We start from the raw sequence: 55,485 nt of genomic DNA, 5'->3' as shown, positions 1-55,485 counted from the left end.
TCCCCAACAGCCCGCCGTCCCCCGGTTCCAGGCGCCTCCATCCCCTCCGGGCCCCCGCCTTCCGCGTTCCCGGGGCCGCCCTGGAGGACGGGGCCCGGTGGGGTGGCCGCGCGTCCCGGGCGTGCGCACGCTGCTGCCCAGGAGGGCCTTGCGCATTGGCGCCGGACAGGGGCTGTGTTACGCCGCCGCACCCTGCCTTCCATCTTTGGGACCCCAATCGAGGAGAAGTGAATGACCCGTCGTCACGTGCGCGTCGTCGGCGCGATGCTCCAGAACGAGATGGGTCGCTACCTCATCACCCAGCGTCCTCCCACCGCGTCGCTGCCCCTCTTGTGGGAGTTCCCGGGCGGCCGGGTGGAGGAGGGCGAGCAGGACACGGTGGCGCTCGCCCGCGAGCTGCTGGAGGAGATGGGGGTCCGCATCGAGGTGCTCGAGCAGGTCATGCACACCCGCCACGAGTACCCGACCTACGACATCGACTTCCGCGTGTTCCGCTGCCGCCTGAGCGACCCGGACGCGCAGATCCACCACCTGCGCGTGCACGACCACCGCTGGGTGGCGCTGGAGGAGATGGGCCAGTACCGCTTCCCGGACGCGGACGCGAAGACCCTGGCCCGGCTGCTGGACCTGGACCACTGACCGTGCGCCCCACCACCCGCCTCGCCGCCGCCGCGGGCCTCCTGCTGTCCGCCGCCTGCTCCAGCTCCCGTCCGGCGCCCACGGCCTCCCAGGCCCCGGACGCCGGCCTGCGGCAGGTGCCCGCCACGGGGATGGAGGGCTGCCTGCTCTACACGGAAGGCCACCCGACGGGCGCCGTGCCCCGCCAGGTCCCGGAGCTGTCCGGCCTGGCCGCCAGCCAGCGCCACCCGGGCATCTTCTGGGGGCACAACGACTCCAACAACGCCTTCGAGCTGTTCGCCCTGGACGAGACGGGCGCGGTGAAGGCCACGCTGACGCTCACCGGCGCGGCCCCCCGCGACATCGAGGACGTCGCCGTGGGCCCGTGCGCGCCCGGGGACAAGGACTCCTGCATCTTCCTGGCGGACACCGGCGACAACTTCGAGCGGCGCAAGGAGCCTCGCCTGTTCCGACTGCCGGAGCCCACGTCCGTCACCAACGCCACGCTCCCGGTGGACGCGCTGCCCTTCGTCTACGAGGACGGCGCCCATGACGCCGAGTCGCTGATCGTCGACAGCCGCTCCGGGCAGGTGGGCATCCTCACCAAGACGCGCGCGTCCCTGGGCGACCTGTACGCGGTGGAGGGCCTGAAGCCCGGCGCCACCGGCAGGGCGCGGAAGCTGGGCACCCTGCGCGTGCCGGATGACGTGGACCGCCTGGCCACCGCCGCCGCCCTGCACCCCTCCGGCGAGCGCCTGCTGGTGCGCACGTACACCCGCGTGTGGGAGCTGCGCCGCCCGGACGCGAAGCGGCTGGAGGACTTCGTCCAGGCGCAGGTGGTGGAGGTGCCCGGCGCCAGCCAGGCCCAGTCGGAGGCCGTGACGTTCCTCCAGGACGGCCGCGGCTACCTGTTGGGCAGTGAGTTCGCGGGCGAGCCCCTGGTCCGCTTCGACTGCCGCTGATCGGACAGTCCCGACCCCGTTCGTCGTCATCCGATCACGCCCTGCGGTTGACGGCTTGGCGGTGGTGACCATCTTTGGCCGGCTGAGGGAACCGTCATACGACATGGTGTCGTGTGCACGGGGGAGGGGGAGGGCGAGCGTGCCGACGATGAAGCCACAGGACCTGCCGCCGGGGATGGGCCCGCGCGGAAAGAAGAGCGACAAGCCAACACCCACGAAAGGTGGGTTCAAGTTCGGCTCACCACTGGGCTACATCCTCCTGCTCGTCCTGGGGTTCCTGCTGTTCCGGAACGTGTTTCAGGACGCGGGCGTGCGCCGGGTGTCGTACAGCCAACTGCGCGACGCGGTGGAGAACAACCAGTTCAGCCGCGTGCAGATTTCAAACGAGTGGGTGAAGGGCTTCCTCAAGGAGAACGCCCAGCCGCCTCCGGGCGAGCGCGGCACGCTGCGCAGCGAGCCCAGCGCCCTGCCGTGGATGGCCTACCGCGTCCCCGGTGACGAGGGCCTGGTGCCCCTCCTGGAGCAGAAGGGCATCCAGTTCGAGGCCGTGCCGCAGTCCAGCTTCAGCGAGGTGCTGTGGATCTGGCTCATCCCGATGGGCCTGCTCATCCTCTTCTGGAGCTTCATGATGCGCCGGATGTCCGGCGGCATGGGGCAGGGCCCGCAGAGCGTCATGTCCTTTGGCAAGACGCGCGCGAAGGTGCAGGCGGAGGCCGACACCGGCGTGGGCTTCAAGGACGTGGCCGGCGTGGACGAGGCCGTGGACGAGCTCCGCGAAATCGTCGAGTTCCTCAAGACGCCGGAGAAGTTCCGCCGCCTGGGTGGCCGCATCCCCAAGGGCGTGCTGCTCGTGGGCCCTCCGGGCACGGGCAAGACGCTGCTGGCGCGCGCCGTGGCGGGTGAGGCGGGCGTGCCCTTCTTCAACCTCTCCGGTTCGGAGTTCGTGGAGATGTTCGTCGGCGTGGGCGCCGCCCGCGTCCGCGACCTCTTCGCCCAGGCCACGGCGAAGGCGCCGTGCATCATCTTCATCGACGAGCTGGACGCCATCGGCAAGAGCCGCAACTCGGGCGTGGCCGGCGGCCACGACGAGCGCGAGCAGACGCTCAACCAGTTGCTCGCGGAGATGGACGGCTTCGACAGCCGCGCGGGCCTCATCATCCTGGCGGCGACCAACCGCCCGGAGATCCTGGACAGCGCGCTGATGCGCCCGGGCCGCTTCGACCGGCAGGTGCTGGTGGACCGCCCGGACAAGCGCGGCCGCGAGCGGGTGCTGGAGATCCACGCCAAGGGCGTGAAGCTGGCCTCGGACGTGGACCTGAAGGTCATCGCCAGCCGCACCCCGGGCTTCGCCGGCGCGGACCTGGCCAACGTGGTCAACGAGGCGGCGCTGCTCGCCGCGCGCAAGAACCGCGACGCGGTGATGCGGGCGGACTTCGAGGAGGCCATCGAGCGCGTGGTGGCGGGCCTGGAGAAGAAGAACCGCCGCATGAACGAGCGCGAGAAGGAGATCGTCGCGCACCACGAGGCGGGCCACGCGGTGGTGGGCTGGATGCTGCCCTACGCGGAGCGGGTGACCAAGGTGTCCATCATCCCGCGCGGCCTGGCGGCGCTGGGCTACACCATGTCGCTGCCCCTGGAGGACCGCTACCTCATGTCCTTCGACGAGCTGCGCGACAAGATGGCCGGCATGATGGGCGGCCGCGCGGCGGAGGAGATCTTCATCGGCGAGGTGTCCACCGGCGCGTCCAACGACATCAAGCAGGCGACGGAGATCGCCAAGATGATGGTCCGCGACTACGGCATGAGCACGCTGGGTCCGGTGGCGCTGAGCGGTGAGCAGGGGCCGGGCTTCCTCAGGTCCGCGGGCATGCCGGAGTCGCGCAGCTACTCCGAGCAGACGGCGCGGATGATCGACGACGAGGTCCGCAAGATGGTCGCCGAGGCGCTGGACCGCGCCCGGGAGGTCCTCCACACCCACCGTGAAAAGGTGGAGGCCCTGGCGGCGCGGCTCCTGGCGACGGAGGTCATCGAGGAGGAGGCGATGATCACCATCCTGGGGCCCAAGGTGCAGGCGCAGCGCGGCCTGCTCCACCCGGAGGCCCGCACGGTCATCTCCGCGCACCCCGTTGGGGGCACGGAGTCCGAGCCGCCGGTGCCGCCCACGCAGCACGCCGAAGGCAAGCTCGACTCCTGAGCCCACGCCTGCCTGCCCTCCGGGCAGCCCTTCGCCCACCGGATCCACCGCCAGCCTGCGGTGGCCGGTGGGCGAAATTACTTTCCAACGACAAGGAGGCGTCGCCGTGGAGAACCGGATTGGAAAGAGCTACGTCGCGCGCAAAGCGTTGTTCGCCAAGGGCCTGAAGGACGGCCGGCTCACGGTGCAGGAGATCGAGGAGGCGCTGCCCGCGGGGACGCTGACGGCCGCCGAGCGGTGGCTCCTCTACTACTCGCTTCGGGCCGCGCAGGTGGAAATCATCGACGAGGTGACCGGGCAGGTGGATCACGGCTTCATGGCGGAAGCGCCGCCCCAGGCCCCGTCCAACCACTAGGCGCGTTGACAGGACCGTCCTCGCGGTTACGTTCGCGCCGCTCATCGAGGTTCGTTTCTCCCAACCCCTGGCGCAGGTTCGACAATGGACGGCAATCCCCGCAGCGACGAGACCCCGGAGACGCAGGCCCCCGCCGAGACGCAGGCGGAGGCCGCGGGCTCCGACACGCAGGCCGAGCCCGTGGAGGACGGCGAAGTCGCCCGGCTCCAGGCCGAGCTTGATGCGGCGCGCCGCCGGGTGAACGAGCTGGCCCGGGGGCTCCAGGACCTCACCAAGGACCGCGAGGAGTTCAAGCAGCGCATCACCCGCGAGCGCGAGCGCATGCTCGACGTGGAGCGCGGCAACGTGGCCCGCACGCTGCTGGAGGCCATCGACGAGCTGGACCTGGTGCTGAACGCCAGCCAGCAGGACACGTCCCCCGTGGTGCAGGGCGTGCGGATGATCCGCGACAGCCTGCTCTCCAAGGCCCAGGCCACCGGCATCGAGCGCATCCAGGTGGTGGGGCGCCCCTACGATCCGAACGTGGCCGAGGCGGCGGACATGGAGGTGACGCCCATCCCGGCGGACGACCAGAAGGTCGTCGCCGAGTTCCGCGCGGGCTACCGCCTGAAGGACCGCATCATCCGCCCCGCCCGGGTGAAGGTGGCCCGGTACGTGGCCCCGGCCCAGGCCTGAGGGCCCGCGGGGCCTTCGGGGTGCCCTCGGGACGGGAAGGGGAGCGGCCAGCGGTCTGTTGGGCTCTGACGCCATGGCCCGCCGTGTAAGCTGCCGCTCCGTGTCCGTCCGACTGTTCAGCGTCCTTCTCGTGGTGGCGCTCGCCCCGGTGGCGGGGGCCGCCGAGGATCCGCTCAAGCCCTGGCTCCAGGCCCGCGTGCGCGAGCACCTGGCCTGGTTCGCGTCCCCTCCGCCCGCGACGGTGGACGCCCCGGCCCCCGCGGGCGCGGCCTCGCTGTGGCGCGAGCGCCCCGCCGGCTACGCGGGCCTGCCCCGCTTCACGCCCCCCACGTCGCTGGCGCCGCTGATCCGCGCGGTGGAGGCGGGCGTGGTGAACATCACCACGGTGGGGCCCGGGGCGGTGGCGGGCGCGGTGAAGCGCTCCACCGGCTCCGGCTTCGTGCTGACGCCCGACGGGCTCGTCGTCACCAACAACCACGTGGTGGCCAACGCGCAGGGCCCGTCGGTATACCCCGCCGGCTCCGGCGTCACGCCGGGCAAGGACGGCCCCCGCGAGGTGCCGGTGCAGCAGGTGTCCGTGCGGCTGGCGGACGGCCGCGAGTTCCCCGCGGAGGTGGTGGGCCGCGACGCGTCCACGGACGTGGCGCTCCTGCGGCTGAACGGCGCGGGGCTGGGGACGCTGCCCGCGGTGTACCTGGGGGACTCGGACGCGCTGGAGGTGGGGGACTGGGTGGTGGCCATCGGCAACCCGTTCGGCCTGGACCACTCGGTGGCGCACGGGATGATCTCCGCGAAGGAGCGCGTGCTGGGCGTGGGCCAGTTCGACGACTTCATCCAGACGGACGCGCTCATCAACCCCGGCAACTCCGGCGGCCCGCTCTTCAACATGAAGGGCGAGGTGATTGGCGTGAACACCGCCATCATCAGCGAGGGGCAGGGCATTGGCTTCGCGGTGCCCATCAACCTGGTGAAGGACCTGCTGCCCAACCTGCGGGAGAACGGGAAGCTGGAGCGCGGCTGGCTGGGCGTCGTCATCAACGAGGACGGCGCGGACGCCACCGCCACGGCGCCGGTGGTGAAGGACGTCTACCGGGGCAGCCCCGCCGCCCAGGCCCACATCCGCCCCGGGGACCGGCTGGTGGCGGTGAACGGCCGGCCCATTGGCAGCTACCTCCAGCTCCTGCGCAAGGTGGCGCTGCTGGCCCCGGGCACGGAGGCGAAGCTGACGCTGCTGCGCGACGGCGGCACCCAGGAGGTGGCGGTGCGGCTCGTCGCCCGGCCCGCGCAGGAGGCCACGGAGGGGCTCTCCCACCGGGGCGGCAGCAGCGCGAACGACCTGGGGCTGGTGCTGCGCGACTTGACGCCGGAGGTGGCCGCGCCCCTGGGCTACGAGGCCTTCCTGGGCGCGCTCGTGTCCGGCGTGGTGCCGCGCAGCCCGGCGGAGCAGGCCGGACTGCGCGCGGGTGACGTCGTCATGGAGGTGAACCGCCGCCGCGTGAAGGACACCGCCGCGGTGAAGGCCGCCCTGGAGCGGGGCAGCGCCGGGGCCAGCATCCTGCTGCGCGTCCAGCGGGGCGACGCGCTCCAGTACATCGCCATCGCCCGCTGAGCGACGGCGGGGGGGCTACCTCCCGCCCGCGTCCTTGCCGTTGAGCCACAGCCCCAACTGGTTGCCGGTGCGGCCCTCGGTGACGAGGACGGCTTCGATGCGGGCGTTGACGCCGTAGGTCTTCCCGCCGCCCTTCTTGGGCAGCGTCCACACCGACTGCGGGGTGAAGACGACCTGCGCGCGCACGCCCCGCGCCATGAACATGCGGTTGAACGTGCCGCCGTTCCACATGTCCGGCGCCGTGCCGCTCACCGTGAGGTAGTTCATCACCGGGTTGCCCTGCGCGTCCGTCTTCTTCGGCGCGCCGTGGGACAGCCCGTACTTCCCGCCCGAGAAGAAGGGCGTGATGTTGATGGTGTACTCGTTGGTGCCGGGGTTGAAGTCGCCCGGGGACAGCATGCCCGCGTCGTCCTCGGTGATGATCATGTACAGGCGCTTGCCCGTGTACTTCTTGCGGAAGGCCTCCGCCTGCTGCTTGCACTGGGGATCCACGAGCGCCCCGTCACACTCGCCCACGTACTTCTCCAGGAAGGCGCCCAGTCCGCCCAGGGGCTCGGACTCGTCGCGCAGCTTCGCGAAGCGCGAGTCCACGTCGGCCAGGGCGAGCGTGGGCACAAGGAGGGCAAAGGCGGCGGCCAGGATGCGATTCACGGCGGGCAACTCCGGAAAAAGAGGGGGGACAGCCCGGCGATGCTGCCACCGATGGCCGCGCCGGGGGCAGCGCTTTCCCGTGAACCGGAACATGGTGCGTCACGGTGCGTCAGGGTGGATGTAGGTGATTATTTGCCTACATCTGGCTACCGTGTAGTTTGCCCCTGTCCCCACCTGTTTCGGAGCCCTCCCCGCATGAACACGCAGCCCCAGGAACGCCGCTCCCACCTGCGCTTCGACAAGATCTTCACCGTGTACCTGTCCACCCAGGACGGGATGATGCGGGGCATTGGCCGCAACATCAGCGCGCGGGGCATGTTCATCGAGGTGCGCGACTCGCTGGGGTTGGGCGAGAAGCTGAAGGTGACGTTCGCGGGCGAGGACGGCACGGAGATGACGTGCCTGTGCGAGGTCCGCTACCAGGTGGCGCTGGCCTTCGGGCGCAAGGACGGGCGTCCCGGCAACAGCCGCGGCGTGGGCCTGCGCATCGTGGCCTACGAGACCCTGGACGACGCGCCGCTGCTCCTGGTGGACCGCGAGCGGGTGATGCACTGAAACACCACGGGGCACGGCCCTTCCCGCGGTGAAGCGGGAAGACACCGTGCCCCGGTGGGGCGACGCGCGGAACCGGTGACGCCGGTTACTGCGAGAAGCCCTCGAGGAGGTAGTGGGCCTCGATGCGCTTGAGCGCGAGGATCATCGCGGCGCAGCGGCTGTCCACCGTCTTCCCGATGCAGTACGGGCGGCTGTCGTGCATCTCCGTCTTGCGCGGCTGGTTGCGCGAGATGTCCCGGATGATGCGGTAGTTGCGCTTCATGGCGCGCTCGAGGCGCTGATCGACCTCGGCCTCGCTCCAGCGCTCCATGCGCTTGTTCTGGATCCACTCGTAGTAGGACACCGTCACGCCGCCGGCGTTGGCGATGATGTCCGGGATGAGCTCGATGCCGCGCTTCTGCAGGACGCGGTCGGCCTCCGGGGTGGTGGGGCCGTTGGCGCCCTCCGCGATGAGCTTGACCTTGAGGCGCTCCGCGACGTCCGCGGTGATCTCACCGCCCAGGGCGGCGGGGACGAGGATGTCCGCCTGCACGTCCCAGAGGTCCTTCTTCTCGATGCGCTGGGCGCCGGGGAAGCCCACGACAGAGCGCTTGAGGTTCTTGGGGTCCGCCACGTAGGCGGCCAGCGCGTTCACGTCGATGCCGTCGCCGTTGAAGATGGAGCCGTCGGCGTCGTTCACCGCGAGCAGGCGCGCGCCCATGTTCCCCAGGATGATGGCGGCGTGGCTGCCCACGTTGCCGAAGCCCTGGATGACGAAGGTCTTGCCCTTCACGCTCTCGCCGCGGTCGGCGTAGTAGTCCTCGATGCAGAACGCGACGCCCTGGCCGGTGGCCTTGCCGCGGCCTTCCGACCCGCCGATGCGCACGTCCTTGCCGGTGACGATGCCGCGCAGGTTGTGGCGCTCGCGCTCACCGTCGGAGAACTGGCGGTACAGGAGCGCCATGATCTCCGGGTTGGTGCCCACGTCCGGCGCCGGGATGTCGATGTTCGGCCCGATGAGGCTCTTGAGCCGGTACATGAAGCGCAGGGTGATGGCCTCGATCTCCTCGCGGCCGTACTCGCGGGGATCCAACTGGATGCCGCCCTTGCCGCCGCCGAAGGGGACCTCCGCGATGGCGGTCTTCCAGGTCATCTCCGCGGCGAGCGCCTTGAAGAGGTCCAGGGACACCTCGCGGTGGTAGCGCAGGCCGCCCTTGTAGGGGCCACGGGCCTGGTTGTGCTGGACGCGGTAGGCCTTGAAGCGCTGCGACTCACCGGGGACCAACTGGTACACCAGCCCGTCCGGCAGGCGCAGGTGGCCGTGGCGGATGGCGACGTCGGAGCCCAGCAGGGCGCGGCCGTTCAGGATGATGTTGCCGTTGGCCAGGCGCTCCAGGCCTTCGGGGTTGCGCACCTGCGTGACGGACAGGTCGGCGAAGGACTTCGCCGCGTCCTGGGACAGCGGCACGAGCCGGTCCTTGAGCTTCGCGGTGACGTAGAAGATGTGCTCGTAGTCGGGCTCTTCGAGCTCCAGACGCACCCGCTTGTCCAGGCCGATGAGATCCGCCGCGAAGTGGAAGATCTCCATCGCCTCCGTGTAGATGGTGCGCTTGGGCGTAGGGGCCGGGGCGCGCATGAAAGTCTCTTCGCTGGCCATGATGGAACGTGCTCCTTGAGGGCCCACCCGGATGGGGGCCACTGGGGAAAGCGGCGCCCTTATGAGCACAGGCGCCACGGGGATTCAACCAGTCTGGCGCCAGGCCATTTCTCCAAATTAGGGAGAAAAGTCGCGGGCTTAGCCGACGCGGTGTGTCACCCCAACAGATGCGCTGTGTCATGAATGTCAGGGCTTCTGGGGGATAGAAGCGGGCGTGGAGGAGGGCGCTTGAAAGGGCGCGGAAAAACTCCTTGCCGGGTCTGGATGCGGATGGTACTTACGCGCCGCCTTCGGTGCGCCGACATAGCTCAGTTGGTAGAGCAACTGATTCGTAATCAGTAGGTCTCCGGTTCAAATCCGGATGTCGGCTCCAAGAAGAAAAAGGCCGGTTGCCCTCGTGGCAGCCGGCCTTTTTCGTTTTCCGCGCTCCGGAGTTCCGCATGCGGCTGCCATGGCTGGTGCTGGTGCTGGTGCTGGTGCTGGTGCTGTTCTGGTTCTGGGCAGCGACGTCCACGCTGGGTTTCTCCTCCGAGGAGGCGGAGCGGGTCCTTGCGAGACTCGCGACGCCACCCCTGAGCCAGGTGGGGCTCAGCGCGGCAATGCTGCTGGCCTACCTCGGAGTGGTGCCGGTCTGGGAGATGGGCCGGGGCTTCGTGCGGCTGTGGGACGACGCTGAGAGGGCAACGAGCGTCATCGAGCTGCGGGACATCGGTCACCGTTTCGGAAAGGTGTTGGGTACAAACGGCACGCGTGTCCTGGTGCTGCTCGTCACGGCGGCCCTGGGCGGGAAGAACGCGATGGCGGCCCAGGGGCCCCGGCTCCCGGGCTTCCCCCAGGCTGTGTTCAGAGGACAAGCCGAGGCGGGATTCCAGCTCGGGACGGCGCTGAATGGTGGGGTGTCGTCCATCTCGATGCCCGCGGCTGGAGTGCTGAACGTGACGCTGGCTCCGGGAGCAACCGCTGCCGTCGCGATGTACTCGAGCGGTATTCAGGGCGACTCGGAGGGCCCGGTTCATCACATCTGTACGAACAAGAACCTGGTTTCGGCTTCCACAGGCGGCCCTTGGACGCCGCTGTGTGAGCGCATCTTCAAGAAGGCGGGGATGAGCCTTGATGATGCCGCGAACAAGGTGCGGCTCAACGGGCACGAGGGGCCTCATCCCGAGTTGTATCACAAGAAGGTCTTGAGTCGGCTACAGGATGCCGTCGGCCGCTGCCGGACAATTGAGGCTTGTCAGGCCAATCTGAAGGAAGAGCTAGCAAGAATTTCCGCCGAGCTGACGACGCACGGTTCTCCGCTACGACGTCTTGTTGTGAAGGGGGGAGATTGAGGTGGAGCGTCAATTTTATTGGGTTGAGATGGGCGCTGTGCCCCAGTGGCTCATTGATACGCCGACACGAGGCTCTGGCGAGGCCTTTGATGAGCCGTGGATGTTTGCGGATGGTCGTGTCCTGACAGACCCCGGTCCTCTCAAGACCCAAATCTCACATCCAGGCGTCAAGCGGGTGTTTGTCTTCTCCGTGATCGAGAAAGCCCCCATCGTCAGCGAAGCCATTGCTAACGTCTTCAGGACACTGGCTCCAGATGACGTCCAGCTTTTCCCGGTGACGCTAGAGGGAGAGCCCGAACGATACTTCGTCGTCAACGCAACCAAGGTGGTTGATGCCATGGACGAAGCGCAGTGCGAGGAAGTGCAGCACTACCGCGAAGGCACCTTCCCTGAGTTCGCAGGTCAGTACCGTTGGATCTACGGGCTGCGAATCGACCCCGCGAAGACCGAAGGCGCCCATGTCTTCCGGTTGAAGAAGTTCAAGACGGCGTTCATTGTCTCGGAGAAGGTCAAGAACGCCCTCGAAGCAGTCGGGAACCTGGGTGTTTCGTTCGAGCGTGTGACCGGACCGCACGAGCCTCACTGACGGTTGAGGCTGAGTGCCGAGGTGGCGATTCGAGCGATGATGTCGTGTCGCCCCTCGGCCTCCAGCAGCACGTCGGTCAGGGCTTCACGGAGCCGGGCCACCTCTTCTCGAGCGCGGTCGCCCTCCAAGCGTTCAAGGAGCTTCGTGCCCAGGGTGATGCAGGGCGTGAGGCGCTGGTGAGCCTGTTCACGTATCAGCGGGCCGATGTCAGGGTCGCGGCTGCTTCATTCTTGCTTCGCTATCGGACCGCTGAAGCCAAGGCTGTTCTGGCGGAGGTGGCGCAGCGGAAGGGATTCTTCACCTTCGAGGCAGGGCAGGCGCTGAAAACACTGGGAAGTGGGCGCCTGGAGCCGCTCAGCGTGCTTGCGGTGCGACCTGGGCCGCGTGCGCGTTCCCCGGGCTCGTCAGCGCTTCCCGGTTCTTGAAGAAGATGAAGACGCCCATCACGACGAGGAAGACGGAGAAGGCCCGCTTGAGCGCCGCTTGCGAGACGTAGTGCGACGCCCAGGTGCCCAGGAGGATCCCGGCCACGGCGATGGCCGTGAAGATTCCCAGGTAGAGCCAGGGCACCTCCACGTGGCCCAGGTAGCCGGCGAAACCCACGAAGGAGTTGAGGGCGATGACGAGCAGGCTCGTTCCCACCGCCTGCTTCATGGGCAGCCCCACCAGCAACACCAGCGCGGGGACGATGAGGAAGCCGCCGCCCACTCCCACCAGTCCCGTGAGCCCTCCCACTCCAAGGGCGGCCCCCGCCATCAGGGGGAAGGACGCCTTGCGGGGCTCCGGGATGGGCGCGGTCTGGTGGCGCGCCGCGAGGGCCGCCTCCTTGCGGCCGTTGCGGAACATGAAGAAGGCGGCCACCAGCATCACCGTGGCGAAGAGCAGCAACTGAAACGTCCCCGAGACGAAGGCGGACAGCCGCGCGCCCGCGTAGGTGCCCGCCATGGCCACCGCGCCGAAGACGAGCGCCGACCGGAGCTGGACGTTGCCCCGGCGCCAGTGGCTCGCCGCGCCGAAGAGGCTGGTGACGCCCACCACGGCCAGCCCCATGGCGATGGACTCCTTGGCCCCGAAGCCCAGGACGTACACCAGGATGGGGACGGTGATGATGGAGCCGCCGCCGCCGAGCAGGCCGAGCGACAGGCCGATGAGGGCCGCGAGAGAGAAGCCGAGGATGGGCATGGGATCCGTTTCCAGCGCGGTGCGCGCTTTCAGCCCTGGGGCGCGAGCGTCTCGCGCACTGCGAGCATTCCGCCCGCCAGGTTGTAGAGGTGTTGGAAGCCGCCGCGGGCCAGCGCCTGCGCCGCCTTCGCGGAGCGGTTGCCCGAACGGCAGATGAGCAGCAGCGGTTGTTCACGCGGCCACGACGCGGACGCCGCCTCCAGCGTGCCCAGCGGGACGAGCTCCGCTCCGGGCAGGTGGCCCAGCGGGCCGGTGTACTCATCCGGCTCGCGCACGTCGATGCGGCGCACCTCCGGGCCGAGCGTGTCCAACCGTGAAGGGGGGAGGTCCTGGTAGGGGAGGGCGGTCATGTCAGGCTCCCTGCGGTGCGGGCGCCGTGTGGCCACAGGCGCGGTTGGCGGGGACGGCGATGTCGATCTTCTTGGGCTTGGGCAGGTGGAGGTTCTCCATGATGTGGATGAACTCCTCCCGGCTCTTGCCGGCCACGCGCGGATTGTGCCGCTTCTCCTCCCCGATGCTCGTCGCCATGTGCCCGTGGTAGTCGTGCGCGGGATAGACGAGCGTGTCGTCCGGCAGGCTGAAGAGGACGCGCGTGAGGCTGTCGTAGAGCTGGCTCGCGTTTCCATTCTGGAAGTCGGTGCGGCCGTTGCCGCGGACGAGCAGCGCGTCCCCGGTGAAGACGCGGTCCCCCAGCAGATAGCTGAGGCTGTCGTCCGTGTGGCCCGGGGTGGCGAGCACCTTGAAGACGAGCTGCCCGACGCGCACCTCGTCCCCGTGCCGTGCCTGGACGTTGGCGCAGGCCGCGCCTCCCACACCCCCCACCACCGTGGCCTGCGTGCGCTCGCGCAGCACGCCGGACGCGGTGACGTGGTCCGCGTGCACGTGGGTGTCGAAGACGTGGGTGAGGGTAAGCCCCAGCTCGCCCACCAGCTTCAGGTCCCGGTCGACCTGCTCGAGCACCGGGTCGATGAGGACGGCCTGGCGGGTTGCTTCGTCGCCGAGGAGATAGGTGTACGTCGAGGACTCTGGGTCGAAAAGCTGGCGGAAAATCATGTCGTCGCCTCCTGTCCATGAGAGCCGGGGGACGGGAAAAAGGATTCAGGCCTTCCCCGTTCAGGATGCGGCGCGCGGAGGCCGGGCGGGGCGGCCGGGCGCGCGGGGGCGTGCCCCCTCGCTTTGAGCGGACCTCCCCCGGCAGGATCCCGGGCTGAATCCTCTTCACCGGCCCCTGGCTCTCACGGGACATGACTTCCTCCATCCCCCTTCCTCTCCTCGGCGGGGCGCTCATCGGGTTGAGCGCCTCCCTCCTCCTGCTGGCCAACGGCCGGGTGGCTGGCATCAGCGGCGTGGTGGGCTCGCTGCTGGCCCCCGTGCGCGGCGACATCGCCTGGCGCGTGCTCTTCCTCGCCGGCCTGCTCACCGGCGGCCTGCTGCTGGTGGTGGTGCGCCCCGGCTCGTTCCCGGCCCCCGCGTCCCTGGGCACGGGCGGTGCCCTGCTGCTGGGGGTGGCCGGACTGTTGGTCGGGTTCGGCTCGCGGCTGGGCAACGGCTGCACCAGCGGGCACGGCGTCTGCGGCGTCAGCCGCGGCTCGGCCCGCTCCATCGCGGCCACGCTCACCTTCATGGCCACCGGCATCCTCACCGTCTTCCTGGTCCGTCACGTCCTCTAAAGAAAGCCCTCCCATGCGTCCCAACCTCAGTGCATTCCTCAGCGGCCTCCTCTTCGCCCTTGGCCTGGGCCTCGGCGGCATGACGGATCCGGCCAACGTCCTCGGCTTCCTCGACATCGCGGGCGCCTGGGACTTCCGGCTCGCGTTCGTGATGGGCGGCGCCGTCGCCGTGCACGCGGCGCTGCGGCCCCTCATCCACAAGCGCGAGCGGCCCCTGTTCGCCGCGAAGTTCCCCACCTTCTCCGTCAGCAAGCTGGACCGGAAGCTGCTCGTGGGTTCGGCCCTCTTCGGCGTGGGCTGGGGGCTGGGCGGCTACTGCCCCGGTCCGGCGCTCACCTCGCTGGCCAGCGGCGCCTCGGGGGTGCTCGTCTTCGTGCCCGCCATGTTCGCCGGCATGTACCTGGCCCAGGTGCTGCAAACGCGGCGCGGTGCGACCGCGGGGAGGAGTCCGGGCCTGGGCGCGACGCCCACTCCGTAGCGCCGGGGGTGAATCCTTTTCGTCCTGCCCTGGCTCATACCTTGCGGACCCCTTGCATGGAGAATGAACGTGTCCCATCCCCAGGAGCAGCTCCAGGGCCAGCCGCCCTCCGCCACGCCCGCTCGCGCGTCCGAGCGGCACCGGGTGCTCATCATCGGCGGAGGCACGGCGGGGCTCACCGTCGCCGCGCGGCTGAAGCGCAAGGGCGTGCAGGGCGTCGCGATCATCGAGCCCTCGGCCCACCACTACTACCAGCCGCTGTGGACGCTGGTGGGCGGCGGCGCCGCGGACATCGCGAGCACCGTGCGGCCGGAGGCCGACTACATCCCGAAGGGGACGCAGTGGATCCAGGACCGTGCGGAGGAGGTGGATCCGGTGCGGCAGGAGGTGCGCACGCGGGGCGGGCTGTGTCTGTCCTATGACTTCCTGGTGGTCGCCCCGGGCATCCAACTGGACTGGGACAAGGTGAAGGGCCTGCGCGAGGCGCTGGAGACGCCCTTCGTTTCCAGCAACTACGACTTCAAGCTCGCGCCGAAGACGTGGGAGATGGTGCGTGCGTTCCAGGGCGGGACGGCGCTGTTCACGCACCCGGCCACGCCGGTGAAGTGCGCGGGGGCGCCGCAGAAGATCATGTACCTGGTGGCGGACCACCTGCGCCGCAGCGGGCTCGCCGGGAAGTCGCGCGTCGTGTTCGGCTCGGGGGGCAAGGCCATCTTCGGGGTGAAGCCGTTCGCGGACGTGCTCGAGGGCGTGGTGAAGCGCTACGACATCGAGACGCACTTCTGCCACAACCTGGTCGAGGTGCGCCCCGACCAGCGGGAGGCGGTCTTCGCGGTGAAGCGGGAGGGCGGCGAGGAGCGGGTGACGCTGGGCTACGACATGCTGCACGTCACGCCGCCGCAGAGCGCGCCCGACTTCATCAAGGCGAGCCCGCTCGCCCACAAGGACGGCCCGAACGCGGGGTGGCTCAAGGCCGACAAGCACACGCTCCAGCACCCGGACCATCCGAACGTCTTCGCCATCGGTGACGCGAGCGACCTGCCCACGTCCCGCACGGGGGCGGCCATCCGGGCGGAGGCGCCGGTGCTGGTGGAGAACCTGCTCGCGGTGATGGCGGGGAAGCCCCTCACCGCCCGGTACGACGGCTACGCCTCCTGCCCCCTGGTGACCGGCTACGGGAAGATGCTGCTCGCCGAGTTCGACTACGACGGCAAGCCCGCGCCGAGCATCCCGTTCATCAACACCTTCGTGGAGCGCCGCGACATGTGGCTGCTCAAGAAGTACGGGTTGCCGCGCCTGTACTGGGATTTCATGCTCCGCGGGCGCGCGTAGCGGCCGGCACCGGACCGAGAAGCCCGTCTCTCCGGCGCTGGCCACGGGCCGCTGCTATGTCTTCCCAGGAAGACGTCTGGGAAGGCATCCTGGCGACCGGGCGCTCCTCCGGCATGGAGGCGGCGCTGAGCCAGCAGGAGGTGACGGGCGGATGTCGACGCGAACCGATGTGCAGTTGCTGGAGGCCGCGCGCGCTGGTGACGACAAGGCGCTGGACGAGCTCCTCGTCCGCCACGAGAAGCAGGTGTACCGCTTCGGCCTGCGCATGTGCGGCTCGGAGGAGGACGCGAAGGAGGTGCTCCAGGAGACGCTGTTCGCGGCCTTCCGGGGCATGCACGCGTTCCGGGGCGACGCGGAGCTCTCCACCTGGCTGTACCAGGTGGCCCGCACGCACTGCCTCCGCCTGCGCCGCCGGCGCGTCGGGGCGCCCGAGGACTTCCAGCCGCTCGACTCGCCCGCCGCGACCCACGTCGCCGCGGAGGAGGCGACGCCGGACATGGTCTCCCATGCGCGGCAGATGGGGGAGGTGCTCCAGGCGGCCATCGTCGCGCTGCCGGAGGCGTACCGGGAGGCCCTCATCCTCCGGGACGTGGAGGGGCTGTCGGCCGAGGAGGCCGCCCAGGTGGTGGGCATCGAGGTGCGGGCGCTCAAGAGCCGGCTGCACCGCGCGCGGGTCCAAATGCGCGAGCACCTCTCCACCCTCCTGGGGGAGGGCGCCCAGGGGCAGGCGCAGGGGTGTCCGGAGCTGGCGCAGGAGCTGACGGAGTTCGCCGCGCAGGAGGTGGACCAGGCCACGTGCGTGCGCCTGGAGGACCACCTGTCGCGCTGCCCGCGCTGCACCGGGGCGTGCGACTCGCTCAAGCGCACGGTGTCCCTGTGCCGCCGCATCCCCGGTGACGCGGTGCCCGCGCCCGTGCGCGCGGCGGTGCGCCAGGCGCTGTCACGGGCGGTGCCCGCCCAGGCCTGACCGCCCGGCGGCCTGGGGTGTCCTGGGGGCGGGGGAGGGCAGCTCCGGCCGGCGGAGCTGCTGGAGACCTGAACCCGCCGATAAGCGCAAGGCTGCCCGCCGGGCTTCTTCCTCTGGTAGGGAGGGGGGAATCTGTCGCACAACATGGCCCGTTAACTGGCGCGTTCGGCCGTTCCTGGACGCCGCCGGCCCTCTTCTGGAGCAACAACCGTGAGCAGTCTCATGAAGGAGTCCGTGCTGCGCGTGCACCACTGGACTGACACCCTCTTCAGCTTCGTCACCACGCGGGACCCGGGGTTCCGCTTCGCCAGCGGCCAGTTCACGATGATCGGCCTGGAGGTCGAGGCCCGCCCGCTGCTGCGCGCGTACAGCATGGTGAGCGCCCACTATGACGACCACCTCGAGTTCCTGAGCATCAAGGTGCCCGGCGGGCCGCTGACCTCGCGGCTGCAGCACCTGAAAGAGGGCGACAGCATCCTCGTCAGCAAGAAGGCGACCGGCACGCTCGTGCTCAAGCACCTGCTGCCCGGCAAGAACCTCTACATGCTGAGCACCGGCACGGGCCTGGCCCCCTTCCTCAGCCTGGTGAAGGACCCGGAGACGTACGAGCAGTTCGACCGCGTCATCCTCACGCACACCTGCCGCCGCGCCGAGGAGCTGGCCTACCACGACCTGTTCCTCCACGAGCTGCCCCACAACGAGTTCTTCGGGGAGCTGGTGAAGCAGAAGCTCACGTACTACCCGAGCGTCACGCGCGAGGACTTCCGCAACACGGGCCGCATCACCGACCTCATCCAGAGCGAGAAGCTGTTCAAGGACGTGGGTCTGCCGCCGCTGAACCCGGAGGTCGACCGCGTGATGCTCTGTGGCAGCCCCGGCATGCTCTCGGACCTCACGACCATGCTGGAGGAGCGCGGCTTCCGGGAGGGCACCCCCGGAGAGGCCGGGCACTACGTCACCGAGAAGGCCTTCGCGGAGCGCTGAGCCGCCGGGAGAGGGCTTCACGGCGACGTGAAGCTCTACACCCAGGCTTCAATCCCATTGCGACTTGATGTTTTGGTGAATTGCAATGGATTGCATGCCTTCGATATGCAGGCAGGCGCGGTACTCACCGAGAGGAGCTCCCGATGCCGATGCGTGTCGTGAAGAGTGCTTTCGTCGTGATGGGCCTGTCCCTGGCGTTGGCCTGTGGTGGAGCGGAGACGGAGGACGGCTCCGCCGATGTCCAGGCGCCCGCGGCGGAGGCGGTCTCGGATGACGTCTCCGTCCAGAACAAGCCGGGCTGCGGCGCCTGGAAGCAGCCGTGTTGCGAGTTGAAGTATTGCAACTCCGGCTACGAGTGCGATCCCTCGACCCTGAAGTGTCTGCTCTGAAGCCACTCCGGTGGATGGCCAGCGGAGGGAAGGGTCGCGAATGAGATACCTGCTGCTCCTGCTTCCTTTGCTTGCGAGCTGTGCCTCGGCCCCCAGGGGCGAGGCCCCGCGGGTCTCCGACGCCGACCGGATCGTCCGGGAGCTTTGCGACAAGCGGATGGCGCTGCTGGGGGAGGAGTCCCACCATGGCCACTCCCGGACCACGGCCTTCAAGGTGGCGCTGACGCGCCGGCTGGTGGAGGAGTGCCAGTACGACGCCTTCTTCATCGAGACCGGCACCTATGACTTCCTCCACCTCCAGGCGCTGCTGGAGGCGGGCCAGCCCGTCAGCGACGACATGCTCGCGACAGCCATTGGCGGGATGTGGGCCAGCGAGGAGATGGCGCCCCTGATTCCCTTCCTGGCCGGGCGGCTCCGCGCGGGGACCCTGATGGTGGGTGGGACCGACGATCAGCTCAACCGGGGCACCTGGGCGACGAAGGCGCTGGTGGGTGAGCTCATCCCGTTGTTCAACGACCCGAGGCAGGCGGAGTGCGGAGGGGAGCTCGAGCGGTACCTGGCCTGGCGGTATGACGAAGCCCACCCGTACACGGCGGAGACCGCGAAGGTCCTCCTGGGCTGCGCGCAGGGGGTGGAGTCTGCGCTCTCCAGGCCCGGAGCGCCCGCGACGCCGGTGCAGTTGCAGATGGCCCGCAACCTGGTGCGGAACTTCACCCGCGCGGCCGCCGCGCAGGTCCGGGCGCAGGCGCAGCCCAACGGGCTCCTCGACTGGAACGAGCACAACGCGCGTGAACGCTCCCTGTTCATGAACCTGGAGTGGCTGCTGTCCCAGTCGCCGCGGCCCCGGAAGGCCATCGTCTGGACCGCCACCCTTCACGCCGCGAAGGACATGAGGGGCCTGGACACGGACGACCGGCAGCGGATTCCGTTCGGGTCCTATGTGCGGGAGCGGTTCGGGGAGCAGGCCTTCGTGCTGGGGGTCTCCGCGAGCTCCGGCAGCTACTCCACCGGCGCCAGCCCCCTCACGCATGTCCTCGCGCCCGCGACGCCCGATTCGCTGGAGGGCCAGGCGTTCCTGGACCACGCTGGGGACACCCGGTACCTGGATGGGCGCCAGCTCCGTGAGCTCGGGCCCCGGGTGGCCCGTCCCCTGAACTACACCGTGTGGATGAAGGCCTCCTGGGAGACGGTCCTGGATGGGCTGCTGATCATCCGGGAGGAGGCCCCTCCGCGCCCGCTGCCCCGCTGACGGGGCGGCGTCAGTGCAGGCTCTTGCCCAGCTCCAGCAGCACCTCGAGGAAGCGCCGGTCGGCGACGAGCAGGGGCACCATGGGCGCCATGGCCGCGGCGACGACGGCCACCGCCGCCCGGAGGTCCACCGGGAACCAGCGCATGCGGCGCGCGGCGTTGAAGGACGTGCCCAGGTCCGTGAGCGAGGAGAAGTCCTCCGCGCTCAGCGGGTCCAGCCCCTCCGGCATCTTCTGGTGGAACCACCGCTGCTCGAAGCGCTGCGAGTGCCAGGCCGCCACGGCCGAGTAGTCATGGTCCCCCCTTCGCTTCGCCCTCAGCAGCACACGGAAGAAGGACAGCAGCGGGGCGAAGACCACGACCAGGCAGAGGAGCGCGAAGGCGAACAGGTGAAGGGCGTAGTCGGAGATGTCATTGGTGGGGGCGTGCGACAGGCGGTGCGTGGTGAGCGTGGCGGCCAACGCGAGGACGATGAGGGAGAAGCTGGCCTGGACCGTCCCGAGGAAGCCCAGGCCGCCCGCCGCATCCGGATGGGTGGGCACCAGGGCGAGCGGCAGCCGGGAGACCTTGAACAAGAACCTCGCCCACAGGACTCCCCGCCACAGCCAACGAAAGAGCAGGAACCGGAGGAGCGGCATGCTCACCGCGAGGTACCACCAGCCGGCCAGGGTGAGCGGGCCCTGGGGCTGGGCATGGAGCCAGGCGGGACGGCTCGTCAGGCGGGGCACGTCCAGGAAGGACACGGCGATGGAGACGGCCAGCAGCCCGGCCTCGATGACGACGCTCCGCCGCAGCCGCACCACGTTGTTGGCGATCCGCTCGAAGGTGGGCAGGTCCTTCGGCTCGACCAGCTCCGCGACGACGAACTGGCGCACGGCCGCCGAGAGGCGCTCGTCGATATAGGGCTCCGACGCGACGAGCAGCGGCAGGGACACCAGGAAGGCGACCTGCGTCGCCACGTCGCGCAGGAAGGCGCGTGTCTGCTCGGGCCCTCCATCCCAGAGAGACAAGGCGAGGAGCGGGAGCCAGCTCACCAGCGTCAGGACGAGGATGCGCACGGACCGCGATGCCCGGTGGGGACGGGCGCGGCGGCGGCTCCTCCGACCCGGCAGGGTGCCCTGGACCAGCGAGAAGTCGAGCAGTGAGGCGGGGACGTCCATGGCCGCATCAAAGCTGTGCCGTGGGAGTGGCTCCCGCCAGTCCGCGAAACAACCAGGCTGTGGTGCGAAGGCCTGTCACCCGCCGCGCTGCCACGGGCGTGCGACCGTTCATCCGTTGGCATCAGCGCAGGGGCTGAAGCCTGCCGTAGGTGAGTGAGCGCCACAGCCACTCCGCGGGGCCGAAGCGGAAGTGTTTCAACCATGCGTGGCTCAGCAGCACCTGCACGCCGAAGACGCCCAGCGCGATGGCGACACACTGTGACGGCGGCAGGCGGCCGATGAGCCCCAGGCCCCAGCCGTTGTAGAGGCACAGGCTCAGCACCGTCTGCATCAGGTAGTTCGTCAGCGCCATGCGGCCCACGGGAGCGAGCACCGTCAGCACCCGGCGCCAGCGCTCGCGCTGGAAGAGGAGCGTGAAGCCCGCGAGGTACGCGGCGCCCAGCAGCACATAGCCCAGCTCCTGGAGCGCCATCAGGAGGAACAGGCCGGCGTGGTTCGCGGGATCGAGCCCCTGGGCTCTCCACTGGAACGCCAGCAGGCCTCCGGCGTTGAGCAGGCCTCCCAGGCCCAGGCCCCACCACGCCATCCGGCGGAGCAGGGGACGGTGGCGCTCCACGTCCTGCAACAACCGGTGACGCCCTGCCAGAAGCCCCAGCAAGAAGCGCCCGAGGATGAGCGCGAGCCAGAGGGGCACCCGGGTGGTGCTGAACCACGTCTCCCAGACGTAGCGGGCGTTTCCCGCCTGCGCCGTCCAGAACGAGTCGCTGGAGAGCGCCGCGAGCAGCTCCGCCCGCAGCGCCGTCTCGTGGGCCTTCGCGACCTCCGCCCCGGCCCCCGGTCCCCAGAGCTGGAGCGCGAGCACGAGGAAGGGCATCACCCCCAGCGACAGCCCGGCCCAGCACCCCAGCGTCCGGTCCGACCTCCCGGCGAAGAACAGCAGCAGGACTCCCGCCAGCGCGTACAGGTGGAGGATGTCTCCCATCCAGAGCCCCAGCAGGTGCACCGCACCGAAGCACAGCAGCACCCCCATCCGCCGCAGGTGGACGGGGACGTGCGAGGCGCCTCGGGCCTCCGCTCGCGACAACTGGAGGGAAAAGCCCAGCCCGAAGAGGAAGCCGAAGAGGTTGAGGAACTTGTGCGCCACGAAGAAGAGGAAGAGGGCGCCTGTCACCAACTCCGGGAGCGGCGAACCCAGGGCCTGGAGTTGCTCGGGCGGGAGCAGGTTGCGGCCCCCGAACCAGAGAAAGGCGTTGGAGACGAAGACGCCACACAGCGCGAAGCCGCGCAGGGCATCCACCAGGGCGACGCGCTCCCGGGACGAGACGGGCTGGGATGAATGAGACATGGGGGACGCCCATCCTGCGGGGCGCCCCTGACATGCGCGCGATATCACGGTTGGTTTTCGTGACAGCCCTTTCGCAACCCGCCGGAGCCTTCCCGCGCCACGGGGCGCCAGGGCACTGTTCCGCCTCCAATGTCCGCGGAGGAATGACATGCGCGGTAGCAGTGCCGAGAGGCTTTCATCCGTGGAGCATGGCTCTGACGGTGTGACGGTCCGAGAGGCCGGTGAGTCGTTCTGGCAGGACGGCGGCGGGCGTGATTGGGATTGCTGGGTGCCGGACGGCCACTTCAATCTCAGCCAGCGCTTCCTGAAGTGCGCCCAGCACATCCAGATAGAAGGCTTCCATCAGGTGCCCATCCTCTTGCAGGACGGGCGCGGGCAGCCGGTGGGCGTCGCCGCCACCTATCGCAACACCATCGACGGGGCGGACCTGGGCAATCCACGGCTCCAGCAGGCCGTCCACCTGGTGCGAGGCGCCGCCCCCCGCTTCCTGAAGTACGGCGTCATCGAAGTGGGCAACCCCGCCGGGGTGGGGTTCCCGGTGCGCTCCTCCCTGACGAGCGCCGAGGCCATCACGACCGTGGCGCGCTGGGCGCAAGCGGAGGCGGAGCGTCAACGCGCGTCGCTGGTCGTCATCCGGGACATCGAGACGGCCGCCGCGCCCGGCGCCGTGGAGGTGCTCCGCCAGGGGGGCTTCGTGCCCTCGCCGCTCCCCGCTGCGTTCGTCGTGCCGGTGCCGTTCGCCTCGTTCAATGACTACAAGGCCCACATGCGCGCCCGCTACCGCGCGCGGCTGGCGGGGTGCATGAAGGAGACGGCTTCGCTTCGCGTGGAGGTCCTGGAGCAGTTCGCGTCACTGGCTCCGGAGCTGACGACGCTGTGGCGGACCCTCTACGACCGCGCCACCCAGTACCGGCGGCTGGTGCTCACCGAAGGCTTCTTCGCCTCCACCAGCGACCTGCCCGAGGCGAAGGTGATGTTGCTCCGCCGGCCCGATGACAGCATCGCCGGGTTCGGCCTGCTGTTCCTCGACGGTCCCATGCTCCGCTTCTCCTGCACCGGCTTCTCCCGCGAGGCTGCCCTGGAGGAGGGCGTGTACTTCCGTCTGCTGTACGAGGTCGTCCGCTACGCCATCGAGCACGGCTGCAAGGCGGTCAACATGGGGATGACCACGGCGGGCCCGAAGATGAGCGTTGGCGCGCAGCCCGTCCACGTGCAGGCGTGGATCTGGCACCGCTCCGCCCTCCAGCGTCAGGGATTGGGCTGGCTCACCCAGAACCTGATGAAGCCGCCGCCTCCCGTGGAGCGGAATGTCTTCCGCGAGGACGTCCCCCTGTTTCAGGACCCGGCGCTGGCGGAGCTGCCGGTGTCCAGGCGGATGGCCTCCTGCACGTGAGGCCATTCCCGCAGGTGCCGCGCGAGCGTCCGGAAGTGCTCGCGCCGCACGGCCACCCGCACCACCTGCTTCATCCGGCCGTCCTCCATCCGGGGCAGGACCGTGCTGTGGAAGGCCGGTAGCAGCAGCCACGTGTTGAGCTGGGAGCTTCGCAGCAGCGTGACGAAGGCCGCGCCGTCGAAGCTCACGCGCGCCAGCTCCTGGCTGGTCCAGTTGGAGGAATAGACGCGGTCCCGTCCGAGCAGCCAGTGGTGATACACGCTGCCCTGGCTCGTATGGCGCCGCCAGTAGTCCGCCCAGTGCAGGTCATCCCGCAACTGCGTCTGGCCATAGGCGGACACCACGGCGCGGTTGCGCATGGCCAGCTCGGTGACGCTCGAACTCCACAGGTCCGCGCGGCGCAGCACCGCGGAGGCGTTGCCCAGGCAGTTGGCCACGGACCCGGGCGGGGCGCCCAGCAGCTCGCGGACGTCGATGGGGAAGTACAGGCCCACGTCCGGGGGCGCTCGCGGGTCGCGGTTGCACTCGCCGAAGAACTTCAGCAGCGTCGCGTTGACCACGTCGTTGGTGGACACCTTCGTGCCGGCGGTCAGCGCCTGGGCCTTGATGGCGTCGACGCCGTCCTCGTCCAGGAAGAGGCAGACGGGCACGGCATCCGTCACGGCCTGCTTCAGGTAGCGCGCGATGCCCAGCGCGGCCTTCGCGCGTGAGATGTGGACGATGCCGTGCCGCCCCTCCCGCGAAGGCTGGCCACGGGCCGCTTCTCCCGGCGCTTCCAACTGTCGCCAGATGTCCCTCCGGTCGAACACGGGGGGCGCGCCGGGGTCGCGGCCCGGGTGGCTGTAGGCCTCCGAGATTGCCCGGAGGAAGTCGTAGATGCCGTGCAGGTCCGTCAGCGCGTGGTTCCAGCACAGGCCGACCACGGAGGCGTCGCGGTAGTGCGTGAGCTTCAGGTGCAGCAGGGGGCGGCGCCCGTCGTGGACCGGGGGCTTCCCGGGGACCAGCCTGGAGACGAAGTCCCCCGTGTAGAGCAGGCGCCGGTCCCGCGTGGGGAAGGGCGCGTCCACGTCGTCGAGGTCCAGGCCCACGGCGCTCATGCCCTCGCGGGTGCCGGGCCGGGGCGGGTGGTGGCAGAGGACGAGCACCGCGTCCTCCTGCTGCCTCAGCGTGCCGTGGAAGAACGGATAGCGGATGAGCGTCTGGCGCAGGGCCTGGGTGAAGCGCTCGGTGTCGATCCTCCCGCCGAAGACCGCCGCGAAGCTCACGAACATGTCCTTCAGCGCGACGTCCACGGCGCTCAGCGCCCACGTCCGCTTCAGCGGTTCGGAAGGGGTGAGGATGCGCTGCCTGGCCATGTGCGGGGCCTCCGGAGAGAGGGACTGCGTCAGGGTCTTCCGCGCGCGCGGGCGCGCTCGCGCATCAACTCGAGCAGGGCCAGCGCGTCGCCGCCCTGGCCCGCGAGGGCTTCCATCATCCCCGCCTGGTCCTCCGCGGAGCGGTTCTGGCCCAGCTTGAACTTGCCCTGGAGTTCTTCGATGGGCAGCTCGAAGCCGACGATCTGCTCCAGCATCCGCGCGCGGAGCTCGTCGGGCAGGTACGCCTCATGGCTGGGGGCTCCAATCGCGGGCTCGTACTCCGCGAGCGTCACGTCGATGAGCTTCGACAGCTCCGCCGGCGTGTCGATGAGCCGTGGCCGCCCGAGCGCGTGCACCACCGCGTAGTTCCAGGTCGGCACCGCGGGCCGGACCTTGTACCAGGTGGGTGAGATGTAGGCGTGCGGGCCGTGGAAGACGCAGAGGACCGGCTGCTCGCCGTTGAAGTCCTTCCAGTGCGGGTTGGCGCGCGCCAGGTGCCCCATCAGCGTGCCCTTGTCGCCCTGTCCCGGCACCAGCAGCAGGGGCACGTGCGAGACGTTGTGCCCCGCGCCCTGCGAGATGACGGTCGCGAAGCTGTGCTGCTTCATGAACGCGTGCAGCGTGGGGAGGTCGGACTCCTGGAAGGTGCGGGGCGTGTAGAGCATGCGGTCCTCGACGGAAGGCGCGGTCAGATGCTCAGGGCGGTGAAGACCCTGGGGCCGACCGCGTTGTAGATGCGTCGGAGCAGCGACCAGGACAGCCTTGCACGCCACGGCAGGTGAGAGAAGCAGAGCAGCTCGTACTCGGTGAGCTGCGTGGCGCCGCGCTTCTGCTTGAACTGCCCGGAGCCCGAGCTCAGGTTGAGCGGCAGGCCCCGCGCCTCCGCGAGCTGCATCAGGTGGCTCATCCCGGCCCGGTAGAGGCCGTGCTTGCGCGACAGCACCGGGTCGTGGCCCACCACGGAGCCGATCAGCTCATCGCCCGCGACGAAGCAGGTGACGAAGTAGGCGAGCTGGCCGTCCACCTCGATGCCGTAGACCTCCAGCAACCCCTGCTGGAACACCTGCTGGAACCAGGCCTCCGTGAAGAAGGCGTTATGGTCGGAGTACTTGTCGATGTAGAGCGCCCGGTACAGCTCGCGCAGGCGGTCGATGACGCCCGGCTCGCCGGCCGTGAGCCTGCGCAGGTTCGCGCGGTGCTGGTTCAGCAGGTTGCGGTCCTGCCGGAACTCCCGGGGCGGCTTCTTCCCTGGCTCGTGCCGCCACACGTACATCTGCCGGTTGAAGATGGCGTGCAGCCGCGCGTCCGGGCGCTCCCCGGCCACCGCCGCCGCCGTCTCCGCGGTGGCCCGCTTGAACACGAGGGCGTGCTGGGGGAACCGCTCGCGCAGCGCCCGCGTCAGGCGCTCCAACTGCTCCGGCGTGAAGCGGAGCGCCGGCCCCGTGGCCAGCATCCAGTGATTGACGTAGACGACCCGGTCCAGGTCCCTGGGACGGATGACCGCCCGCACGGCCCGGATGAACGCGAGGAGCGCCCGCCGCGTGCGCGGGTCCTTCACGGAGCGCGCGAAGTCCTCCGCGTAGGTGATGTAGTTGATGAACGGCGACGTCAGGTAGCAGTCGCTGTCCGCGCCGTCGTTGACGATGAGCGGCGTCACCTCGCCGTCGACCTCGGCCAGGAGGACGCGGTGGCGGGTGTTCGCGATGAAGGGCTCGGTGCCGCGCTCGACGTAGGGGCCGACGAGCTTCGACGCCAGCGTCGCGCTGGCGCTGCCTGCTTCGTCCGGGGGCGGAGGCCCCGCGCGCTCAATGAGCCTGACCGGAGCCATGGCGCACGTCGAACGAGTACACCGGGGTCGTGCCCACGGTGAGCGTCACCTCCCGCACGGCCTCGCCACGGAACGTGTAGCGCAGGCGCGCCTCCGGCCCCATGCCGAGCAGGTCCACCGTGTCCTCCGACACCGGCACGGCCTTCAACATCGGCTGATCGTTGACGAAGATGCACAGCTCGTTGTCCACCCTGCGCATGCCGCCCCGGGCCTCGGACGTCAGCGGCGCGAGCCCGGTGCCCGGGAGGCTGAAGCCCTGGGGCAGGGTGAAGTCGAAGGCGAAGCGCTCGATGACGCGTGGATCCAGCTCTCCTTCCGTGTCGTCGCTCCCCAGCGCCTGGAGCGACGCAGGGACCTGCTGGGGCGGGAACAGGTGGAGCAGCGCGTCGTCCGCCGTCACGTCCAGCACCAGGTGGATGCGGGCCACGCCGCTCTTGTTCACCCCGTGGTGCGGCAGGGAGAAGTCGCCGTACCAGAACTCCCCCGCGCCCCAGACGCAGCGCTGGCCGCCCACGTAGAACTCCACGTCGGGGTGCGTGACGACGGGGATGTGGAGCCGGACGATGCGCCTGGACAGGAACGCGTCCTGGTGCTCGCGGATGACGCCGCCGGGCTCCAGGCGCAGCAGGCGCGCCAGCCGCAGCTTCAACCCCAGACGGGAGAGCAGGTCGAGCAGGTACGGGGCCTGCTCCAGCACCGGCGACGCGCCCGACGTGGCGGAGTGCAGACAGATGGAGGTCCACCCCTGGTGGCCTTCGCCGGGGTAGCCCGCGGGCTGGGCCTCCACCTGGCGCCGGACGGCGTGATAGGCCGCCTCCAGCGCCTGGGCATCGAACGTCTTCGTCAGCTTCACGGCATGCATGGAACGGCGCTCCTCAAGGACGTCGTTGATAGAAGTGGATCCGCCAGAGCTGGGTGCGCTCCCGCGCGATGGCGTCCGTGTAGCGGCCGGAGACGTCCTCGTAGCCCTGGACCTCCGGCGCCGCGACGCGCAGGTGTCCCCGGGTGACGACCAGGGCGTCCGGCGCCAGGCCGGGCTTCAGCGCCTCCAGGAAGCCGCGCTCGCGCTCCGGTGGGAGGAACGAGGGCACGTCGGAGAGGGACACGAAGTCCACGTCCCGCTGCGCCTGGACGTGCTGGAGGATGTCGCCCTGGACGTATTCGATGTCGGCGGTGCGCGCGGCCCGCTGCGCCGCCAGGAAGACGTCGGCGTCGCACTCGATGGGATAGCCCTCCGGGTAGCGGAGCTCTCCGAAGAAGACCAGTTGGAGGAAGAAGCTGGAGCGCGCGGGCATCGTGCGGAAGAGCCGGTCGAAGAGGTCCCAGTAGATGCGGAACGCGCTCTCCGGGCGGTTCTTCTTCGGGAAGTCCCCCCGGTAGAGCAGCGAGTTCAGCACCGCCGAGTTCCCCATCAACAGGAGCACCAGCCGCCACGCGCCCCGGGGAAAGCCCGCGTCCAGGTACGCGCGCTGCCCCGCGACATCCGGCTGGTCGAACATCTTGCGTCCGCGCTGGCCGGTGAACAGCCCGACGACGCGCGACAGCGTGCGCAGCATCCCCTCGAAGCGGCCCAGGTAGACGATGCGCTCGCCGGCCTCCACCGCCTTCCACACGGGGTCCAGGGCCTTCCTCGCGGACCCGGACAGGGGCAGGGTGGCGAGCAGCTCCAGCCGGCGCTGGGGGGACATGGGCTCGTAGCCCAGCAGGCCCAGGTACTCCGCGTGATTCAGTCGCCGGAGCGCGGCGATGCGCAGCTCGGTGAGCGCGAGCTGCGTGTCGGAGATGTCCACGCACGTCACCTTCCGGGGCGCGCGCGCGAGCAGCGGCACCACGCGCCCTCCGCTGCCGGCCACGGCCACCACGTGCCGGGCGTCCGGGGGAAGGGCGTGCAGCTCGACGCTGGAGTCCTCGTCGCCGAGCGAATAGTTCAGGTGGCGGAAGTAGGCGCCCATGGCGGCTGGCTCACAGCGCCTTGAGGAAGGCGGCCCGGTCACTGCGCCCGTCGGCGAGCCGCGCGTAGGCGTCCGCCACCGCGTCCATCATCTCCCAGGTCAGCCGCAGGCTGGTCTCCATCACCTGCGCCACGTCCTCCCAGTCCTCGGGCGTCCTGCACTTCTTGGCGATCATCTCGTCGACCGCCTGCGAGTGCTCCGCGTCGATGTCCGAGTGCGCGACGAAGAAGGTCATCTGCGCCGGGGTGAGCCCCAGCGTCTTCTGCACCTGGCCCAGGAGCGGCCGGATGTAGTCGTAGCAGCTCTCCGCCCAGAAGCTGTACCCCAGGCGCTGCAAGGGATTGCCCTGGTAGGAGATCCAATACAGGTACCCGATGAGGACCTCGGTCGCCGGCAGGGCGCGAGGGATGGGGAACCCCGGCGGCAGGCCCATGCTGGCCACGTCGTGCAGGGCCATCTGCTCGTGGCCGACCTCCTCCTCGGCGTGGTTGAAGCAGAACTTCTGGTAGTGCCGGTCGTCCTCGCAGCGCACGCCCACCAGCGCCTGGTTGCGGGCGTTGTGCCGGGTGTAGTGGTACGTCTCAATCAGATACAGCGCGTAGAGCGCCTTGGTGACCTCGCCCTGCTGGATGGTGCGGACGAAGCGGGACTGGGCCAACAGCTCGTCCCAGACCTGGGAGCGGCGCTGCTTCAGGGCTTCCAGTCCGGAGGGGGCCTGCGTCGTGTCGGTCATGTCTGTTCCACCTCAACCAAGCGGGTGTAGGCGTCCGGTGAGTCATTCAGCCGGAGGCGGGTGAGTCGTTCGGACATCCGGGTGCTCGCGGCGATGAGCCGTGGCCAGGTGCCCGCCATGAGCGTGTAGGGCTGGGGGCCCCGCATGGGCACGTGGTGCGGCTCCTCGGTGGCCGCGGTCAGGCCGTAGCGCTCGAACACGGTGCGCGCCGCGCGGCGGCACAACCCGACGATGCCGACGTAGCCCTCCGTCATCGCCCAGGTGCAGGCCGCGATGAGCAGGCGCGGCGTGACGGAGGGGCTGCGCGCGTCCGGATCCACGACCAGCCGGCTGAACTCCGCGTAGCCCTGGAAGCGGGGCGCCCCGGCCTCCAGGGTGGGGGCGAGCGCCTGGAACTCGAAGGGGGCGGGGGTGATGCGCAGGCTCCCCAGCAGTTGGCCTTCGCGGCTGGCGTGGAAGTGCGCGCTGCGCTCGTCCAGCTCCAACCGCCAGTCGAGCTGGAGCTGCTCGGGGCTCAGCAGGTAGCTCAGGCGCGCGCGGTACTGGGCGTCGCGGAACTGGCGCACGCGCTCGACCTCGGCGGGGGCCGTCGCGTGGAAGAAGGGGCCTGCCATCACCACGGGCGGCTGGCCGGCGCCGAGCCGGGCCATCCGCGTCTCCAGGACGCCCATCGCCGCAAGACGGGAGGCGAGCTCCTCGTCCCGGGATGCGCCACCACCTGTATCAGCCACGGACTTCCCCCTCTGGCTACGCAATGCTGCCGCTGGCGGCGGGCGCCGGCGCAAAGGCATACGTGTTCATGGAATCAAGAGGTCTTGATCAGGGACGCGGACTGGTCGCGTCCAGCCAGTGAACAGTCGCCTGGAACAGCACGTGGCGTAAAGCGCGCCAGGGGTAGACACGGCGGGGGCCCCGGTGCCCCCCTTGCGAGTAGCGCGCGGGTGTCTTCAAAGCCAGACACCGCACGTCAGAGGGCTACGGCACGCGGGCCTGCTCCGGCGACGGCAGGCCCAGGGCGGCCGCCAGTTCGGTGAGCTTCGCCTGCACCTTGCGCATGTTCTCCGGGCCCATCCGCAGCAGGTGCTTCTCCGCCGCGCCCAGCGCTTCCAGGTCCGGATCCGCGTAGGCGTAGAGCGCGCCCTTCGGCGTGAGCTCCGGAGCCGTCCTGGGCACAGGGACCCGGGTGAGCCGCCCGATGGCCCGGGACAGCGTCGCGTCCAGGCTCCGGCCCGGCGGGGCCAGCTCCGCGTGGGCGGCGTCCAGCAGCGGCTTGAGCTCCTGATACACCTGTCCCGCCCGCTTCGCGTCCAGGGAGGAGATGACGCGGGTCACCCCGTCGTAACGGGTATGGCTTTCCGGCGACGTGACCAGGTGGCCGTGACGCTTTGTCGCGCGGAAGGTCCCGGCGGGCGCCATGAAGGACAGGGGCATGCGCGGGCTCTGGCCTTCCGCGATCAGGTTCGCGGACGCGGCGAAGCGGCGGGCCAGGTCCTCGGAGGCCAGCCAGCGCGCGAAGTCCGCGTCGCTGGACAGCCCCTTCAACAGCTCCCTCACGCGGGCGTCGGTTCCGGAGAGCTGCACCGCCGGGGGCGCGGGCGGCGCCGGAGGCGTGGGCTCGGCGACCGCGGGCGTGGGGACGGGGGGCGGCTCCGGCGTGCGCAGCAGGAAGTAGCCCGAACCTCCCAGGAGCGCCACGGCGGCGGCGATGCCCAGCGGCCAGCGCAGGGAGCGGAGGGGTGACGGCGGGAGGGGGGCGTTTTCGCTGGGGCTCATGTGGTGGGGACTCGGTGGGAGGTGGAGGGAAGGGACTACAGCTCGCCAGCGCGGGCCTGCTCGGCCAGCCGGAAGGAGAACTCCGCCCGGCGGTTCTTCTCCGGGGCGTTCGGATCCGCGGGCCGCTCCTCGCCGTAGGAGATGACGGAGATGCGGCCGGGCTCGACGCCCAGGTTCACCAGGTAGGCGCGGACGCTGGCGGCGCGGCGCTGGCCCAGCGCGAGGTTGTACTCCGTGGTGCCCAGCTCGCAGGTGTGGCCCGCCACCGTCACCTTCGCCATGCTCCGCTGACGCAGGGCCTGGGCGATGCGCGACAGCTCGTCGGTGGCCTCGGACGGGAGGAGGGAGGAGTCGAGCGGGAAGTAGATGGGCGCGGCGTTGAGCGCCGCGAGCGCCTGCTCCGCGTCGTCAGGCGCGGGCCGCGCCGCGTTGCCACGGTCGCTGGCGGAGGGCGCGGGCGGGTGGGCCGCCGCGTCGGTGGTGCGGGTGTTGGCCGCGCGCCTCGCGCAACCCGTGAGGCCAATGACTGACAGCAGGAGGACCAGGTGGGTTCGGTTCATGCCCTGACACATGAGCAAGGGCTGTGCCGTGAAACCTTCCGTCTGGCGTCTCGCGCGGGGTGGCGCGATGACTGGCAAAGCGCGACGTCCTAGCGTTGCGAAACGCCGCTGTCCGTCTTCTCCCTGCGGTGGATGGTGGAGACATCAATCCCCAGCAGCTCCGCCGCGCGCGTCTTGTTGCCTCCACAGCGGGCGACCACCCACGCGATGTATTCACCCTCCAGTTGTCTCAGCGGCACCACCTGCCCGTGGGCCGCGGCCAGCGGGTGGACCTCCGGCGCGGCGTCCGAGGTGTGCAGGCGCAACTGGGGCAGGTCCACGGTGGGCTGCGCGCCCAGGACGACCAGGCGCTCCACCAGGTTCTCCAACTCGCGCACGTTGCCGGGCCAGGGCATGCGCACGAGCGTGGCCACGACCTCCGGGGCCAGGGCGGTGACGGGGGAGCGCGGGTTGCGGGCGCGGGCCTGCGCCACGAAGTGCTCCGCGAGCTTCGGGATGTCCTCCGTGCGCTCGCGCAGCGGCGGCACGCGCAGCGAGACGACGTTGAGCCGGTAGAAGAGGTCCGCCCGGAAGCGGCCCTCCTTCACGCGCGCGTCCAGGTCCTGATGCGTGGCGGCCAGGATGCGCACGTCCACGCGGCGCGAGCCGTCCGCGCCCACGGCGCGCACCTCGCCGTCCTGGAGGACGCGCAGCAGCTTCGCCTGGAGTTCCGGGGGCATGTCCCCGATCTCATCGAGGAAGAGCGTGCCGCCGTCCGCCTCCACGAAGAGGCCCCGGCGCGTGGTGGTGGCGCCGCTGAAGGCGCCCTTGATGTGGCCGAACAGCTCGCTCTCCAGCAGGGCGTGGGGCAGGGCGGTGCAGTTGACCGCCACGAAGGGGGCCTGGCCGCGGGGCCCTTCGGAGTGCAGCGCCCTGGCGACCAGCTCCTTGCCGCTGCCGCTCTCGCCCCGGATGAGCACCGGCGCCTCGGACGCCGCCACGCGGTCGATGAGCTCGTAGAGCGTCCGCATAGGGACGCTGTGGCCCAGGAGCGAGCCCAGGCCGCCGCGCTGGGTCACCAGGCGCTTGAGGTCGCGGTGCTCGGTGCGCAGGCGCCGGGACTCCAGCGCGCGGCCCACGTGGAGCAGGACCTCGTCCAGGCGGAAGGGCTTGGTGAGGTAGTGGTAGGCGCCGCGCTTCATGGCCTCCACGGCGCTCTCCACCGCGCCGAAGGCGGTCATCAGGAGCACGGGCAGCTCCGGGTCGTGCCGGCGCGCCGCCGCGAGCACGTCCAGCCCGTCCACCTCCTCCATGCGCAGGTCGCACAGGACGACGTCGTAGACGCGGGCCCGGAGCTGGGCGATGGCGTCCGCGCCGCCCGTGGACAGGTCCACGCGGTAGCCCGCGTCCATGAGGGGCTCCTTCAACATCTGTCCCATCTCCTCGTGGTCATCCACCACGAGGATGCGCGCGCTAGACGGCATGCCGTTCCTCCCAGCCGGAAGCGGCGGCCACCGGCCACCGCAACGTGACGACGGTGCCCCGGCCGGGCTCGCTTTCGACCCCCACCTGGCCACCGTGGTTGCGGACGATCTGCGCCACCACGCTCAAGCCCAGGCCCGTGCCCTGGCCCCGCTTCTTGGTGGTGAAGAAGGGGTCGAACACCTGGTGCAGGTGCTCCGGCGCGATGCCCCGCCCGTCGTCCTGGACGCGGATCTCCACCGCCTGGACGTCGCCCGCCATGCACGTCGTGGCGCTCAGCCGCACGTGGCCTCCGGCGCTGCACGCGTCACAGGCGTTGAGGGTGAGGTTGAGGAGCACCTGCTGGAGCTGATCCGCGTCCGCCGCGAGGCTGGGCAGCCGCTCGGGCACGTCCAGCTCGAAGTGGACGTGCCGGCGCTCGGCCTCCACGTCGAGCAGCTCCTGGAGGCCCCGCACCACGGCCGCCAGCGGGACGACGCCGGCCCGCGCGGGCTGCAGGCGGGAGAGGTCCAGGAGCTGGCGGATGATGCGGCTCACCCGGTCAATTTGCGTGACGATGGCGTTGAGGCCCCGGCCCTGCGGGTGCTCCACGCCGCCCACCTTCTGGAGCATGTATTCGGCGTGGCCCCGGATGATGCCCAGCGGGGTGCCGATTTCATGGGCCACGCCCGCGGCGAGCACGCCCACCGTGGCCAGCTTCTCCGCGCGCAGGAGCTGATCCTCCAGCATGCGCACGTTGCTCAGGTCCTCCAGCACCAGCAGCGTGCTCGCCTCTCCGTCGCCGTGCTCCAGCGGGACGGCGTGGACGTTGAACTGGTCCTTGTCGTTGAAGAGGCTGAGCGGCTCGCCGTGCAGGCTGCGCACGGCGCCCTTGTCCCGCGCGGCCAGCACCAGCGCCGTCAGCCGCTGCACCGCGGCCGCGGGCGCGGTGGGGAAGGCGTCCGGGAGGGGGCTGCCCACGGCGGTGGCCGGCAGCCGCGCGCGCAGGGCCTGGTTCACGTCGCGGATGCGGCCCTCGCGGTCCAGCGCCAGGATGCCCGTGGGGATGTGGTCGAGGATCTTCTGCGTCTTCTCGTGCAGGTGCGCGAACCTCGCGGCGTGGCGCAGGCGCTCCTGGAGCGCCACCGCGCGGCGGTTGGCGAGCACCACGTAGGCCCCGAACGCCACCAGGACCACCGCCACCAGCAGCGCCGCCAGCGACAGGCGCAGGACCAGGGTGCGCTCGTGGGCGCGCAGGGCGCTCGTGGAGGAGAGCGTCGCCACGGACCAGGAGGCCTCGCCGCGCATGCGCAGGGGGCGGAAGGTGGCCACCGCGTCCGCGGCCCCCAGGCCCAGGCGCGTGGCCTCCGCCTCGTTGAGCCGCAGCGTCCCGGCCGCGCCCGCGCGCATCCGCGCCACCAGGGTGCGCAGGCCCGGCACGAGTTTGCCCTCGGGGTCCTCCAGCCGCCGGTGCCAGGCCGCGAGCGCCGGGTCGCTCATGGGCGCGGGCGTGCCGTGGGCGCCCAGCAGGAGCAGGCGCGTGTTCTCCTCCACCGTCACCATGCGCAGCGGCGCGAAGAGCGGCTCGGTGTCCACCAGGATGGCGATGGCGCCGCCTCCTCCGGGCAGGTCGGAGTCGATGCGGATGGCGAAGACGCGCATCCACCCGGACGACGCGCCCGCGATCGGGTGCGAGGGGATGACGTGCCCCACCGGGGCCGTGAGCGCCTGCCGCGCGGTGTCCGTGAGCGCCGGGGGGTGGACGGCCTCCCTCGGCAGGTGGCGCGACTTGTGGTCCACCAGGAAGAGCCGCTCCTCGCCGTCCGGGCCCAGCACGGCGATGGCCCGGTACTGGCCCACGGACTCCAGCAGGGCGCGCAGCTCGTTGTGGTGGTCCGCCAGGGAGCCGGGCTGGGCGAGCAGCTCGCTCGCGAAGCGCAGGTTGTCCCCCAGGTCCTCCAGCGACCGGGCGACGCCGCTGGCGGCCTCCTCCAACTGGGCCTGCCGGTCGCGCCCGAACTGCTCCACGAGCGCCTGCCGGTCGCGCTGGATGAACCACACGGCGCCGCCCGCCACGCTGGCCAGGGCCACGAGCAGGAGGACGAGGGGGACGAGGAGGCGGTGCATGGAGTGCAGGGGAGCCCACACAACGCAAGGCCCGGGCCAGCCGTTCCCTCCAGGGGCCGGTGCCTTGCGCCGCGCCATGACCGCCGCAAATCACCACACCGGGGCTGGCACTTTGCCGGACCTGTCCGGGGCCGCCCCCTGGCGGGCCTGCGCTAGAGTGGCCGCCCCCTTGAACGGAAGGCCGAGCCAGAACATGAGCCAGAACCTCTACGACATCCCCCTCACCGGCATCGACGGCGCCCCCCGGACGCTCGGTCAGCACAAGGGCAAGGTCCTGCTGGTGGTGAACGTCGCCTCCAAGTGCGGCCTGACGCCCCAGTACGAAGGCCTGCAGAAGCTCTACGCGAGCCGGCAGGGGCAGGGCCTGGAGGTGCTGGGCTTCCCGGCGAACAACTTCCTGGGGCAGGAGCCTGGGAGCGAGGCGGAGATCCAGCAGTTCTGCACCTTGAAGTACGACGTGACCTTCCCGCTGTACTCGAAGATCTCCGTGGTGGGGCAGGACAAGCACCCGCTCTACCACGCGCTGACGGGCGCCATCCCGGAGGCCACGGGGGAGGGGCCCATGCGCGCGAACCTCAAGGGCTACGGCATCGAAGCCAACCCGAAGCCGGAGGTGCAGTGGAACTTCGAGAAGTTCCTCATCAGCCGGGACGGCCGCGTGGTGGCCCGCTTCGCGCCGGACGTGACGGCGGAGGATCCGCGCCTGGTCCAGGCCATTGACGCGGAGCTGGCGAAGCCGGCCTGAGCTCAGACCTCCGGCGCCGGGGCCTGGGGCCGGCCGCAGGCGCGGTTGGCCGGGACGGCCAGGTCGATCTTCTTGGGGCGGGGCAGGTGGAGGTTGTTCATCACCTCGATGAACTCCTCGCGGCTCCTGCCCGCGAGCCGCGGGTTGTGGCGCTTCTCCTCGCCGATGCTCGTCGCCGTGTGCCCGTGGTAGTCGTGCGCGGGGTAGACGAGCGTCGCGTCCGGGAGCTGGAAGAGGACGCGGGTGATGGAGTCGTAGAGCTGGCCCGCGCTGCCGTTCTGGAAGTCGGTGCGGCCGTTGCCGCGCACCATCAGGGCATCCCCGGTGAAGACGCGGTCGCCCAGCAGGTAGCTCACGCTGTCGTCCGTGTGGCCCGGCGTGGCGAGCACCTGGAAGGCGCACTGTCCGACGTGCACCGTGTCGCCGTGCCGCACCTGGAGGTCCGCGCACCGGGCCCCGCCGGGGCCGGACACCACCTGGCACTGCGTGCGCTCGCGCAGCGTGCCGGACGCGGTGACGTGGTCCGCGTGCACGTGGGTGTCGAAGACGTGGGAGAGGACGAGTCCCAGCTCGCCGACGAGCCGCAGGTCGCGGTCCACCTGCTCCAGCACCGGATCGATGAGGACGGCCTGGCGCGTGGCCTCATCCCCGACGAGGTAGGTGTAGGTCGAGGACTCGGAGTCGAAGAGTTGGCGGAAGAGCATGTCGAGGTCTCCTGTCCTTGAGTGGCATGACAGAGGGAGGCGGACTTCGTGAAGCCCCATCATGCTCCGTGGCCGCGCGTGAACACTGGGGGAAGTGACTGCTCGACGGTGGGGTCCGCCCGTGCGAGCGTCCTGGCCGTGACCCCCTACGACAAGATCTTCGAGAACAACAAGCTCTGGGCGGAGGAGCAGCTCCGCGCGGATCCGGACTACTTCACCAAGCTGTCGGTGTCGCAGCAGCCGGACTTCCTCTACATCGGGTGTTCGGACAGCCGCGTGCCCGCCAACCAGATCATGGGGCTGCCGCCGGGTGACGTGTTCGTGCACCGCAACGTCGCCAACCTGGTCAACAACGTCGACCTGAACGTGATGTCGGTCATCAACTACGCCGTCCGGCACCTGGACGTGAAGCACATCATCGTCTGCGGCCACTACGGCTGCGGCGGCGTGCGCGCGGCGATGCAGCCCAAGGACCTGGGCATCCTCAACCCGTGGCTGCGCAACATCCGCGACGTGTACCGGTTCCACAAGCAGGAGCTGGACGGCATCGCGGACGAGACGAAGCGCTACGAGCGGCTGGTGGAGCTCAACGTCCTGGAGCAGAGCATCAACATCATCAAGACGGCCGCCGTGCAGAAGTCCTACCTGACGCGCGGCTTCCCCAGCGTGCACTCGTGGGTGTTCGACCTGCGCAACGGGATGATCCAGGACCTGAAGCTGGACTTCGTCCAGACGCTCCACAACATCCAGGAGGTCTACGACCTCACGAAGGAGTGAGACCCCGGGGCTGACGACAGCGCCGGGGGGCGCGGCCTAGACCCGTGGGGATGATGACTCTGCGGCTCAGGGCCTGGGTGTTCTCGCTCAACACCTTCGTCGCCGCGATCGCCGCGCTGTTCCTCGGCCTGCGCTTCTCCCTGCCCAGGCCGTACTGGGCGATGATCACAGTCTACATCGTCAGTCAGCCGCTGTCCGGTGCGCTGCGCTCGAAGGCCGTCTTCCGGCTGCTGGGCACCGTGCTGGGCGCGGCGATGGCGTGCGTGCTCGTCCCGAACCTGGTGAACGCGCCGGAGCTGCTGTCGCTCGCGATGGCGCTGTGGGTGGGCGGCTGCCTGTACCTGGCGCTCCTGGACCGCACGCCGCGCAGCTACGTCTGCATGCTGGGCGGCTACACCGCGGCCATCATCGGCTTTCCCGGCGTCTCCGCGCCGGGCGCCCTCTTCGCCACGGCGCTGGTGCGGGTGGAGGAGATTGGCCTGGGCATCGTGTGCGCCACCGTCGTGCACACCGTGCTCTTCCCCCGGCCGGTGGGGCCGGTGCTGCTGGACCGCGTCGATGGCTTCCTCGTGGACGCGGGCCGGTGGGCCCGGGACGCGTTCGCGGGGCGGCGGGACGCGCGGACGCGCCGCGAGTGGCACCGGCTGGCGGAGGACGTCACCGCGCTCCACCTCCTGGCCACGCACCTCCCGTTCGACACCGCGGGCCTTCGCCCCCGGGCCGGCGCCGTGCGCGCGCTGCATGAGCGCATGTCCATGCTGCTGCCCATCCTCTCCAGCATCGAGGACCGGCTCGCCGTCCTCCAGGGCCCGGGCGGGGGGCCCGACGCCCGGCGGGACGCGCTCATGCGGGCGCTGAGCGCGTGGAGCCAGGCGGGGCCCGACGCCTCCCGCGCCGAAGGCCAGCGGCTCTCAGCAGCCTGCGCCGCGCTCGCGCCGCCGCTGGACGCGAAGGCGGACTGGGCCGCGCTCGTCACCACCAGCCTCGCCGTGCGCCTTGCCGAATGGGTGGACACCGTCCAGGACTGCCGCGACCTGCGCGCCTTCATCCGAGACCCCACCGGGTCCGCGCCGGAGCGCCTGACGCCGCTGCTGCTCGCGCGCGTCCAGCGCCCGCTTCACCGCGACCGGGGACTGGCGCTGCTGTCCGGCATCGCGGCGGCGGCGGCCGTGCTGCTCTGCTGCGCCGTGTGGATTTCGCTCGCGTGGCCGGAGGGCGGCGCGGCGGCGATGATGGCGGCCGTCTACAGTTGCCTCTTCGCGACCCAGGATGATCCGGTGCCGGCCATCCTGTCCGCGCTGGCCTTCACCGGGGTGTCCTTCGTCGTGGGCGGGGTGTACCTGTTCGGCGTCCTGCCCGGCATCGACGGCTTCCCCCTGCTGGCCGCCGCGCTGGCCCCCACGCTCCTGGGGGTGGGGCTGTTGATGGCGGACCCCCGGTGGGCGGGGCGCGCGAGCATCGCGGTGCTGGGCCTGCTGGGGACGCTGTCGCTCCAGGAGCGCTACTCCGCGAACCTGGCGGCGTTCCTCAACGGCTCGCTGGCGCAGGCCGCGGGCTTCATCGCCGCGGCGGTGTCCACCCGCTTCCTGCGCTCCGTGGGCACGGACTGGAGCGCGCACCGGCTCCTGCGCACCGGGTGGCGGGAGCTGGCGGGCCTGGCCTCCGCCGAGGGCGTGCCGGACCGCGCGGGCTGGACGAGCCGCATGCTGGACCGGCTGGGCCTGCTCACCCCCAGGCTGGCGCTGGCCACGTCCCGCGACGAGGCGCTGGAGGCCGCGGATGCGCTGGCGGACCTGCGGCTGGGCCTGAACGTCGTGGACCTCCAGCGCGTCCGTCCGCACGTGGGGGCCGCCGCGAGCCTGTCCGCGGGGCTGCTCCTCCAGCGCATCTCCGGGCACTTCCGGGCGCGCTCGCTGGGCCGGGTGACGGCGCCTCCGGTGGAGCTGCTCGGGGCGCTGGACGCCACGCTGGGGAGCGTCGCGGACGCGCCGGCTTCCGCGGCGAAGCGCGACGGGGTGCTCGCGCTCGTGGGGTTGCGGCGCGCGCTGTTCCCGGACGCGGCGCCCTACCGGGCCGGGCCCCTGGAGCCAGCGCGATGAGGGGCGAGCTGGACGTCCAGGGGGTCTTCGTCCCCGCGCTCCTCGTCTGGGCGCTGGTCGCGGTGGTGCTCGGCGTGCCCCTGCGGCGAGGGCTCGCCGCGCTCCATGTCTACCGGTGGGTGTGGCACCCGGCGCTCTTCGACCTGGCGCTGTTCGTCCTCCTCTGGTTCGCGGTGACCTTCATCGCCTCGCGCTTCCCCTGAGACGCCATGAAACCCACGCGCCCGCAGCTCCTCCGGATTGGCGTGACGGCGGCCGTCGTCGCGCTGGCCCTGCTCGCGGGCCGGTGGATGTGGCGGCACTATCAAGTCGAGCCGTGGACGCGCGACGGACGCCTGCTGGCGGACGTGGTGCAACTGGCGCCGGACGTGTCGGGCGTCGTCACGTCGGTGGACGTGGAGGACAACCAGCGGGTGACGCGGGGGCAGGTGCTCTTCGTCATCGACCGCGCCCGGTTCGAGCTCGCGCTGCGTCAGGCGGAGGCGGTGGTGACGAGCCGTCAGGCGGTGCGGGCGCAGGCGCAGCGGGAGTCCGAGCGCGACCAGGGCCTGGGCAACCTCGTGTCCGAGGAGACGCGCGAGCAGGGGCTGTCCCGCGTGGCGCAGGCGGAAGCAGCGCTGCAGCAGGCGCTGGTCAACCGCGACGTCGCCGCGCTGAACCTGGACCGCTCCACGGTGCGAGCGCCGGTGAACGGCATCGTCACCAACCTGGACGTGGATGTGGGGGACTACGCCACCGCCGGGCGGGAGATGGTGGCGCTGGTGGACAGCGACTCCTTCCACGTGGAGGGTTACTTCGAGGAGACGAAGCTGCCGCGCATCCGGATGGGCGCGCCGGCCTCCATCCGGCTCATGGGCGAGCCGGCCCTGCTGCGCGGGCACGTGGAGGGGATCGCCGCGGGCATCGAGGACCGCGAGCGCGGGGCGAGCCCCAGCCTGCTGCCCAACGTGAACCCCACGTTCAGTTGGGTGCGCCTGGCCCAGCGGGTGCCCGTGTACATCGCGCTGGACGCGGTGCCCGAGGGCGTCCGGCTCGTGTCCGGGCGCACGGCGACGGTGACGGTGCATGAGGAGGGAGACGGGGCTCCCGTCGCGCGCGGCGGGGACGTCCGTCCATGAGCACGCGGGGGGCGTGGGCGGGACTGGCGCTGCTGGTGTCCGCCTGCACGACCGTCGGGCCTGACTACCGGGGGCCGCCGCCGTCCGCGGTCGTCCACGCGCCCGAGGCCACCGGGGCGTTCCTGGGCGCGGCGGAGCCCCACTACTCGGTGGCGCCCGTCCCAGGGGAGTGGTGGCGGCTGTACGAGGACCCGGTGCTGGACGGGTTGGTGCGGCAGTCGCTGAAGTCGAACGTGGACCTGCGGGTGGCGGAGGCGAACCTCGCGCGGGCGCGGGCGCTGCTGGTGCAGGCCGGGGCCGACAAGCTGCCTTCCTCGGCGGTGGGCGCGTCGGTGGGTGTGGGCCGGGAGCCGCCCCTCGCGCCTTCGGTGACCTACGGCGTGGACTTCGGCGTGTCGTATCAGGTGGATCTGTTCGGGCGGATCCGCCGGGGCATCGAGGCGGCGCGCGCGGAGACGGAGGCGTTCCAGGCCGCGCTGGACCTGACGCGCATCACGGTGGCCGCGGACACGACCCGGGCGTACGCGAGCGTCTGCTCGGTGGGCTACGAGCTGTCCGTGGCGCGTCGCGTGTTGGCGCTGCAGGAGGCGAGCCTGGAGCGGACGCGGCGGCTGGTGGAGGCGGGGCGGGGGACGGCGCTGGACCTGAGCCGGGCGCGGGCGCAGGTGGAGGTGCTTCGCGCGAACGTGCCCCCGCTGGTGGTGCAGCGGCGCGTCGCGCTGCTGCGGCTGGCGGTGCTCAGCGGCAGGCCGCCCGCGGCGTTCCCTCCGGACGTGGAGGCGTGCGAGACGCCGCCACGGCTGGCCTCCCCCATCCCGGTGGGGGACGGGGCCGCGCTGCTGCGCAGACGTCCGGATGTCCGGCAGGCGGAGCGGGCGCTGGCGGCGGCGACCGCGCGCATCGGCGTGGCGACGGCGGACCTCTATCCCACGGTGAACCTCGGGCTGTCCGCGGGGTCCCTGGGCCTGATGAACGCCATCGGGCAGGACAGCACGCTGCGCTGGAGCCTGGGGCCGCTCCTGTCCTGGACGTTCCCGAACACCCGCGTCGCCAGGGCGAGCATCGAGCAGGCGGGCGCGGTCGCGCGAGGGGCGCTCGCGGAGTTCGACGGCGTGGTGCTCAACGCGCTGCTGGAGACGGAGAGCAACCTGACGCAGTACACGCAGGACCTGGAGCGTGTCGCCGCGCTCACGGCCGCGCGGGACTTCAGCGCCGAGGCCGCGCGCGAAGCCGACGCGCTCTACCGGGGAGGCCGGGAGAGCTTCCTGGGGGTGCTCGACGCGGAGCGCACCCGGGCCGACGCCGAGGCGTCGCTGGCCTCCGCGCGGACCCAGTTGGTGGCCGACCAGATAGCCTTGTTCCTGTCGCTGGGTGGGGGATGGGAGGAACCGCCACCCGCGGAGGGACGGTAGGATGGGCGCGGATGCGCTTCTTCCTGAACCTCCCGGACGGCCGTTCCTTCCCGCTGGAGAAACCCGTCGTGTCCGTGGGGGCCGAGCCCGCGTGCGACGTCGTGCTCGCCGGGCCCGGGGTGAAGGGCAGTCATGCCCTGGTGTTCCGCGACGCGCGCGGGTGGACGGTGTCCGCCGCCAGCGCGGACTGTGACGTCCGGGTCCGCGGCAAGCGGGTGGAGCTGGCGCCGCTGGAGCCCGGGGAGTCCTTCAGCGTGGGCAGGGCCTCGCTCACGCTGAGCGCCTCGGACGCGCCGGTTCGCGTGGAGGCTGCCCCGGCGCCGTCCCGCCTCCTGGGCGTGCTGACGGACTTCGCTTCGCGGCTGCTCGTGCAGCGCCCCTCGGCGGAGCTGCTGGAGGCGGCGCTGCGCGGCATCGCGGACGTCACCTGCGCGGACGTGGGGTTCCTGGTGTCGGTGGAGGGGGACCGGCGGCAGGCGCTGGCGGCCACCGGCTCCGTGCCGGCTTCGGCGGTGGTGGACAGCCTGGTGGATCAGGTCGTGGGTTCGGGGGCTCCGGTGCTGGTGCCGGACGTCGCGGCGGAGGCGGCGCTGGCGGGGGCCCCCAGCGTCCAGGCGCTGCGGTTGACGTCCGCCCTGGTGCTGCCCCTTCGCGCGGGATCCGCGCCGCTGTGCGTGGTGTACCTGGGACGGCGCCTGGGCAGTCCTCCGTTCTCGACGCGTGAGCTGGAGGAGGCGATGGCGTTGTCGTCGCTCGCGGCGCTGCTGCTGGCCACGGCGCGGGAGCTGACGGAGCTGCGCGCGCAGGTGGACAGCCTCACGCAGCGGATCGCCGCGGCGACGTTCGAAGGGCTCATCGGCGAGTCCCCGGCCATGCGCGAGCTCTACCGGCGGATCGAACGCCTGGGGCCCACGTCCCTGCACGTGCTCATCCAGGGGGAGACGGGCACGGGCAAGGAGGAGGTGGCCCGCGCGCTCCACCGGCGCAGCGGCCGGCGCGGACGGCTGGTGGCCATCAACTGCGCGGCGCTGCCGGAGTCGCTCATCGAGCGTGAGCTGTTCGGCCACGTTCGCGGGGCGTTCTCCGGTGCCATCTCCGACCGCGCGGGGCTGGTGGAGGCGGCGGATGGGGGCACGCTGTTCCTGGATGAGATTGGAGACATGCCGCTGTCGCTCCAGTCGCGCCTGCTGCGCGTCGTCCAGGAGCACGAGGTGACGCGGCTGGGGGAGCACCGGCCCCGCAGGGTCGACATGCGGGTCATCGCGGCCACGCATCAGCCGTTGAAGGCGCTCGTCGCCCGAGGGGCCTTTCGCGAGGACCTCCTCTTCCGGCTGGACGAGGTGCGCCTGGAGGTGCCCGCGCTGCGGGAGCGCGGCGAGGACGTGCTGCTCATCGCGCACCATGTGCTGAAGCAGCAGGGCGCGCGTGCGCGGGGCTTCACGCAGAAGGCGGCGGAGGCCCTGCGCGGGCATCCCTTCCCGGGCAACGTCCGTGAACTCGCGTCCCGCGTGCGGCGCGCGGCCATCCTGGCGTCGGGGGAGCTCATCGGCGTCGAGGACCTGGACCTGGCCGCGGATTCGGCGCCGCTGGTGCCCCTGGATGAAGCGCGTGATGCCTTCGTGCTGCGCTACGTGCGCGAGGCGATTGCCCGCAGTGGAGGCAGCAAGAAGGACGCGGCCCGGGCCCTGGGCATCGGCGTGCGCTCCGTGTTCCGATATCTGGGGGAGGAGGAGTGAGGACGGTCCTTCCTTCGCCTCGCAGGAGTCCCGAGCCCATGCGCTTCCCGCTCCCGTTCCTGCTGCTGGTCCTGCTCGTGGCCCCGGGGTGTCCGCTCGACATCCAGGTGCGTGAGGAGGTGGACGCCGGCTGTCTGGGGGACGCCTGTGCGCGCTCCTGCGCCGCGGACCGGGAGTGTCCGGAGGGCCAGCGCTGCTCCGACGTGTACAAGGAATGCGAACCGGGCCCCCGCCTCACCGAGCCCTGCTCCAACCCCCTGGCCTGTTCGACGTTCGCGTACTGCGTGAAGGGGCGCTGTACACGGGATTGCGACCCGGGCTGCCCCACGGGCTACCAATGCTCACCGGCTCCGGAGTCGCTGTGCGTCGAGACGTGCGAGGGCCGGTCCCCGGAGCACCTGGGCGACTTCTGCGAGACGTCCATGGACTGTGCCCGCTGCGGCTTCTGCGCGGACCTGGGACGTGGGAAGGCCTGTCACCAACCCTGCCGGTCGGATGCGGAGTGTCCCGGAGGGCAGGCAGGCGCGTGCGTGCAGCTCCCGGGCTCCGCCCTCCGCGTGTGCCAGCAGTGAGGGCACCCCGGGGTTTGATCGCGCGGATCCCGCTTCCTAGACTGCGCGCGCGATGACGGGCGAACTGCTGGCCGGCCGCTACCAGTTGGAGCAGGAGTTGGGGCGGGGTGGGATGGCGACGGTCTTCCTCGCCCTCGACCTCCGGCTGTCCCGCCGCGTGGCGGTGAAGGTGCTGCACCCGGGTCTGGATGCCCGCTTCACCGAACGCTTCCGCCAGGAGGCGGAGGTGGTGGCGTCGCTCCAGCACCCCAATGTCCTGGCGGTGCATGACTTTGGCGAGGACGCCGTGCGCGGGCCGTTCCTTGTCTGTGAATGGGTGCAGGGTGTGAACCTGCGCGAGTTGGCGCGGCGCCTGGCTCCCGTGCCGCCGGAGGCCGTCGCGCTGCTGGGCTGGGAGCTGGCCCGGGCGCTGGACGCGGCGCATGCGCGCGGGGTGGTGCACCGGGACGTCAAGCCGGAGAACGTGCTCGTGGCGCATGGGGGGCCGCTGAAGCTCGCGGACTTCGGCATCGCCGCGCTGGCGGACCGGGTCCGGCTGACGAGCACTGGCGCCGTCATCGGCTCGCTGGGGTACATGGCGCCGGAGCGCATCGATACCGGGGCGTGGTCCCCGGCGTCGGACGTCTACGCGGTGGGCGTCGTGTTGTTCGAGCTGTGCACCGGTACGACGCCGCATGCGGGGGAGGGCAGCGCCCGGCTGGCGGTCTCGGTGATGACCCGCGATGCGCCGCTGTTGGTGGAGGCCGCGCCGGGCACGCCTGTGTCCTTGTCGACGCTGGTCGCACGGTGTCTTGCCCGGGATGCGCGTGACAGGCCCGAGAATGGTGGGGCGCTGGCGCATGAGCTGGAGGCGGTGCTGCGGCCGTGGGTCGGGGCGCCCGCAGAGGCGTCAAGGGCCTTCTTCGAGGCTCCGGAGTCCTCCGTGCTCCGCTGGCGCGAGGACCGGTTCCAGCGGCTGATGGGCGAAGGGCGTGCGCTGCTCGCGGCGGGGCAGGGCGCCCAGGCGGCTCGGTGCCTCAACGCCGCGTTGGCGCTCCGGCCCGGAGCCCCCGAGGTGCTGGCGCTCCTGCGCTCGCGGCCCATGAAGAAGGGGCTCGGCCGGCGAGCGTGGGATGCGTTCCCGCGCTCGTGGGCGGAGCACAAGCGGCCGTTCCTGACGGGCGTGGTTATCGCGGGGCTGTTGGGCGGGCTGGGAGCGTGGGCCTGGCGCGCGAGTGAAGCCAGGACTTCGACAGGGGCCACAGGGCCGGTGCCCGCATCCGCGACGGAGGCGGATGCAACGGTGCTGACCGCCGTACCTCGTGCGACCGCCGGGGGCGTGCCAGCGACGTCGGATGCCTCGGCCGCGCACTCTCCGGACACGCCTGCGGCGTCGGGTGCCTCCGCCGCGCTCGCTACGGGCTCGCCTGCAAAGTCGGATGCCTCTGCAGCGTTCGCTACGGGCTCGCGTGCAAAGCCGGGTGCCTCCGCTGCGCTCATACCCGGTGCCGACTCTGCTGCGACAACGGCTGCCTCGGCCGGGCATCCGAATGGCACTGGCCTGCCTGCTACAAACGGGGACTCCGCCGCGCCCGTGGCTGTCGCCCGCCTTGATTCAGCGGTGAGACCTTCGCGTCCCTTGAATCAGGCGACAGCCGGGACGCCGGCCCGGGCCGCGCGTCCGGATGCTCCGGGCAGGTCTTCTCTGGCAGCGCCAGCGCCGCTGGCTCGCCCCGCCCAGGACTCCTCGCAACGGCCCGTGAGCGGCACGGAGCTGCCGGTTCGCGTGCCGGAGGCCCCGGACTTCGCGACGCTCACGGTCGTGACCCGCCCCTGGGCCGAGGTGTTCGTCGACGGTCAGAGCCGGGGCTACACCCCGCGGCTCCGCTCGCTGCGGCTGTCTCCCGGCGCCCACCGGATCCGCTTCGCCAACCCCTTATGCGAGCCCGTCGAGGAGGTCCTCGAAGTGGCCGCCGGCGCTGCCGTCTTCCGTGAAGTCTCCCTCCAGGTGCGCGACGCGGAGGTCACCATCGTCGCGCCCGCGGCCTCCCGCGTCTTCGTCGACGGCGTGGAGGTGGGCGTGGCCCCGCTTCACGCCCCCTTGCGGCTCTCCCACGGAGGACACCTCCTGTCCGCCCGCGACCCCGGAGGCAACGTGCTGAGGCAATCGCTCGACGCGGTGGCGGGGTCCCGCACCACGGTCGTGCTGGGGGCCGCTCCATGAAGACCGCCATCGTCGCCCTGCTGCTCGCGGCTTCGTCCCCATTGGGCCCTGCTCGTGAGGCCTACCAGTCCGGCGACCTGCCCCGCGCCCGCGCCGCGCTGGAGGCCCTGCTCCAGCCCTCCCGGCTCTCCCGTCCCCAGGACGAGGCCGAAGCCCACCTGCTGCTCGCGGCGACACTCCACGCCCAGGAGGACCTCCCCCGAGCGGAGCGCGAGGCCGTGGAGGGGCTCGCGCTCGACCCCGACGCGAAGCTGGACCCCCTGGTGTATCCGCCGGACTTCATCGCCTTCATCGAACGCGTGCGCGCGCAGCGGCGGGATCGCATCGACCAGCGCGCGGCCCGGCTCCGGCCGCCCGTGCTCCTGCCCGCGACCGCGACCTCCACCGCCGCTCCCGTCCTCGTCGAATCCCGCCCGGCCTCCCAAGGCTGGTACCTGGTGCCGTTCGGCGTGGGCCACTTCGTGCACGGCCAACGCTCCAAGGGCACCGTGCTCGCGGTAGGGCAGGGCACGGCGTTCGCCGTGTCCGCGGTCTCCCTGGGCGTGGCCCTGTCCCTGCGCGGCCCGGACGGCCGCTACTCGGCCCAGGACGCGCCCACGGCCCGGGCCTTCAACGTCTCCTACCTCGTGGGGGCCTATGCCTTCGCGGCGCTCTACGCCTACGGTGCGCTGGATGGCCTGCTGTCCTCGCCCTCGCCGCGCCAGGGAAACGGACCGGGGTGAGCGCCTCGGCGCGCTGACGCGGCGGACCGCTCCGGTGTAAACGGGGCGGATGAACGACGTGAACCTGGTGGAGATCGCCCGGCGGTTCGAACGCAAGCAGGCCACCTCCGCGGTGGCGCTGTCGACGGCCTCCGCGCCGCTCGCGGACGGCTGGATGGCGTTCGGCGGCGTGGGCTCGTACATCAACAAGTCGTGCGGCTACGGCTTCGAGCGAAACGTCACGGACGCGGAGCTGGACGCGCTGGTGGACTTCTTCGCGTCGCGCGGCGTGGAGCCCAAGGCGGAGCTGAGCCCCTTCGCGCCCCAGTCCCTGCTCAAGGGGCTGGCGGACCGGGGCTTCGTGCTGCGCGAGTTCGAGACCGTGCTGTACCGGCCGCTGCATGCCGGGGAGGACCTGTCGACGCTGGTCCGCGGCGCTCCCGCCGGGCTGCGCGTCGAGCGGGTCGACCCGTCCGACGACGCGGCGGTGCGCCGGTTCGTGGACGTCGCCGGCAGCGGCTTCGTCCCGGAGGGCGAGTCGATGCCGGAGGTCTTCCTGGAGATGGGCCTGAAGGCCGCGCGCAACCCCGCCTCGGACTCGTACATGGCGTGGCTCGACGGCGTGCCGGTGGGGGCCGGCAGTTGCGAGGTGAGCGACGGGCTCACCTCGCTGTTCGGCACCTCGGTGCTGCCCGCTTACCGGCGGCTCGGCGTGCAGCAGGCGCTCATCGCCGCGCGGCTGGCGCGGGGGCAGGAGAAGGGCAGCGACCTGGCGGCCATCATGTCCTCGCCCGGCATCCCCACGGAGCGCAACGCCATGCGCCTGGGCTTCCTCATGGCCTACTCCCGCGCCGTGCTGGTGAAGCCCGGCGCGGGGCTGGAGCCGTCGCCCTGAACGTCAGGGCTGCGGCAGCGTGTACGCGAGGGGCAGCAGGGCGCCGTTCTTGTTGAAGGGGTTGTAGCTGCCCTGCGGGCCCACCCAGCCGCAGCCGCCGTAGCCGCGCATCTCCACCACCTGGAAGTTGTCATAGAAGGCCCACCACGAGGACTCGCTGGAGAAGCCCCCCCGGCCGATGCTGTCGACGGGCACGGAGAACGGCGTGCCTCGCAGGTCCACGTTGGCCAGGCCCGTGCGGCTGCACCCCATGGCCGCCGCGTAGGTCATGGCCGTCACGAGCTCCTTGCTGACGTGCATGAGGGAGCCGGTGGACGTCGAGAAGGAGTGGTCCCCGGTGTCCACGGCGAGGGTGACGGGGTTCAGCCTGACGCGCGTGAACCGGGTCCGCACGTCGGTGCCCGGCGAGTTCCCTCCCGCCGTGTACTGCGAGTAGTTGGCGCCCTCCTCCGTGTGCACCAGGGGGAGGTACTCCCGGGGCGTGCCGGCCATGTCCTGGCACCAGGCCGTCCAGCGCTTCAGCGGGTCCTTGTTCACGAACAGCGCGTACTCGCCGTCCGGCGCACCAGGGCGGGCCGCCTTGAGCTCCTGACACGTCGCGGGGAACTCCTCGCCGCGGTAGTGGAGCTGGAGCAGGCTGCCCTGCTGGTTGAAGGGGTTGTAGCTGCCCTGCGGGCCCACCCAGCCGCAGAAGCCGTTACCGGACAGGGTGACGACCTGGCCCTCCTCGCTGGAGGTGGCGGCGCCGGTCGCGTTCGCGCCGCCCACGCCGAACGAGGCCGCGTCCACCGTGAACGGGCTGCCCCGGAGGTCGATGTTGCCCAGCCCCTGGCCGCCGCTGCACGCCATGGCCACGCCGTAGGGCATCGCGGTGACGGTGTCCGGCGAGTGCGTCAGCGAGCCCGTGGACGTGGCGAAGGTCTGATCCCCCGTGAGCACGCGCAGGGTCACCGGGTCGATACGCAGCCGGGTGTAGTGGGTGCGCACGTTGGTGCCGGGAGAGGAGCCGCCGGCCGTGTACTGCGAGAAGTTGGAGTCGGCGTCCGTGCGCTTGAGCGTGAGGTACTCGGTGGGCGTGCCGGCCATGTCGTGGCAGTACGCGGTCCACGACGCGCGGATGTCACCGGCCACGTACAGCACGTATTCGCCGTCCGGCGCTCCCGGCTGGGCGGCGCTGATCTCCAGGCAGCGGGAGGGCCGCGAGGTGAGGGGCTGGGGGCGCTCCGACAGGGTGCTGGTGTTGTCGCTGGCGCTGGCGCCACAGCCGGCGGCGGCGAGCGCCAGGAGGCTCCAGGTCAGGGTCCGTGCGCGGCGGGGGAGGTGGGGAACGGCGGAGGGCTTCTGGAAGTTCATGATGCGGGGCTCCGGTGAAGGGTTGCGAGGCCTTCCCATGGCAAGGTCGGGGCCACGCGGGCCGCCAGGGCCGCTTCGTCGGGATTCCGGGGCGTTACGTGCGAACCCGGCCCGCCACAGGACGTGGCCGCGCCGCGAACGTGCCAGTCCTGGCACGCGCGCAGGCTCCTCCGAGGAGGCGGCCTGTCATGCCCCCTCAGGGCCCTCCACGGACATGGCGGAGGGCGCACCGGCCTACCGGGACGCGCCCTGGAGCGCCTCCGTCAACCGCTCCGCGAGCCGCTCGACGTAGGGGGAGCGCAGCAGGGTGTAGTGCGTGCCCGGGAGGACCTCGCGCGTCAGCTCGCCGTGGACATGCGCGCTCCAGCCGTCGTCCCCGCGCGCCGGGGCATCGCCCGCCTGGAGCAGGAGGACGCGGCCGGTGAACGTTCCAGGACGGTGGTGTTTCAGCGCGCGCAGGTTGCGGGTGAAGACGTGCAGGAGCGTGCGCCCTGCCGCAGTGGCCGCTTCCGGCGTCGCGAGCTGGCCCTGGTCGAGCTCGAACAGCGCGGCCACCTGTCCTTCGTCGTCCACGTCGAGCGGCACGCGGTCATCCGTCGCGGGGCTGGCATCGATGAGCGCCACGAGCTCCACGGTCTCGCCCCGGGCCTGGAGCTGGCGCGCCATCTCGAAGGCCACGACGCCTCCCATGGACCAGCCGCCCAGCCGGTAGGGGCCGTGGGGCTGCACGGTGCGCACGGCGTTCACGTAGAGCGCCGCCATCGCCTCCACCGTGTCGAGCGGCGGACGGCTTCCATCGAGCCCCTGGGACTGGAGCCCGTAGAAGGGTTGCTCCGGGCCCAGTTGCTTCGCCAACGCCGCGTACGCGAGCACGTTGCCGCCCACCGGGTGGACGCAGAAGAAGGGCCGCCGCGAGCCCTCGCGCTGGATGGGCACGAGCGGGGAGAAGACCAGGGGCGCCTGACGCAGCAGCCGGGCCAGCGCCTCCACCGTGGGCGCCTGGAAGAGGGCGGCCAGGGGCAGCTCGCGCTGGAAGCGCTCCCGGATGCGCGCCATCAGCTTCACGGCGAGCAGGGAGTGACCGCCCAGGTCGAAGAACGGACGCGTCACGCCGATGGGCCGGACGCCCAGCAGCTCCTCCCAGAGCGCCACCAGCTCCCGCTCCAGGTCGTCGCGAGGGGCCACCTCCGGGGTTCCGGAAGGACGGGAGGCCGGGGCCTCCGGGAGGTGCATCCGGCGAAGCTCGTCCTCCGTCAGCAGCGGCCCCCGGTCCAGGACCGCGTCGGGCGCGGCGAGGACCGTCTCCAGCAGCGTGCTCCAGCGCTCCATCAGCCGCTGGACCGTGGCGGCGTCGAAGAGGTCCGTGCTGTACGTGAGCGCGCCCTGGAAGCCGTCCGGCTGCCGCGTGAGGGCCAGGTCCAGATCGAACTTCGCCGCCGTGGGAGTGACCTCCACCGCCTTCAGCGTCAGGCCCGGGAGGGCGACCTCCGGCTCCGGCGTGTTGTGCAGCGCGAAGAGGACCTGGAAGAGCGGGGTGCGGCCCAGGTCGCGCTCGGGCTGGAGCGCGTCCACCAGCCGCTCGAAGGGGAGGTCCTGGTGTTCGTACGCGCCGAGCGTGGTCGCGCGCACCTGCGCGAGGACCTTCCGGAACGACAGGTCCTGGGTGAAGCGCGCGCGGAGGACCAGCGTGTTGACGAAGAAGCCGATGAGGCCCTCGGTCTCCGCGTGGCGGCGGTTCGCGATGGGCGTGCCCACCAGCACGTCGTCCTGGCCGGAGTACCGCGCCAGGAGCCACTGGAACGCGGCCATGAGCACCATGAAGGGCGTGGCGCCTTCCCGCTTCGCCAGCGCTTCCACCGCGTCACTCAAGGCCGGTGCCAGTTGGACGGGCCACCTCGCCCCCTGCGCGGAGCGGCGTGCCGGACGAGGCCGGTCCGTGGGAAGCAGCAGCGCATGCGGCGCCCCTTCGAGCCGCCGCCTCCACCCGTCGAGCTGTCCCTCCAGCACCTGTCCTTCCATCCACGCGGCCTGCCACCGGGAGAAGTCCGCGTACTGCACGGGCAGCTCCGGCAGGGGGGACGGCTGGCCCTGGCGGAACGCTTCGTAGAGCGCCACCAGCTCGCGCACGAGCACGCCGAAGGACCAGCCATCGGAGACGGTGTGGTGCGTGCACAGCAGGAGCACATGCTCCCGCGCCTCCAGCCGCAGCAGGGTGAAGCGCGCGAGGGGCCCCGTGCCCAGGTCGAATGGGCGCAGCGCCTCCGCGTCCACGCGGCGCCAGACTTCGGCTTCACGTGCGTCCTCGGGCAGGGCCTCCAGGTCCTCCGTGCGCAGGATGCCCGTGGGCGCGGGATGGATGCGCTGACGTGGCGTTCCGTCGTGTGCCTCGAACGTCGTGCGCAGGGTTTCGTGCCGCTGCACCAGCGCGTCGAAGGCCCGCTGGAGGGCGGGGACGTCCAGCGCCCCGGACAGCCGCAGCGCGAAGGGCATGTTGTAGAGCGGGCTGCCCGGCTCCAACTGGTCGATGAACCACAGCCGCTGCTGGGCGAAGGACAGGGGCGCGAGTCCGTCCCCCTGCGTCCTCGTCAGCGGAGGCAGCGCGGGCGTGGGCGAGTCCGTCAGCCGCCGGGCGAGGCCCGCCACGGTCGGCGTTTCGAAGAGGGCCCGGACGCGCAGCTCCACTCCGAAGTGGGAGCGCACGCGCGCCACCACCTGCGTGGCCAGGAGCGAGTGCCCGCCCAGCTCGAAGAAGTTGTCGTGACGGCCCACGTTGGACACGCGGAGCAGCTCCTCCCAGATGGCGGCGAGGCGCTCCTCGGTCGGATTCGCGGGCGGTTCGAAGGCACGCGCCGAGCGAGACGACGCGTCCGGCACGGGCAGGGCCTTGCGGTCCACCTTGCCGTTCGGCGTCAGGGGGAGGACGGGCAGGGCGAGGAGGACGGCCGGCACCATGTAATCGGGCAGGTGCCGTCGCAGGTGCTCTTGGAGCGGAGCGGTGTCCACCTCCGGCGTGACGTAGGCGACGAGGCGCGCGTCGCCCGGAACGTCCTCGCGCACCAGGGCCACCGCGTCCCGGACGTCGGGGTGGGCGCGCAGCGTGGACTCGACTTCGCCCAGCTCGATGCGGTGGCCGCGCAGCTTCACCTGGAAGTCCAGGCGGCCCATGAACTCGAGCGTCCCGTCCTCGCGCCACCGGGCCTTGTCGCCCGTGCGGTACAGGCGCGCTCCGGGCTCGGTGCCGAAGGGGTCCGGCATGAAGCGCTCGGCGGTCAGGTGCGGCCGGCCCAGGTAGCCGCGCGCGACGCCTTCACCGGCGAAGCACAGCTCCCCCGGCAGGCCGAAGGGCACCAGCGCCAGGAGCTCGTCGAGCACGTACGCGCGCAGGTTGTCCAGCGGCCGCCCGATGACGGGCCGCGCGTGGGACGTTCCCTGGATGTCCCAGACGGTGGCGTCCACGGTGCACTCGGTGGGGCCATAGGCATTGAAGGCCCGCGTGCGCCGGGTCCCGGCGAGCCGCTGCCACATCACCTCGTCCAGTGCCTCGCCGCCCACCAACACGAGCGACGGCGGGCGGGGGCGCTCAAGCATCCCCGCGTCCAGCAGGAGCTTCAGTTGCGCGGGCGTGCAATCCAGCGCGTCCACCCGTGTCCGCTCCAGCCACGTAAGCATCCGCTCCGGCTCCAAACGGAGGTCCTCAGGAACGGGGCACAGGCAGTGGCCATCCAGCAGTTGCAGCACCTGCTCGATGGATGCATCGAAGAACAGCGGCGCGTTGACGCTGACGCGGAGTCCCGGCGCCTGCCCCGCGTAGGCGGTCCGGAGGAGCGCGTGGCGCAGGTGCAGCAGCGAACGGTGCCGCACCATCACCCCCTTGGGCGTCCCGGTAGAGCCAGAGGTGTAGATGACGTAGGCGAGGTTGTCCGCCCCCGCCGCCGGCGGCAGGTTGTCCGAAAACCTGTCCGACAGTCGGACAGGTTTTGCGTCCATCCGCACCAGGTGGGGGACCTCTGGATGCCATGCCTCCAGTTGGGTCTGCGTCGTCACCAGTACGGACGCGCCATAATCTTTGAGGACGAACGACTTGCGCGCGGCGGGCGCGGCTGGGTCCAGTGGCACGAAGGCGCCCCCGGCCTTGTTCACCGCGAGCAGCGCGACGACGGTCTCCGCCGAGCGCTCCAGGCACAGGCCCACCGTCACCTCCGGGCCCACCCCCAGCGACCGCAGGTGCCAGGCGAGCTGATTGGCCCGCGCGTTGAGCTGCCGGAAGGACAGCGTCGTGTCCCCGAACACCACGGCGTCCGCGTCCGGGGTCCGCGCCACCTGGGCCTCGAAGTGGCCGTGCAGCGTGCCGTCACCGTCGTAGGGCGACATGCCTCCGGCCAGGTCCCCCAACAACCGCTGCCGCTCCTCCTCCGAGACGAGCGACCGTCCGGACAGCGGTCCGTCCGGATCCGTGAGCACCGCCTCCAGCAGCACCCGCAGGTGGGTGAGGAGCCGCTCCATGGTCGGACGCTCGAAGAGGTCCGTGGCGTATTCGAGCTTGCCCCGGAAGCCGTCCTCGCGGCGGTCCAGGTCCAGGCTCAGGTCGAACTGCGACGTGATGCGCTCCGCGAGCGCCGCGGGGCGCACGGTGAGGCCGGGTAGCGACAGCTCCGGCACCGGCGCGTTCTGGAGCGCGAACATCACCTGGAACAGCGGCATGCGGCCCAGGTCGCGCGTCGTTTGCAGGGACTCCACCAGCCGCTCGAAGGGGACGTCCTGGTGCTCGTAGGCGCCCAGCGTCGTGGATCGCACCTGGGCCAGCAGCTCCCGGAACGTCGTCCGGGCGCCGAAGCTTCCGCGCAGCACCAGCGTGTTGACGAAGAAGCCGATGAGGCCCTCGGTCTCCGCGTGGCGGCGGTTCGCGATGGGCGTGCCCACCAGCACGTCGTCCTGACCGGAGTATCGATGTAGCACCGTCTGGAAGGCCGCGAGCAGCACCATGAAGGGGGTGGCGCCTTCCTGCTTCGCCAGGGCCTCCACGCGCTCGGACAGGGCCCGGGGCAGGTGCACCGGCACCGTGTCGCCACGCTGGGTGGAGACGGCGGGGCGCGGCTTGTCGGTGGGCAGCTCCAGCGCTCGGGGCGCTCCTTCGAGCTGCCGGCTCCACCACGCCAACTGCGCCTCCAGTGCCTCTCCCTGGAGCCACGCGCGCTGCCAGAGCGCGAAGTCCGCGTACTGCACGGGCAGCTCCGGGAGCGCGGGCGGACGGCCTTCCCGCAGGGCCGCGTAGAGGGCGGTCAGCTCGCGCACCATCACCCCCAGCGACCAGCCGTCGGAGACGATGTGGTGAAGATGCAGCACCAGCACGTGCTCCTCGGTCGCGAGCTGGAGCAGCAGGGCTCGGATGACCGGGCCGCGCTCCAGGTCGAACGGCCGCTGGGACTCCGCTGTCGCCAGGCGCTCCGTTTCGCGCAGCCGGGCTTCGGCGTCCTCCCACTCGGTCAGGTCCACGCGCTCCAGCGGCACGGTGGCCTGCGCGTGGATGTGCTGCACGGGCTGGCCCGCTTCTGTGCGGAAGGTGGTGCGCAGGGATTCATGCCGCGCCATCAACGCATCCAGGCTGCCCTTGAGCGCGGCCTCGTCCAGCGCGCCGAGCAGCCGCAGGGCGACGGGCATGTTGTAGAGGGCGCTGCCCGGTTCGAGCTGGTCGATGAACCACAGCCGCTGCTGCGCGAACGACAGTGGCAGCAGCGGGGGCCTCGGGGCCCGGATCAGGGGCGGCACGTGTTCGCGGCGGTTCGTGGTGGCGCCCAGGTGCTGGGCGAGCGCGGCCACGGTGGGCGCGTTGAACAGCTCACCGAGGGGCAGCTCCACGCCCAGCACCGAGCGGATGCGCGACACCACCTGCGTGGCCAGGAGCGAGTGGCCTCCCAGGTCGAAGAAGTCATCGTGGATGCCCACGGCGTCCAGGCGCAGCACCTCCGCCCAGATGGCCGCGAGCTGGGTCTCCACCGCGTTGCGTGGGGCTTCTCGCGCCGCATGGGTGGACCGGGGCGCTTCGGGCGCGGGCAGGGCCTTGCGGTCCACCTTGCCGTTCGGT

Annotated in this window: 49 protein-coding genes, 1 tRNA gene and 1 pseudogene (1 of these 51 cut by a window edge); 30 read left to right on the top strand and 21 right to left on the bottom strand. The window is 71.1% G+C overall.

Annotated features, from left to right (window positions below; all coding sequences use genetic code 11):
- The first annotated feature begins 231 nt into the window (after window positions 1-231).
- From K8612_RS08970 to K8612_RS08945, 6 genes are all read left to right on the top strand, one after another.
- The gene (locus K8612_RS08970; RefSeq protein ID WP_223742115.1) at window positions 232-639 is read left to right on the top strand and encodes a (deoxy)nucleoside triphosphate pyrophosphohydrolase; all 408 of its coding nucleotides are present in this window, start codon (window positions 232-234) and stop codon (window positions 637-639) included.
- Between the two features lie 2 nt (window positions 640-641).
- Entirely contained in the window at window positions 642-1,580 is a 939-nt protein-coding gene (locus tag K8612_RS08965; protein WP_373692089.1) for a hypothetical protein, read from the top strand.
- Between the two features lie 148 nt (window positions 1,581-1,728).
- Window positions 1,729-3,774, top strand: a complete 2,046-nt coding sequence (gene ftsH / locus K8612_RS08960; protein ID WP_370639956.1) for an ATP-dependent zinc metalloprotease FtsH — start codon at window positions 1,729-1,731, stop codon at window positions 3,772-3,774.
- Window positions 3,775-3,880: 106 nt separating this feature from the next.
- A complete protein-coding gene (locus K8612_RS08955) occupies window positions 3,881-4,129 on the top strand; it encodes an RNA polymerase sigma factor region1.1 domain-containing protein (RefSeq protein WP_014396380.1) in 249 nt (82 codons plus the stop codon).
- An 84-nt stretch (window positions 4,130-4,213) separates the two neighbouring features.
- Window positions 4,214-4,804, top strand: a complete 591-nt coding sequence (locus K8612_RS08950) for a nucleotide exchange factor GrpE (RefSeq protein WP_223742116.1) — start codon at window positions 4,214-4,216, stop codon at window positions 4,802-4,804.
- A gap of 73 nt (window positions 4,805-4,877) precedes the next feature.
- Window positions 4,878-6,413: a trypsin-like peptidase domain-containing protein gene (locus tag K8612_RS08945; protein ID WP_223761981.1), complete on the top strand. Its 1,536-nt coding sequence runs from the start codon at window positions 4,878-4,880 to the stop codon at window positions 6,411-6,413.
- 15 nt (window positions 6,414-6,428) lie between these two features.
- On the opposite strand, the gene K8612_RS08940 is transcribed toward K8612_RS08945, so the two are convergent.
- Window positions 6,429-7,064, bottom strand: a complete 636-nt coding sequence (locus K8612_RS08940; RefSeq protein ID WP_223761980.1) for a DUF6066 family protein — start codon at window positions 7,062-7,064, stop codon at window positions 6,429-6,431.
- Window positions 7,065-7,259: 195 nt separating this feature from the next.
- Between K8612_RS08940 and K8612_RS08935 the strand changes: the two genes are divergently transcribed.
- Window positions 7,260-7,619 (top strand): PilZ domain-containing protein, encoded by a 360-nt coding sequence (locus K8612_RS08935; protein WP_120549467.1) that lies wholly within the window; start codon window positions 7,260-7,262, stop codon window positions 7,617-7,619.
- Between the two features lie 85 nt (window positions 7,620-7,704).
- Here the strand turns inward: K8612_RS08935 and K8612_RS08930 are convergent, their stop codons facing one another.
- Window positions 7,705-9,255: a Glu/Leu/Phe/Val dehydrogenase gene (locus K8612_RS08930; RefSeq protein WP_306799631.1), complete on the bottom strand. Its 1,551-nt coding sequence runs from the start codon at window positions 9,253-9,255 to the stop codon at window positions 7,705-7,707.
- A 297-nt stretch (window positions 9,256-9,552) separates the two neighbouring features.
- Here K8612_RS08930 and K8612_RS08925 point away from each other — a divergent pair.
- The 4 genes and pseudogenes from K8612_RS08925 (at window position 9,553) to K8612_RS08910 (ending at window position 11,597) form a co-directional block, all read left to right on the top strand.
- Window positions 9,553-9,628: transfer RNA gene (locus K8612_RS08925), tRNA-Thr, on the top strand.
- A 208-nt stretch (window positions 9,629-9,836) separates the two neighbouring features.
- Window positions 9,837-10,586: pseudogene (locus K8612_RS08920) on the top strand (AHH domain-containing protein); the annotation flags it as partial.
- Between the two features lies 1 nt (window position 10,587).
- The gene (locus K8612_RS08915) at window positions 10,588-11,172 is read left to right on the top strand and encodes an imm11 family protein (RefSeq protein ID WP_223742121.1); all 585 of its coding nucleotides are present in this window, start codon (window positions 10,588-10,590) and stop codon (window positions 11,170-11,172) included.
- A gap of 44 nt (window positions 11,173-11,216) precedes the next feature.
- Window positions 11,217-11,597 carry a DUF2019 domain-containing protein gene (locus K8612_RS08910; protein ID WP_223761978.1) on the top strand — a complete coding sequence of 127 codons (381 nt, stop codon included), beginning with the start codon at window positions 11,217-11,219 and terminating at the stop codon, window positions 11,595-11,597.
- Here K8612_RS08910 and K8612_RS08905 read toward each other — a convergent pair.
- The 3 genes from K8612_RS08905 to K8612_RS08895 are packed head-to-tail and all read right to left on the bottom strand — an operon-like array spanning window position 11,527 to window position 13,407.
- Window positions 11,527-12,354 (bottom strand): sulfite exporter TauE/SafE family protein, encoded by an 828-nt coding sequence (locus K8612_RS08905; RefSeq protein WP_223742122.1) that lies wholly within the window; start codon window positions 12,352-12,354, stop codon window positions 11,527-11,529. The genes K8612_RS08910 and K8612_RS08905 overlap by 71 nt on opposite strands.
- 29 nt (window positions 12,355-12,383) lie before the next feature.
- The gene (locus K8612_RS08900) at window positions 12,384-12,704 is read right to left on the bottom strand and encodes a rhodanese-like domain-containing protein (protein ID WP_223742123.1); all 321 of its coding nucleotides are present in this window, start codon (window positions 12,702-12,704) and stop codon (window positions 12,384-12,386) included.
- A gap of 1 nt (window position 12,705) precedes the next feature.
- Window positions 12,706-13,407, bottom strand: coding sequence for an MBL fold metallo-hydrolase (locus K8612_RS08895; RefSeq protein WP_223761977.1), 702 nt, complete (start codon window positions 13,405-13,407; stop codon window positions 12,706-12,708).
- A gap of 191 nt (window positions 13,408-13,598) precedes the next feature.
- Between K8612_RS08895 and K8612_RS08890 the strand changes: the two genes are divergently transcribed.
- The 7 genes from K8612_RS08890 (at window position 13,599) to K8612_RS08860 (ending at window position 19,423) form a co-directional block, all read left to right on the top strand.
- Complete coding sequence (locus tag K8612_RS08890) at window positions 13,599-14,024, top strand: YeeE/YedE family protein (RefSeq protein ID WP_223761976.1); 426 nt, start codon at window positions 13,599-13,601, stop codon at window positions 14,022-14,024.
- Between the two features lie 13 nt (window positions 14,025-14,037).
- Window positions 14,038-14,502: a DUF6691 family protein gene (locus K8612_RS08885; protein ID WP_223761975.1), complete on the top strand. Its 465-nt coding sequence runs from the start codon at window positions 14,038-14,040 to the stop codon at window positions 14,500-14,502.
- Between the two features lie 63 nt (window positions 14,503-14,565).
- Window positions 14,566-15,834, top strand: a complete 1,269-nt coding sequence (locus K8612_RS08880; RefSeq protein ID WP_306799630.1) for an FAD/NAD(P)-binding oxidoreductase — start codon at window positions 14,566-14,568, stop codon at window positions 15,832-15,834.
- Between the two features lie 151 nt (window positions 15,835-15,985).
- Window positions 15,986-16,801, top strand: a complete 816-nt coding sequence (locus K8612_RS08875) for a sigma-70 family RNA polymerase sigma factor (RefSeq protein ID WP_223742127.1) — start codon at window positions 15,986-15,988, stop codon at window positions 16,799-16,801.
- Between the two features lie 210 nt (window positions 16,802-17,011).
- Window positions 17,012-17,785: a ferredoxin--NADP reductase gene (locus K8612_RS08870; RefSeq protein ID WP_223742128.1), complete on the top strand. Its 774-nt coding sequence runs from the start codon at window positions 17,012-17,014 to the stop codon at window positions 17,783-17,785.
- A 143-nt stretch (window positions 17,786-17,928) separates the two neighbouring features.
- Window positions 17,929-18,174 (top strand): hypothetical protein, encoded by a 246-nt coding sequence (locus K8612_RS08865; protein ID WP_223761973.1) that lies wholly within the window; start codon window positions 17,929-17,931, stop codon window positions 18,172-18,174.
- A 157-nt stretch (window positions 18,175-18,331) separates the two neighbouring features.
- Entirely contained in the window at window positions 18,332-19,423 is a 1,092-nt protein-coding gene (locus K8612_RS08860) for an erythromycin esterase family protein (protein ID WP_223761972.1), read from the top strand.
- A gap of 10 nt (window positions 19,424-19,433) precedes the next feature.
- Here the strand turns inward: K8612_RS08860 and K8612_RS08855 are convergent, their stop codons facing one another.
- Both K8612_RS08855 and K8612_RS08850 read right to left on the bottom strand, forming a co-directional pair.
- Window positions 19,434-20,582, bottom strand: a complete 1,149-nt coding sequence (locus K8612_RS08855) for a hypothetical protein (RefSeq protein WP_223761971.1) — start codon at window positions 20,580-20,582, stop codon at window positions 19,434-19,436.
- 121 nt (window positions 20,583-20,703) lie between these two features.
- Window positions 20,704-21,927, bottom strand: a complete 1,224-nt coding sequence (locus tag K8612_RS08850) for a DUF418 domain-containing protein (RefSeq protein ID WP_223761970.1) — start codon at window positions 21,925-21,927, stop codon at window positions 20,704-20,706.
- A 202-nt stretch (window positions 21,928-22,129) separates the two neighbouring features.
- On the opposite strand from K8612_RS08850, the gene K8612_RS39200 reads away from it, so the two are divergent.
- A complete protein-coding gene (locus K8612_RS39200; protein ID WP_223761969.1) occupies window positions 22,130-23,320 on the top strand; it encodes a GNAT family N-acetyltransferase in 1,191 nt (396 codons plus the stop codon).
- On the opposite strand, the gene K8612_RS08840 is transcribed toward K8612_RS39200, so the two are convergent.
- From K8612_RS08840 to K8612_RS08790, 11 genes are all read right to left on the bottom strand, one after another.
- Complete coding sequence (locus tag K8612_RS08840; protein ID WP_223761968.1) at window positions 23,263-24,675, bottom strand: acyltransferase; 1,413 nt, start codon at window positions 24,673-24,675, stop codon at window positions 23,263-23,265. The two genes, K8612_RS39200 and K8612_RS08840, sit on opposite strands and share 58 nt — an antisense overlap.
- Window positions 24,676-24,704: 29 nt before the next feature.
- On the bottom strand, window positions 24,705-25,340 hold the full coding sequence (locus tag K8612_RS08835; RefSeq protein ID WP_223761967.1) for an FMN-binding negative transcriptional regulator: 636 nt from the start codon (window positions 25,338-25,340) through the stop codon (window positions 24,705-24,707).
- Between the two features lie 23 nt (window positions 25,341-25,363).
- The gene (locus tag K8612_RS08830) at window positions 25,364-26,503 is read right to left on the bottom strand and encodes a GNAT family N-acetyltransferase (RefSeq protein ID WP_223761966.1); all 1,140 of its coding nucleotides are present in this window, start codon (window positions 26,501-26,503) and stop codon (window positions 25,364-25,366) included.
- Entirely contained in the window at window positions 26,481-27,365 is an 885-nt protein-coding gene (locus tag K8612_RS08825) for an aspartyl/asparaginyl beta-hydroxylase domain-containing protein (protein WP_223761965.1), read from the bottom strand. The genes K8612_RS08830 and K8612_RS08825 overlap by 23 nt, the downstream gene beginning before the upstream one ends.
- 13 nt (window positions 27,366-27,378) lie before the next feature.
- Window positions 27,379-28,455, bottom strand: a complete 1,077-nt coding sequence (locus tag K8612_RS08820) for a DUF3419 family protein (protein WP_223761964.1) — start codon at window positions 28,453-28,455, stop codon at window positions 27,379-27,381.
- Window positions 28,456-28,465: 10 nt separating this feature from the next.
- On the bottom strand, window positions 28,466-29,188 hold the full coding sequence (locus K8612_RS08815; protein WP_223742139.1) for an iron-containing redox enzyme family protein: 723 nt from the start codon (window positions 29,186-29,188) through the stop codon (window positions 28,466-28,468).
- Complete coding sequence (locus K8612_RS08810; protein WP_223761963.1) at window positions 29,185-29,919, bottom strand: GNAT family N-acetyltransferase; 735 nt, start codon at window positions 29,917-29,919, stop codon at window positions 29,185-29,187. Before K8612_RS08810 ends, K8612_RS08815 begins: the two co-directional genes overlap by 4 nt.
- A 244-nt stretch (window positions 29,920-30,163) precedes the next feature.
- A complete protein-coding gene (locus K8612_RS08805) occupies window positions 30,164-30,961 on the bottom strand; it encodes a DUF3014 domain-containing protein (RefSeq protein WP_223761962.1) in 798 nt (265 codons plus the stop codon).
- A gap of 35 nt (window positions 30,962-30,996) precedes the next feature.
- Window positions 30,997-31,521 carry an OmpA family protein gene (locus K8612_RS08800; RefSeq protein WP_223742142.1) on the bottom strand — a complete coding sequence of 175 codons (525 nt, stop codon included), beginning with the start codon at window positions 31,519-31,521 and terminating at the stop codon, window positions 30,997-30,999.
- An 89-nt stretch (window positions 31,522-31,610) separates the two neighbouring features.
- The gene (locus K8612_RS08795; RefSeq protein ID WP_223761961.1) at window positions 31,611-32,984 is read right to left on the bottom strand and encodes a sigma-54 dependent transcriptional regulator; all 1,374 of its coding nucleotides are present in this window, start codon (window positions 32,982-32,984) and stop codon (window positions 31,611-31,613) included.
- Window positions 32,974-35,088 (bottom strand): ATP-binding protein, encoded by a 2,115-nt coding sequence (locus tag K8612_RS08790; RefSeq protein ID WP_223761960.1) that lies wholly within the window; start codon window positions 35,086-35,088, stop codon window positions 32,974-32,976. Before K8612_RS08790 ends, K8612_RS08795 begins: the two co-directional genes overlap by 11 nt.
- A 193-nt stretch (window positions 35,089-35,281) precedes the next feature.
- Between K8612_RS08790 and K8612_RS08785 the strand changes: the two genes are divergently transcribed.
- Window positions 35,282-35,833 (top strand): glutathione peroxidase, encoded by a 552-nt coding sequence (locus tag K8612_RS08785; RefSeq protein WP_223761959.1) that lies wholly within the window; start codon window positions 35,282-35,284, stop codon window positions 35,831-35,833.
- Window positions 35,834-35,835: 2 nt separating this feature from the next.
- On the opposite strand, the gene K8612_RS08780 is transcribed toward K8612_RS08785, so the two are convergent.
- Window positions 35,836-36,537: an MBL fold metallo-hydrolase gene (locus K8612_RS08780; RefSeq protein ID WP_223761958.1), complete on the bottom strand. Its 702-nt coding sequence runs from the start codon at window positions 36,535-36,537 to the stop codon at window positions 35,836-35,838.
- 138 nt (window positions 36,538-36,675) lie between these two features.
- Between K8612_RS08780 and K8612_RS08775 the strand changes: the two genes are divergently transcribed.
- The 10 genes from K8612_RS08775 to K8612_RS08730 are packed head-to-tail and all read left to right on the top strand — an operon-like array spanning window position 36,676 to window position 48,050.
- The gene (locus tag K8612_RS08775; protein ID WP_223761957.1) at window positions 36,676-37,314 is read left to right on the top strand and encodes a carbonic anhydrase; all 639 of its coding nucleotides are present in this window, start codon (window positions 36,676-36,678) and stop codon (window positions 37,312-37,314) included.
- Between the two features lie 50 nt (window positions 37,315-37,364).
- Window positions 37,365-39,413 carry an FUSC family protein gene (locus K8612_RS08770; protein ID WP_223761956.1) on the top strand — a complete coding sequence of 683 codons (2,049 nt, stop codon included), beginning with the start codon at window positions 37,365-37,367 and terminating at the stop codon, window positions 39,411-39,413.
- Window positions 39,410-39,616, top strand: coding sequence for a DUF1656 domain-containing protein (locus K8612_RS08765; RefSeq protein WP_223761955.1), 207 nt, complete (start codon window positions 39,410-39,412; stop codon window positions 39,614-39,616). The genes K8612_RS08770 and K8612_RS08765 overlap by 4 nt, the downstream gene beginning before the upstream one ends.
- 6 nt (window positions 39,617-39,622) lie before the next feature.
- Complete coding sequence (locus K8612_RS08760; protein ID WP_223742150.1) at window positions 39,623-40,531, top strand: efflux RND transporter periplasmic adaptor subunit; 909 nt, start codon at window positions 39,623-39,625, stop codon at window positions 40,529-40,531.
- Window positions 40,528-41,943 (top strand): TolC family protein, encoded by a 1,416-nt coding sequence (locus K8612_RS08755; protein WP_223761954.1) that lies wholly within the window; start codon window positions 40,528-40,530, stop codon window positions 41,941-41,943. The genes K8612_RS08760 and K8612_RS08755 overlap by 4 nt, the downstream gene beginning before the upstream one ends.
- Window positions 41,944-41,954: 11 nt before the next feature.
- Entirely contained in the window at window positions 41,955-43,679 is a 1,725-nt protein-coding gene (locus K8612_RS08750; protein WP_223761953.1) for a sigma 54-interacting transcriptional regulator, read from the top strand.
- 38 nt (window positions 43,680-43,717) lie between these two features.
- Entirely contained in the window at window positions 43,718-44,251 is a 534-nt protein-coding gene (locus K8612_RS08745; RefSeq protein ID WP_223761952.1) for a latent transforming growth factor beta-binding protein, read from the top strand.
- A 52-nt stretch (window positions 44,252-44,303) separates the two neighbouring features.
- On the top strand, window positions 44,304-46,454 hold the full coding sequence (locus tag K8612_RS08740) for a serine/threonine-protein kinase (RefSeq protein WP_223761951.1): 2,151 nt from the start codon (window positions 44,304-44,306) through the stop codon (window positions 46,452-46,454).
- Window positions 46,451-47,176, top strand: a complete 726-nt coding sequence (locus K8612_RS08735; RefSeq protein WP_223761950.1) for a hypothetical protein — start codon at window positions 46,451-46,453, stop codon at window positions 47,174-47,176. The genes K8612_RS08740 and K8612_RS08735 overlap by 4 nt, the downstream gene beginning before the upstream one ends.
- Window positions 47,177-47,225: 49 nt before the next feature.
- A complete protein-coding gene (locus tag K8612_RS08730) occupies window positions 47,226-48,050 on the top strand; it encodes a GNAT family N-acetyltransferase (protein ID WP_223761949.1) in 825 nt (274 codons plus the stop codon).
- A gap of 3 nt (window positions 48,051-48,053) precedes the next feature.
- Here the strand turns inward: K8612_RS08730 and K8612_RS08725 are convergent, their stop codons facing one another.
- A complete protein-coding gene (locus K8612_RS08725; protein ID WP_223761948.1) occupies window positions 48,054-49,403 on the bottom strand; it encodes a GON domain-containing protein in 1,350 nt (449 codons plus the stop codon).
- Window positions 49,404-49,637: 234 nt separating this feature from the next.
- Window positions 49,638-55,485, bottom strand: the 3' portion of a protein-coding gene (locus K8612_RS08720; RefSeq protein ID WP_223761947.1) for a non-ribosomal peptide synthase/polyketide synthase. The gene runs 26,252 nt beyond the window's last position; 5,848 of the gene's 32,100 nt are visible here — the last part of the coding sequence; its start codon lies off the right edge, out of view — the gene reads right to left on this strand; it ends in the stop codon at window positions 49,638-49,640.

Origin of the sequence: Corallococcus sp. AS-1-6 (genome assembly GCF_020037015.1) — a bacterium.
GTDB lineage: Bacteria > Myxococcota > Myxococcia > Myxococcales > Myxococcaceae > Corallococcus.
Note: the sequence above shows the minus strand (reverse complement) of the source record. Positions and strands in the feature narration are given on the sequence as shown.

What these genes read in the sequence shown, in the direction of transcription:
- K8612_RS08795 (WP_223761961.1), bottom strand. Translation starts at nt 32,984, where the DNA reads ATGCCGTCTAGCGCGCGCATCCTCGTGGTGGATGACCACGAGGAGATG.
- K8612_RS08790 (WP_223761960.1), bottom strand. Translation starts at nt 35,088, where the DNA reads ATGCACCGCCTCCTCGTCCCCCTCGTCCTCCTGCTCGTGGCCCTGGCC.
- K8612_RS08770 (WP_223761956.1), top strand. Translation starts at nt 37,365, where the DNA reads ATGATGACTCTGCGGCTCAGGGCCTGGGTGTTCTCGCTCAACACCTTC.
- ftsH (WP_370639956.1), top strand. Translation starts at nt 1,729, where the DNA reads ATGAAGCCACAGGACCTGCCGCCGGGGATGGGCCCGCGCGGAAAGAAG.
- K8612_RS08865 (WP_223761973.1), top strand. Translation starts at nt 17,929, where the DNA reads ATGCCGATGCGTGTCGTGAAGAGTGCTTTCGTCGTGATGGGCCTGTCC.
- K8612_RS08840 (WP_223761968.1), bottom strand. Translation starts at nt 24,675, where the DNA reads ATGGCCAGGCAGCGCATCCTCACCCCTTCCGAACCGCTGAAGCGGACG.
- K8612_RS08805 (WP_223761962.1), bottom strand. Translation starts at nt 30,961, where the DNA reads ATGAGCCCCAGCGAAAACGCCCCCCTCCCGCCGTCACCCCTCCGCTCC.
- K8612_RS08740 (WP_223761951.1), top strand. Translation starts at nt 44,304, where the DNA reads ATGACGGGCGAACTGCTGGCCGGCCGCTACCAGTTGGAGCAGGAGTTG.
- K8612_RS08745 (WP_223761952.1), top strand. Translation starts at nt 43,718, where the DNA reads ATGCGCTTCCCGCTCCCGTTCCTGCTGCTGGTCCTGCTCGTGGCCCCG.
- K8612_RS08785 (WP_223761959.1), top strand. Translation starts at nt 35,282, where the DNA reads ATGAGCCAGAACCTCTACGACATCCCCCTCACCGGCATCGACGGCGCC.
- K8612_RS08725 (WP_223761948.1), bottom strand. Translation starts at nt 49,403, where the DNA reads ATGAACTTCCAGAAGCCCTCCGCCGTTCCCCACCTCCCCCGCCGCGCA.
- K8612_RS08760 (WP_223742150.1), top strand. Translation starts at nt 39,623, where the DNA reads ATGAAACCCACGCGCCCGCAGCTCCTCCGGATTGGCGTGACGGCGGCC.
- K8612_RS08885 (WP_223761975.1), top strand. Translation starts at nt 14,038, where the DNA reads ATGCGTCCCAACCTCAGTGCATTCCTCAGCGGCCTCCTCTTCGCCCTT.
- K8612_RS08900 (WP_223742123.1), bottom strand. Translation starts at nt 12,704, where the DNA reads ATGACCGCCCTCCCCTACCAGGACCTCCCCCCTTCACGGTTGGACACG.
- K8612_RS08825 (WP_223761965.1), bottom strand. Translation starts at nt 27,365, where the DNA reads ATGCATGCCGTGAAGCTGACGAAGACGTTCGATGCCCAGGCGCTGGAG.
- K8612_RS08850 (WP_223761970.1), bottom strand. Translation starts at nt 21,927, where the DNA reads ATGTCTCATTCATCCCAGCCCGTCTCGTCCCGGGAGCGCGTCGCCCTG.
- K8612_RS08835 (WP_223761967.1), bottom strand. Translation starts at nt 25,340, where the DNA reads ATGCTCTACACGCCCCGCACCTTCCAGGAGTCCGACCTCCCCACGCTG.
- K8612_RS08930 (WP_306799631.1), bottom strand. Translation starts at nt 9,255, where the DNA reads ATGGCCAGCGAAGAGACTTTCATGCGCGCCCCGGCCCCTACGCCCAAG.
- K8612_RS08815 (WP_223742139.1), bottom strand. Translation starts at nt 29,188, where the DNA reads ATGACCGACACGACGCAGGCCCCCTCCGGACTGGAAGCCCTGAAGCAG.
- K8612_RS08830 (WP_223761966.1), bottom strand. Translation starts at nt 26,503, where the DNA reads ATGGCTCCGGTCAGGCTCATTGAGCGCGCGGGGCCTCCGCCCCCGGAC.
- K8612_RS08780 (WP_223761958.1), bottom strand. Translation starts at nt 36,537, where the DNA reads ATGCTCTTCCGCCAACTCTTCGACTCCGAGTCCTCGACCTACACCTAC.
- K8612_RS08820 (WP_223761964.1), bottom strand. Translation starts at nt 28,455, where the DNA reads ATGGGCGCCTACTTCCGCCACCTGAACTATTCGCTCGGCGACGAGGAC.
- K8612_RS08890 (WP_223761976.1), top strand. Translation starts at nt 13,599, where the DNA reads ATGACTTCCTCCATCCCCCTTCCTCTCCTCGGCGGGGCGCTCATCGGG.
- K8612_RS08755 (WP_223761954.1), top strand. Translation starts at nt 40,528, where the DNA reads ATGAGCACGCGGGGGGCGTGGGCGGGACTGGCGCTGCTGGTGTCCGCC.
- K8612_RS08750 (WP_223761953.1), top strand. Translation starts at nt 41,955, where the DNA reads ATGCGCTTCTTCCTGAACCTCCCGGACGGCCGTTCCTTCCCGCTGGAG.
- K8612_RS08935 (WP_120549467.1), top strand. Translation starts at nt 7,260, where the DNA reads ATGAACACGCAGCCCCAGGAACGCCGCTCCCACCTGCGCTTCGACAAG.
- K8612_RS08730 (WP_223761949.1), top strand. Translation starts at nt 47,226, where the DNA reads ATGAACGACGTGAACCTGGTGGAGATCGCCCGGCGGTTCGAACGCAAG.
- K8612_RS08880 (WP_306799630.1), top strand. Translation starts at nt 14,566, where the DNA reads ATGAACGTGTCCCATCCCCAGGAGCAGCTCCAGGGCCAGCCGCCCTCC.
- K8612_RS08895 (WP_223761977.1), bottom strand. Translation starts at nt 13,407, where the DNA reads ATGATTTTCCGCCAGCTTTTCGACCCAGAGTCCTCGACGTACACCTAT.
- K8612_RS08945 (WP_223761981.1), top strand. Translation starts at nt 4,878, where the DNA reads ATGGCCCGCCGTGTAAGCTGCCGCTCCGTGTCCGTCCGACTGTTCAGC.
- K8612_RS08800 (WP_223742142.1), bottom strand. Translation starts at nt 31,521, where the DNA reads ATGAACCGAACCCACCTGGTCCTCCTGCTGTCAGTCATTGGCCTCACG.
- K8612_RS08970 (WP_223742115.1), top strand. Translation starts at nt 232, where the DNA reads ATGACCCGTCGTCACGTGCGCGTCGTCGGCGCGATGCTCCAGAACGAG.
- K8612_RS08735 (WP_223761950.1), top strand. Translation starts at nt 46,451, where the DNA reads ATGAAGACCGCCATCGTCGCCCTGCTGCTCGCGGCTTCGTCCCCATTG.
- K8612_RS08950 (WP_223742116.1), top strand. Translation starts at nt 4,214, where the DNA reads ATGGACGGCAATCCCCGCAGCGACGAGACCCCGGAGACGCAGGCCCCC.
- K8612_RS08905 (WP_223742122.1), bottom strand. Translation starts at nt 12,354, where the DNA reads ATGCCCATCCTCGGCTTCTCTCTCGCGGCCCTCATCGGCCTGTCGCTC.
- K8612_RS08855 (WP_223761971.1), bottom strand. Translation starts at nt 20,582, where the DNA reads ATGGACGTCCCCGCCTCACTGCTCGACTTCTCGCTGGTCCAGGGCACC.
- K8612_RS08875 (WP_223742127.1), top strand. Translation starts at nt 15,986, where the DNA reads ATGTCGACGCGAACCGATGTGCAGTTGCTGGAGGCCGCGCGCGCTGGT.
- K8612_RS08860 (WP_223761972.1), top strand. Translation starts at nt 18,332, where the DNA reads ATGGCGCTGCTGGGGGAGGAGTCCCACCATGGCCACTCCCGGACCACG.
- K8612_RS08765 (WP_223761955.1), top strand. Translation starts at nt 39,410, where the DNA reads ATGAGGGGCGAGCTGGACGTCCAGGGGGTCTTCGTCCCCGCGCTCCTC.